At 59.9% G+C, this 57,671-nt stretch carries 51 protein-coding genes and 4 tRNA genes (2 of these 55 running past the window's edge); 23 read left to right on the forward strand and 32 right to left on the reverse strand.

Going from position 1 to position 57,671, the window contains the following annotated elements:
* The 3 genes from BUB54_RS00760 to BUB54_RS00770 all read right to left on the reverse strand — a co-directional run.
* Positions 1–2,511, reverse strand: the 5' portion of a protein-coding gene (locus BUB54_RS00760) for a glycoside hydrolase family 99-like domain-containing protein (RefSeq protein ID WP_048879218.1). 1,233 nt of this gene lie to the left of the window's left edge; the window shows 2,511 of its 3,744 coding nt (coding positions 1–2,511); it begins with the start codon at positions 2,509–2,511; the stop codon falls past the left edge of the window.
* Between the two features lie 108 nt (positions 2,512–2,619).
* Entirely contained in the window at positions 2,620–4,455 is a 1,836-nt protein-coding gene (gene typA / locus BUB54_RS00765) for a translational GTPase TypA (RefSeq protein WP_048879217.1), read from the reverse strand.
* 175 nt (positions 4,456–4,630) lie between these two features.
* Positions 4,631–5,152, reverse strand: coding sequence for a hypothetical protein (locus BUB54_RS00770; protein WP_048879216.1), 522 nt, complete (start codon positions 5,150–5,152; stop codon positions 4,631–4,633).
* A gap of 222 nt (positions 5,153–5,374) precedes the next feature.
* On the opposite strand from BUB54_RS00770, the gene BUB54_RS00775 reads away from it, so the two are divergent.
* From BUB54_RS00775 to BUB54_RS00785, 3 genes are all read left to right on the forward strand, one after another.
* Positions 5,375–6,031, forward strand: a complete 657-nt coding sequence (locus tag BUB54_RS00775; protein WP_217652412.1) for a lysozyme family protein — start codon at positions 5,375–5,377, stop codon at positions 6,029–6,031.
* A gap of 62 nt (positions 6,032–6,093) precedes the next feature.
* Positions 6,094–7,680, forward strand: a complete 1,587-nt coding sequence (locus BUB54_RS00780) for a lysine--tRNA ligase (RefSeq protein ID WP_048879215.1) — start codon at positions 6,094–6,096, stop codon at positions 7,678–7,680.
* 4 nt (positions 7,681–7,684) lie between these two features.
* Positions 7,685–8,635, forward strand: coding sequence for a putative bifunctional lysylphosphatidylglycerol flippase/synthetase (locus tag BUB54_RS00785; RefSeq protein ID WP_048879214.1), 951 nt, complete (start codon positions 7,685–7,687; stop codon positions 8,633–8,635).
* An 11-nt stretch (positions 8,636–8,646) separates the two neighbouring features.
* Here the strand turns inward: BUB54_RS00785 and BUB54_RS00790 are convergent, their stop codons facing one another.
* Genes BUB54_RS00790 through truB form a run of 3 tightly spaced genes read right to left on the reverse strand, consistent with a single transcriptional unit; the run spans position 8,647 to position 10,488 of the window.
* Positions 8,647–9,225: a cation transporter gene (locus tag BUB54_RS00790; protein WP_048879213.1), complete on the reverse strand. Its 579-nt coding sequence runs from the start codon at positions 9,223–9,225 to the stop codon at positions 8,647–8,649.
* A 46-nt stretch (positions 9,226–9,271) separates the two neighbouring features.
* Positions 9,272–9,541: a 30S ribosomal protein S15 gene (gene rpsO, locus BUB54_RS00795; protein ID WP_048879212.1), complete on the reverse strand. Its 270-nt coding sequence runs from the start codon at positions 9,539–9,541 to the stop codon at positions 9,272–9,274.
* A 23-nt stretch (positions 9,542–9,564) separates the two neighbouring features.
* Positions 9,565–10,488: a tRNA pseudouridine(55) synthase TruB gene (gene truB, locus BUB54_RS00800; RefSeq protein ID WP_048879273.1), complete on the reverse strand. Its 924-nt coding sequence runs from the start codon at positions 10,486–10,488 to the stop codon at positions 9,565–9,567.
* 155 nt (positions 10,489–10,643) lie between these two features.
* On the opposite strand from truB, the gene BUB54_RS00805 reads away from it, so the two are divergent.
* Positions 10,644–11,912: an AAA family ATPase gene (locus BUB54_RS00805; RefSeq protein WP_048879211.1), complete on the forward strand. Its 1,269-nt coding sequence runs from the start codon at positions 10,644–10,646 to the stop codon at positions 11,910–11,912.
* Positions 11,913–11,977: 65 nt separating this feature from the next.
* A complete protein-coding gene (gyrB, locus tag BUB54_RS00810) occupies positions 11,978–14,413 on the forward strand; it encodes a DNA topoisomerase (ATP-hydrolyzing) subunit B (protein WP_048879210.1) in 2,436 nt (811 codons plus the stop codon).
* 94 nt (positions 14,414–14,507) lie between these two features.
* Here gyrB and phbB read toward each other — a convergent pair whose 3' ends face one another.
* The 12 genes from phbB to BUB54_RS00870 form a co-directional block, all read right to left on the reverse strand.
* A complete protein-coding gene (gene phbB / locus BUB54_RS00815; RefSeq protein ID WP_048879209.1) occupies positions 14,508–15,230 on the reverse strand; it encodes an acetoacetyl-CoA reductase in 723 nt (240 codons plus the stop codon).
* A 162-nt stretch (positions 15,231–15,392) separates the two neighbouring features.
* Positions 15,393–16,961, reverse strand: coding sequence for an MDR family MFS transporter (locus BUB54_RS00820; RefSeq protein ID WP_048879208.1), 1,569 nt, complete (start codon positions 16,959–16,961; stop codon positions 15,393–15,395).
* A complete protein-coding gene (locus BUB54_RS00825; protein ID WP_280521936.1) occupies positions 16,958–18,013 on the reverse strand; it encodes an HlyD family secretion protein in 1,056 nt (351 codons plus the stop codon). The genes BUB54_RS00820 and BUB54_RS00825 overlap by 4 nt, the downstream gene beginning before the upstream one ends.
* Before the next feature lie 76 nt (positions 18,014–18,089).
* Positions 18,090–18,620, reverse strand: coding sequence for a transcription termination/antitermination protein NusG (gene nusG, locus BUB54_RS00830; RefSeq protein ID WP_048879206.1), 531 nt, complete (start codon positions 18,618–18,620; stop codon positions 18,090–18,092).
* A gap of 10 nt (positions 18,621–18,630) precedes the next feature.
* On the reverse strand, positions 18,631–18,813 hold the full coding sequence (gene secE / locus BUB54_RS00835; RefSeq protein ID WP_342351554.1) for a preprotein translocase subunit SecE: 183 nt from the start codon (positions 18,811–18,813) through the stop codon (positions 18,631–18,633).
* Between the two features lie 54 nt (positions 18,814–18,867).
* Positions 18,868–18,944: transfer RNA gene (locus tag BUB54_RS00840), tRNA-Trp, on the reverse strand.
* A 104-nt stretch (positions 18,945–19,048) separates the two neighbouring features.
* A tRNA-Gly gene (locus BUB54_RS00845) sits at positions 19,049–19,122 on the reverse strand.
* Between the two features lie 58 nt (positions 19,123–19,180).
* Positions 19,181–19,924, reverse strand: a complete 744-nt coding sequence (locus BUB54_RS00850) for an ABC transporter ATP-binding protein (RefSeq protein WP_048879204.1) — start codon at positions 19,922–19,924, stop codon at positions 19,181–19,183.
* Between the two features lie 3 nt (positions 19,925–19,927).
* Positions 19,928–20,938, reverse strand: a complete 1,011-nt coding sequence (locus tag BUB54_RS00855) for a taurine ABC transporter substrate-binding protein (protein WP_048879203.1) — start codon at positions 20,936–20,938, stop codon at positions 19,928–19,930.
* A 22-nt stretch (positions 20,939–20,960) separates the two neighbouring features.
* Positions 20,961–21,764, reverse strand: a complete 804-nt coding sequence (locus tag BUB54_RS00860; protein WP_244890737.1) for an ABC transporter permease — start codon at positions 21,762–21,764, stop codon at positions 20,961–20,963.
* Positions 21,765–21,945: 181 nt separating this feature from the next.
* The gene (locus BUB54_RS00865) at positions 21,946–23,487 is read right to left on the reverse strand and encodes a serine hydrolase (RefSeq protein WP_073211078.1); all 1,542 of its coding nucleotides are present in this window, start codon (positions 23,485–23,487) and stop codon (positions 21,946–21,948) included.
* A 107-nt stretch (positions 23,488–23,594) separates the two neighbouring features.
* On the reverse strand, positions 23,595–25,103 hold the full coding sequence (locus tag BUB54_RS00870; protein WP_048879201.1) for an acetyl-CoA hydrolase/transferase family protein: 1,509 nt from the start codon (positions 25,101–25,103) through the stop codon (positions 23,595–23,597).
* A gap of 382 nt (positions 25,104–25,485) precedes the next feature.
* Here BUB54_RS00870 and BUB54_RS00875 point away from each other — a divergent pair, with 382 nt between their 5' ends.
* The 3 genes from BUB54_RS00875 to BUB54_RS00885 are packed head-to-tail and all read left to right on the forward strand — an operon-like array spanning position 25,486 to position 29,163.
* Positions 25,486–26,034: a TadE/TadG family type IV pilus assembly protein gene (locus BUB54_RS00875; protein ID WP_158320118.1), complete on the forward strand. Its 549-nt coding sequence runs from the start codon at positions 25,486–25,488 to the stop codon at positions 26,032–26,034.
* Positions 26,031–26,837, forward strand: coding sequence for a TadE/TadG family type IV pilus assembly protein (locus BUB54_RS00880; protein WP_048879199.1), 807 nt, complete (start codon positions 26,031–26,033; stop codon positions 26,835–26,837). Before BUB54_RS00875 ends, BUB54_RS00880 begins: the two co-directional genes overlap by 4 nt.
* A gap of 13 nt (positions 26,838–26,850) precedes the next feature.
* Complete coding sequence (locus BUB54_RS00885) at positions 26,851–29,163, forward strand: TadE/TadG family type IV pilus assembly protein (RefSeq protein WP_073211082.1); 2,313 nt, start codon at positions 26,851–26,853, stop codon at positions 29,161–29,163.
* A gap of 35 nt (positions 29,164–29,198) precedes the next feature.
* Here the strand turns inward: BUB54_RS00885 and BUB54_RS00890 are convergent.
* Positions 29,199–29,285 (reverse strand) — tRNA-Leu (locus BUB54_RS00890).
* A 93-nt stretch (positions 29,286–29,378) separates the two neighbouring features.
* On the opposite strand from BUB54_RS00890, the gene BUB54_RS00895 reads away from it, so the two are divergent.
* Complete coding sequence (locus BUB54_RS00895; protein WP_048879197.1) at positions 29,379–31,145, forward strand: transglycosylase domain-containing protein; 1,767 nt, start codon at positions 29,379–29,381, stop codon at positions 31,143–31,145.
* On the opposite strand, the gene BUB54_RS00900 is transcribed toward BUB54_RS00895, so the two are convergent.
* Positions 31,146–32,933 (reverse strand): monovalent cation:proton antiporter-2 (CPA2) family protein, encoded by a 1,788-nt coding sequence (locus BUB54_RS00900; RefSeq protein ID WP_048879196.1) that lies wholly within the window; start codon positions 32,931–32,933, stop codon positions 31,146–31,148.
* A gap of 109 nt (positions 32,934–33,042) precedes the next feature.
* Positions 33,043–34,224 (reverse strand): UbiH/UbiF/VisC/COQ6 family ubiquinone biosynthesis hydroxylase, encoded by a 1,182-nt coding sequence (locus tag BUB54_RS00905; protein WP_048879195.1) that lies wholly within the window; start codon positions 34,222–34,224, stop codon positions 33,043–33,045.
* A 340-nt stretch (positions 34,225–34,564) separates the two neighbouring features.
* On the opposite strand from BUB54_RS00905, the gene BUB54_RS00910 reads away from it, so the two are divergent.
* The 7 genes from BUB54_RS00910 to BUB54_RS00940 all read left to right on the forward strand — a co-directional run bounded on the left by BUB54_RS00910 (position 34,565) and on the right by BUB54_RS00940 (position 42,848).
* Positions 34,565–35,872 carry an ammonium transporter gene (locus BUB54_RS00910; protein ID WP_048879194.1) on the forward strand — a complete coding sequence of 436 codons (1,308 nt, stop codon included), beginning with the start codon at positions 34,565–34,567 and terminating at the stop codon, positions 35,870–35,872.
* Between the two features lie 138 nt (positions 35,873–36,010).
* Positions 36,011–36,421 carry a group II truncated hemoglobin gene (locus tag BUB54_RS00915; RefSeq protein WP_073211107.1) on the forward strand — a complete coding sequence of 137 codons (411 nt, stop codon included), beginning with the start codon at positions 36,011–36,013 and terminating at the stop codon, positions 36,419–36,421.
* Between the two features lie 85 nt (positions 36,422–36,506).
* Entirely contained in the window at positions 36,507–38,543 is a 2,037-nt protein-coding gene (tkt, locus tag BUB54_RS00920; protein WP_048879193.1) for a transketolase, read from the forward strand.
* A 2-nt stretch (positions 38,544–38,545) separates the two neighbouring features.
* Positions 38,546–39,559 carry a type I glyceraldehyde-3-phosphate dehydrogenase gene (gene gap / locus BUB54_RS00925; protein ID WP_048879192.1) on the forward strand — a complete coding sequence of 338 codons (1,014 nt, stop codon included), beginning with the start codon at positions 38,546–38,548 and terminating at the stop codon, positions 39,557–39,559.
* Positions 39,556–40,788: a phosphoglycerate kinase gene (locus tag BUB54_RS00930; protein WP_048879191.1), complete on the forward strand. Its 1,233-nt coding sequence runs from the start codon at positions 39,556–39,558 to the stop codon at positions 40,786–40,788. The genes gap and BUB54_RS00930 overlap by 4 nt, the downstream gene beginning before the upstream one ends.
* Before the next feature lie 215 nt (positions 40,789–41,003).
* Entirely contained in the window at positions 41,004–41,903 is a 900-nt protein-coding gene (locus tag BUB54_RS00935) for a DMT family transporter (protein WP_048879190.1), read from the forward strand.
* A gap of 42 nt (positions 41,904–41,945) precedes the next feature.
* Positions 41,946–42,848, forward strand: coding sequence for a class I SAM-dependent methyltransferase (locus BUB54_RS00940; RefSeq protein WP_048879189.1), 903 nt, complete (start codon positions 41,946–41,948; stop codon positions 42,846–42,848).
* On the opposite strand, the gene BUB54_RS00945 is transcribed toward BUB54_RS00940, so the two are convergent.
* The 5 genes from BUB54_RS00945 to BUB54_RS00965 form a co-directional block, all read right to left on the reverse strand.
* Positions 42,800–42,967 carry a DNA gyrase inhibitor YacG gene (locus BUB54_RS00945; protein WP_073211085.1) on the reverse strand — a complete coding sequence of 56 codons (168 nt, stop codon included), beginning with the start codon at positions 42,965–42,967 and terminating at the stop codon, positions 42,800–42,802. The two genes, BUB54_RS00940 and BUB54_RS00945, sit on opposite strands and share 49 nt — an antisense overlap.
* Positions 42,964–43,818: a ribonuclease E/G gene (locus BUB54_RS00950; protein ID WP_139284738.1), complete on the reverse strand. Its 855-nt coding sequence runs from the start codon at positions 43,816–43,818 to the stop codon at positions 42,964–42,966. Before BUB54_RS00950 ends, BUB54_RS00945 begins: the two co-directional genes overlap by 4 nt.
* The gene (locus BUB54_RS00955; RefSeq protein WP_048879187.1) at positions 43,815–44,375 is read right to left on the reverse strand and encodes a Maf family nucleotide pyrophosphatase; all 561 of its coding nucleotides are present in this window, start codon (positions 44,373–44,375) and stop codon (positions 43,815–43,817) included. Before BUB54_RS00955 ends, BUB54_RS00950 begins: the two co-directional genes overlap by 4 nt.
* Positions 44,360–44,578 (reverse strand): translation initiation factor IF-1, encoded by a 219-nt coding sequence (infA, locus tag BUB54_RS00960; protein WP_048879270.1) that lies wholly within the window; start codon positions 44,576–44,578, stop codon positions 44,360–44,362. Before infA ends, BUB54_RS00955 begins: the two co-directional genes overlap by 16 nt.
* A gap of 165 nt (positions 44,579–44,743) precedes the next feature.
* A tRNA-Val gene (locus BUB54_RS00965) sits at positions 44,744–44,818 on the reverse strand.
* Between the two features lie 48 nt (positions 44,819–44,866).
* Between BUB54_RS00965 and BUB54_RS00970 the strand changes: the two genes are divergently transcribed.
* Positions 44,867–46,225, forward strand: coding sequence for a chloride channel protein (locus BUB54_RS00970; protein WP_048879186.1), 1,359 nt, complete (start codon positions 44,867–44,869; stop codon positions 46,223–46,225).
* Between the two features lie 25 nt (positions 46,226–46,250).
* Here the strand turns inward: BUB54_RS00970 and BUB54_RS00975 are convergent, their stop codons facing one another.
* The 5 genes from BUB54_RS00975 to def form a co-directional block, all read right to left on the reverse strand.
* Positions 46,251–46,775, reverse strand: a complete 525-nt coding sequence (locus BUB54_RS00975; RefSeq protein WP_048879185.1) for a hypothetical protein — start codon at positions 46,773–46,775, stop codon at positions 46,251–46,253.
* A 111-nt stretch (positions 46,776–46,886) separates the two neighbouring features.
* Complete coding sequence (dnaE, locus tag BUB54_RS00980; protein WP_048879184.1) at positions 46,887–50,297, reverse strand: DNA polymerase III subunit alpha; 3,411 nt, start codon at positions 50,295–50,297, stop codon at positions 46,887–46,889.
* Between the two features lie 38 nt (positions 50,298–50,335).
* A complete protein-coding gene (gene truA, locus BUB54_RS00985; RefSeq protein WP_073211088.1) occupies positions 50,336–51,097 on the reverse strand; it encodes a tRNA pseudouridine(38-40) synthase TruA in 762 nt (253 codons plus the stop codon).
* Positions 51,094–52,011, reverse strand: coding sequence for a methionyl-tRNA formyltransferase (gene fmt, locus BUB54_RS00990; RefSeq protein ID WP_048879183.1), 918 nt, complete (start codon positions 52,009–52,011; stop codon positions 51,094–51,096). Before fmt ends, truA begins: the two co-directional genes overlap by 4 nt.
* Entirely contained in the window at positions 52,011–52,541 is a 531-nt protein-coding gene (gene def, locus BUB54_RS00995; RefSeq protein WP_139284739.1) for a peptide deformylase, read from the reverse strand. The genes fmt and def overlap by 1 nt, the downstream gene beginning before the upstream one ends.
* Positions 52,542–52,679: 138 nt before the next feature.
* On the opposite strand from def, the gene BUB54_RS01000 reads away from it, so the two are divergent.
* The 6 genes from BUB54_RS01000 to hisD all read left to right on the forward strand — a co-directional run bounded on the left by BUB54_RS01000 (position 52,680) and on the right by hisD (position 56,281).
* Positions 52,680–53,132, forward strand: coding sequence for an Hsp20 family protein (locus tag BUB54_RS01000; RefSeq protein ID WP_048879182.1), 453 nt, complete (start codon positions 52,680–52,682; stop codon positions 53,130–53,132).
* A 107-nt stretch (positions 53,133–53,239) separates the two neighbouring features.
* Entirely contained in the window at positions 53,240–53,494 is a 255-nt protein-coding gene (locus BUB54_RS01005; protein ID WP_048879181.1) for a DUF1150 family protein, read from the forward strand.
* 151 nt (positions 53,495–53,645) lie between these two features.
* Complete coding sequence (locus BUB54_RS01010) at positions 53,646–54,026, forward strand: sulfotransferase family protein (RefSeq protein WP_048879180.1); 381 nt, start codon at positions 53,646–53,648, stop codon at positions 54,024–54,026.
* A gap of 24 nt (positions 54,027–54,050) precedes the next feature.
* Entirely contained in the window at positions 54,051–54,302 is a 252-nt protein-coding gene (locus BUB54_RS01015) for a Stf0 family sulfotransferase (RefSeq protein ID WP_373318308.1), read from the forward strand.
* Between the two features lie 45 nt (positions 54,303–54,347).
* Positions 54,348–54,995, forward strand: coding sequence for an ATP phosphoribosyltransferase (hisG, locus tag BUB54_RS01020; RefSeq protein ID WP_048879178.1), 648 nt, complete (start codon positions 54,348–54,350; stop codon positions 54,993–54,995).
* Entirely contained in the window at positions 54,992–56,281 is a 1,290-nt protein-coding gene (hisD, locus tag BUB54_RS01025; RefSeq protein WP_048879177.1) for a histidinol dehydrogenase, read from the forward strand. The genes hisG and hisD overlap by 4 nt, the downstream gene beginning before the upstream one ends.
* A 23-nt stretch (positions 56,282–56,304) precedes the next feature.
* On the opposite strand, the gene BUB54_RS01030 is transcribed toward hisD, so the two are convergent.
* Positions 56,305–57,671 carry the 3' portion of a pyridoxal phosphate-dependent decarboxylase family protein gene (locus BUB54_RS01030; protein ID WP_048879176.1) on the reverse strand. The gene runs 34 nt beyond the window's last position, so the window shows 1,367 of its 1,401 coding nt (coding positions 35–1,401); its start codon lies off the right edge, out of view — the gene reads right to left on this strand; its stop codon occupies positions 56,305–56,307.

Here is a 57,671-nt window from a genome sequence, read left to right on the forward strand (position 1 = left end):
GCTGAAAGCCCCGCTCTTTTGCAGCTTGTCCATTTCCGGTTCGAGATAGGTTTTTAGTTTGAAGTCGATGTTCCCGACCCAGAGGAAATGCACTTTTTGCTGCGTGGCCGAAACCCGGCGGGCGAGTTGCAAAAACAGATCAAATCCCTTGCGGATATCCCCAAATCCAGCGCCCAGAATAAGGAAATGCTGCTCTGAAAGCCCCAGGTCCGCGCGGATACGAGTCCTGGCCAGTGGGTCGAAGCTGATGCACTGGTAATTGCCTTGGGGCAGGATAACCTCGTTGTGACCATCCAGCCCTATTGTGGTCCGGAACGTATCCGCTGCGAAACCAGAGGAGAAGATCACCTTCCGTGCCGCTTGGCTGCCAAGCTGGGCTTGTACCTCGAGGTTATATTCCTTCAATAGCTGCGGTAGCTCATGCACCAGTAGCACGCTTTGGATATTATGCGCTTCAGCCATGGGCGTCACCCGCGCCGAGGCGGAGGAGTTAATGATGGCGTGGCGGACGCCCATGCGCCGATACTGGTCCAGGTGGCTTTTTATGATCGTCTCATCATGGCTGACCGTGACTTCGGCGGTATCGTAATACTGCCCCAGCAATGGGCCAACGCCGAGTAGCAGCAGGTGTACTCTCATCCCCCATTGGCGCCGTAACTGCCTAGCAATGTGCAACAACAGAAGCTGTGCACCGTGGGGTTGCGCGTCGTGGCCCACCAGCAGGATACCTGCCGCCAAGCTTCCGGTCTCGCCTGCGCAAATGGCACGTGCGGTAGCGTTGAGAAAAGCGGCCCCCGCATGAATGTCGGGTTCCAGAAACGCACCCTCGGCCCATTCATTCCAGGCATTCACGCAAATAATCTGCTGGCCGTAGAATGGGTGATCCGCCGCGTAGCGGACGAGTTTTTCCAGCCATTCCTGGTATTTGGCAGGGGTGACGTTGTGCAAGGCTAGCCCCTTGCCTTCGCGGCGCGGGTCATTGTCCCAGCCGGGGACGATTGCTTTGATCAGTGGATAATCAGGCACCGGCATGGTGAGTGAGGTTTCGGCCAGGGCCGCATAATCATGCACGGTGGCGCTGAAATCCGGGTCCAGAAGGTCCAGCGTCTCGTTGATTCGCGGAGTGGCTTGGCTCAGCTTGTGGGGTGGAAATTCCACCGCGCCGTCTAGCCCATAAGGGGTGGGATCGTAATCATCGCCCAGGCTTTGCGCCATGATTAGCAGCGGGCGCTCACCATGTTTTTTTTCAAACAGCTTGCGCCACTTTCGTAGACGCGCCTGTGTATCGGGGATCAGCCCCACCCGGTAGATCATCAGCAGGGGCCGTCCTTCGATGCGAATGTATCGCTTATCCGCGAACAGCCTGGCGAAGCTGGCGATCAGCGCAGCGTCATCCTCCTCCAGATATTCCTGCGCGATTAGCACCTCACGTTCTTGACCATCCCACCGGCGCGTCCAATTCTCGTTCGCCCACATGGCGCAGAAAGAGAAATCTAGAGATTCGTCGGCCAGAAACTGCTCAAGCGGTTTTTCCAGAAGCCGGTGGCGGTTGAACCAATAATAATAGAACACAAAGCCAGAGAGCCCGGCGGCTCTGGCCATCTCCACTTGGCGTTTCAGCGTGGACGGATCATCCAGCGAGTAATGGCCCAGATCGCGCGGCACACGCGGCTGCACATGGCCCACGAAACGCGGTATGGCGCGGCCGAGATTCGTCCAGTCCGTAAAGCCCTTGCCCCACCAGGCGTCATTTTCAGCAACGCGGTGGAATTGCGGCAGGTAATAGGCCAGCAGCATTGCCTTGCGGGCGGCGTGGGGCGGGGCAGGGGTAAAGTTCTCAAAAAACGTTGCGGGACGGGTGGAACGCCGGATGGCGGAGGGGATCAGGCCTTCCTGTTCCGGCCGCTTTGGGAGAAACAGTCCGTTATCTATATTGGCGAGATAATGCAGCAACGGGTTTTGCCCGTTCAGATTTTTTTTGTAACGGCCGAGATAAAACCTGACATCGAAGTCCGGTGAGGGATCACGATGTTCTGCAGCTCCAAACGCCAGAAAGTGCTCGAATGGATCCGCGCCGCCCTCGGCCACGTCCCGATTTTGGTCCAGATACCAGGCGCCATCGAACACCGGAACCGGATTTACTTGTCCTGTGCGGTGGCGGCGCAGAAAATGCTCCAGGCAGGAGACACTTGGGGGCAAGCTGTAAGTTTCACGATACCAGTTCGTGTGGAAGTAGGGGCAAGGGTCACGTCCCTCGGCCTCTCCGGCGAGAAAGTAATGCAGCAAGGGGTTGCCGCCATCCGCGGCCACGTCCGGGTAACGCTCCAGGTACCATTGCGGATGGAAATAAGGGTTGGGCCGTGCGCCCTTCCTCCAGCCAGTGCGGCAAAAATGCGCGATTCCGTCTTTTCCCTCATCCGCGGCCTGCGGATGTTGGCCGAGATACCACTCTGAAAGAAACAGTCCGCTCCGCCGGATTATGTCGATTTCAGCCTGTGATTGTGCGTCCACGCTTTGCCCTTTCTTTGCGCGGCATCATGCCTGGGGCGATTTTTCGTGTCGATGGGGGAGGAGCCATAAAAAAGGCGCCAATATCGGCGCCTTTTTCGATAAGATGGCTTAGGCCGCGTCGTCCGCGCGGCGCTCGGCCTTCTTGCGGTCATGCGGGTTCAGGTAACGCTTGCGGATCCGCACGGCGGAGGGAGTGACTTCCACCAGTTCGTCGTCCTGGATGTAGGCAATGGCCTGCTCCAGGCTCATCCGCCGGGGTGGCACCAGCAGCAACGCCTCGTCCTTGCCAGCGGCGCGAATGTTGGTGAGCTTCTTCTCCTTGACCGGGTTCACGTCCAGGTCGTTCTCACGGCTATGCTCGCCGAGGATCATACCGACATAAACCTTGTCGCCTGGGTTCACGAACAGCACGCCCCGATCCTGCAGGGAGAACAGGGAGTACTGCACGGCCTCGCCGTCCTCGGAGGAGATCAGCGCACCATTGCGGCGGCCCTCGATCTTGCCTTTCCAGGGGCCGTAGCCAGCAAACAGGCGGTTCATCACGCCGGTGCCGCGCGTGTCGGTCAGGAACTCCCCATGATAGCCGATGAGGCCGCGGGATGGGATCTTGAAGGTTAGGCGCTGCTTGTCACCGCCGGAGGGGCGCAGGTCAGTCAGTTCGCCCTTGCGGCGGCTCATCTTCTCGACGACGGCGCCGGAATAGGGCTCATCCACGTCGATCAGCACCTCTTCGTAAGGCTCTTCCTTCTCGCCGGTCTCCGCGTTGGTGCGGGTGAGCACGCGGGGACGACCGATAGTCAGCTCGAAGCCTTCACGGCGCATGGTTTCGATCAGCACGCCGAGCTGGAGTTCGCCACGGCCGGACACCTCGAACGCGTCGGTCTCTGTGGAGACTGCAACCTGAATGGCGACGTTGCCTTCCGTTTCTTGGAACAGGCGGTCGCGGATCTGACGGGAGGTGACCTTCTTGCCCTCGCGGCCGCCCAGCGGGCCGTCATTGATGCGGAATGTCATTGAGAGTGTTGGCGGGTCGATCGGTGTGGCGGGCAGCGGCGTGGCCACTTCAGGCGCGCAGATTGTGTATGGAATGGTGGTGTCGGAAAGACCTGCGACGGCGACGATGTCACCAGCACTTACCTCGTCTACCGGCACGCGCTCCAGCCCACGGAAGGAGAGCAGCTTGGTCAGGCGGCCGGTTTCCACCACCTTGCCGTCCAAGTCTAGCACCTTCACCGGCATATTGACGGTTGCCTTGCCCTGCTCGACGCGACCGGTCAGCACGCGGCCAAGGAAGGTGTCGGATTCCAGAATAGTCGCGACCATGGCGAAGGGCGCTTCGGTGTCCAGCGCTGGGGCGGGAACATGGTTCAGGATCAACTCGAAAAGTGGGGTCAGGCTTTCACGCGGATCGTTCAGGTCCTTCACTGCCCAGCCCTGGCGGCCGGAGGCGAATAGCATCGGGAAGTCCAGCTGTTCCTCATTTGCATCTAGAGAGGCGAACAGGTCGAACATCTCATTATGCACATCGTCCGGGCGGGCATCGCCACGGTCGATCTTGTTGACCACCACGATCGGCTTCAGGCCGCGCTTCAGGGCCTTGCCCAGCACGAACTTGGTTTGCGGCAGCACGCCCTCGGCGGCGTCCACCAGAATCACGGCGCCGTCCACCATGCTCAGAATACGTTCAACCTCGCCGCCGAAATCGGCGTGGCCTGGTGTATCGATGATGTTGATGCGCACATCGTTCCACACCACGGAGGCGACTTTGGCCAGAATGGTGATGCCGCGCTCTTTTTCTAGGTCGTTGCGGTCGAGCGCGCGCTCGGCCACGGCCTGGTGGGCGGCAAAGGCACCGGACTGCTTCAGGAGTTGGTCGGTGAGGGTGGTTTTGCCATGGTCAACGTGAGCGATGATGGCAATATTGCGGATTTTCGGCGCAGACATCTAAAGACTACCTATCGAAATGAGCAAACCGGCCGGGCCGGGGCGCTTGGGGCGCGCCGGTCTGGCCGGGATGCTCGTTGCTGAATATGTGCCCCCGCATAGCGATATTGCGGCGCAAAAGCGAGGGTAAAATCGCTGTTTGTACGGCATGGGCGCCTTGCGGCGCCCATTTTGGCTATTGCGCCGGTGCGGCGAGGGGCTTCATGGCGCCATTCGTGGGAGTCATGGGGGCATTACCGGGCGGTGGCGGCTGGATGGCCTGCATCGCGGCATCCGTCTGTTGCATGGCGGTTACGGTGTCATGTGACTGGAGAGCCTTGCGCGCTTGCTCGATCGCGCTCACCGCCGGTGAGTTGTCCACCGGGATGCTAGAGCCCTGGTCAACGGAGCGGGTCAGTAGCAAGGTTTCCGCGTGAGAGAGCGCGTCATTCGCCCGGCCGTAATCATGATGCGCTAGCGCGGCCTTGGCGATATGCAGATAAACCTGCGGCGGCTCATTCTCCGGCAAGGGGCCGCGCAGCCAGTTTTTTACATTGGCGGGTGGTGCCATTGCGGAGGGCGCGGGTGGCGCCATGGTGGAAGGCGGGGTGGCCGGCGTACTGCTTGCGCCGGGCGGCTGCATGGGGGAGGTGGTTTGCGCACAGGCAGCGCCGGCACTCAGAAGCAGGGCGGCGGAAGCCATCCAGATGAAACGCATGAGGCTTTCTCCTTGGCTGATGGTTGTCGTCCGGTTTGCCCCTTCAAGCTGGGGGGAGCTGCGCGGATGCCAAGGCGGCAAGGCTGGAGAGGATATTAAAGCCTCGTCATCGGGCGCCAGTTTGGCTAGAACAAGGCTTGCTTCACTAAGTTCAAATCATTGGCCGGTATCAGCAAAGACGTGACCTTCCGCCTTGCCTTGGGTTTTTTATGCCTGTGCGCCATGCCGGCTCTGGCCGATATGGCAGATGGCGCCGCCTGTGTTTCAGCGGGCCGCACGGCGGAGCAGGTGGATGCGTTACCAACCAATCTATTGTTGTCAATCGGCATGGTGGAGAGCGGCCGGATCGAACCCCAGACTGGCCATGTGGTGCCCTGGCCCTGGACGGTGAATGTGGACGGCCATGGCAGCTACTTCGCCAGCCAGCAGGACGCGGAGGCATTTGTACGACTGGCGAGGGCCTCCGGTGCGCGGGATATTGATGTAGGCTGTTTCCAAATCAGCCTGGAGCATCACCCCGGTGCGTTTGCCTCGCTGGCCGATGCGTTCAATCCCTCCAGGAACGCCGCTTACGCTGCCAGCTATCTCACGCGGCTGAAGTTTCAATCTGGCTCCTGGAAGGCCGCCATCGCGGATTATCACTCTGTCTTGCCGGATCTCGGGCTGCCTTATCAGCATCGGGTGCTGGCGGCTTGGAAGCGCCTTGGCGACATGCCGCCAGATTTGGACGCGGATATCGCCTCGGCGGCTTTTTCAGGCCCCGACCCGGTGGCGGTGATCCAGTCTCCCGAGGCGAAAAAGGTGCATGTTTATTCAATGAACGCACCGGACAACGCGACCTGGCGCCCAGGCTTGCCGCGTGTAATCGGTAATCCGTGATGCAGCACTGCTCGCTTGGGAGATTGAACTGAAACCGATCCGGCTCTAGAGCAAGCTTCACCATGAGCGATAATACAAGCACCTCCCAGCCGAGCTGGCCCTTCCGTGAAGCCGAACGTATTGCCGAGCGGCTGAAACAGAAAGGTAAAACCGAGGCGCTGTTTGAGACGGGCTACGGCCCCTCAGGCCTGCCGCATATCGGAACGTTTGGCGAGGTGGCGCGTACCAGCTGGGTGCGCAAGGCGTTCACGGACCTCACGGGCCTGAAGTCTCGCCTGCTGGCCTTTTCCGACGACATGGACGGGCTGCGCAAGGTGCCGGACAATGTGCCGAACAAGGAGATGCTGCGCCAGCATCTTGGCAAGCCGCTAACGCGTATCCCCGACCCGTTCGGCAAGTTCGACAGTTTCGGTGCCCACAACAATAACATGCTGCAGGACTTCCTGCGCGCCTTCGGGTTTGAGTTCGAGTTTGCCTCCGCCAGTGACTATTATGAGTCCGGGCGGTTTGATGATGCGCTGCTGCATGTGCTGCGGCACCATGAGGAGATTGTAGAGATCATCCTGCCCACGCTGGGCAAGGAGCGTCAGGCGACCTATTCGCCAATTCTTCCCATCCATCCGCGCACCGGCATCGTGATGCAGGTGCCCATCGACAAGGTAGATGCCGACCATGGCACCGTGTTCTGGATGGACCCGGAGAGCGGGATCAAACTCGAGACCTCAGTGCTGGGCGGCAATGCCAAACTCCAATGGAAGGCGGATTGGGCGATGCGCTGGTACGCGCTGGATGTGGATTATGAGATGTCCGGCAAGGACCTCATCGATTCCGTGAAGCTCTCCTCCTCCATCTGCCGCGCCTTGGGCAAGGAGCCGCCGGTCACCCTGACCTACGAACTGTTTCTGGACGAAAAGGGGCAGAAAATCTCCAAGTCCAAGGGCAATGGTCTCTCCATTGAGCAATGGCTGACCTACGCGCCAAAGGAATCTCTGGCGCAGTTCATGTACCATGCGCCGCAACGCGCCAAGCGGCTGTTTTTTGATGTGATCCCCCGTTCCACGGATGATTATATCAATAATGTCGCTTCACTTCCGACGGCGGCGGACAAGAAGGTGAACCCGGCTTGGCATATTCATGGTGGGGAGCTGCCGGAACATGCAGGATCGCCGATTAGCTTCACCATGCTGCTGAACCTCGCCTCGGTGAGCAATGCGGATAATGCCGAAATGCTATGGGGCTTCATCCGCGCTTATATGCCCGAGGCCGATGCCGAGAACTATCCGTTCTTGGCCGAACTGGTGCATTATGCCGTGGCCTATAACCGCGACTTCGTAGCGCCGAAGCGCCATTACCGCGCCCCGACGGACGTGGAGCGCGCGGCGCTGGAGGATCTGGCGAACGGCCTGCGCGTGGGTGAGCAAGCGGCATATCCGGGCGAGACAGAGGCGGAACGGCTGCAAAACCTTGTCTATGCCATTGGTAAACGCCATCCCTTCAGTCCGCTGAAGGCGTGGTTCGATTGCCTCTATCAAGTGCTGCTTGGCACGCAGGAAGGGCCGCGCTTTGGCGGGTTTATCGCACTTTACGGTGTGAAGCGGACCATCGCTTTGATCGAGACCAGCCTGGCGCGCCAGGAGGCGGCGGCCTGATCCATTGCGCCGCTACCTGAAGCTGCTGCCGCCCGTTTTCGGGCTTCTGCTTCTGACGGGAATAGCCCTCGGGCTGCATAGGGTCTTGGCTAAGGTTGGGTTGGCCGAGATTTTTGAAGCCTTCCTGGCCACACCGTTCTGGGACGTGGCGCGTGCCGTGGGGCTGCTGCTGGCCTCCATCTGCATCATGGTAACTTATGATTTGCCGGGTGTGTTCTTTGCCCGCCGGGCGGGGGACAGCCCCAGGCTGCCTTATACAAATATCGGCTTGGCGTCTTTTTGCGCTTATTCGCTCAGCCATGTTTTGGGGGCACCTGCGCTTACGGCCGCAGCAATCCGGTTGCGTTTTTATGCCCATTGGGCGGTGCCGCCGGGCGGTATTGCGAGGATCGTCGCGCTGTCCGGCAGCAGTTTCACGCTGGGGGTCTTAACTTTGCTGGGCGCGCTTTTGCTGCTGGACCCAGTCTCCGTTCCATTGCCCGGGGATTTGGCGCCTGCCTTACTGCGTGTTGTTGGGGCTGTGCTGCTGGCGGTGCCGGTAGCTTATATTACGGCCGCGCGGGGGAGGGAGGCTGTGGTCTTGTTCGGCAAACGCATCGCGCTGCCGGGCGGGCGGATCGCCCTGGCGCAGATCTGCCTCTCCTGCCTGGACATTACATGCGCCTGCGCCATTCTGCACGCTGTTCTGCCCGCCTCGTCAGGCCTGACATATCCGCATACGCTCAGCCTTTACCTGGGGGCTTTCGCGGCGGGGTCGCTCTCTGGACTGCCAGGCGGGGTAGGGGTGTTTGATTCCGTGCTGCTGCTCGGGTTTTCAGGGTTTATGCCCGCTGCCTCGGCGCTGGGTGCGATCTTGCTGTTCCGCGTCATGTATTTTCTGGTGCCCGCCACCTTGGCGGGACTTTGCTATGCCGTGCATGAACTCTGGATTTATATTTCCAGGAATCGACGCTGATAAAAACGTGCTCAGGCGGCGTGTTCTTCCCGCGCGGCTTCCCAGACTTCCTTTGCCGCGTCCAAATTCATCGCGCCTATGCCAATACCCGCGATCAGGTCCGGCCAGAGGCTATGCCAGAGAAGGGCTGTGACTGCCCCGGCCAGGATGATGGCGACATTGGCCAGCACATCGTTACGGGCCGAGAGGAACGCGGCGCGGGTTATGCTGCCGCCGGTATGACGATGTTGGGCGAGGATCATTGCCGCGGTGAAATTCACCGCCATGGCGGCAAGGCCGGTGAGGGAGAGCCAGGTGGCGTCCGGCGCATCCGGGTGCCAGATTTTTAACAAGGCCTGCCAAAGGGTTGCGAGGCTGGGCACGAAGATCAGCCCGGCCATGACCATGCCCGCTTTGGCGCGCGCCTTGGGGGGCCAGCCAAGAGCCGCGAGCAGCAGGAAGTTCACGGCTGAATCTTCCAGAAAATCCACGCTGTCGGCAAAGAGGGAAACAGAGCCGATGGCCCGCGCCACCGCGAATTCAAAGAAAAAGAACCCGAAATTCAGGATAAGCACTACCAGCGCGGCGCGGCGCAAGGCGTGATGGTTCATGGTCTCCTCCCGAAAAGAAAACGGGGCCTTGCGGCCCCGTTTCGGATCAGCGGCGCAGGTTGAGGCGCGCGATCAGGTCTTGATAGCGCTTGACGCTCTTGCGCTTCAGATAGTCCAGCAGCGAGCGGCGCTGACCAACCAGCATCAGCAGGCCGCGGCGGGAATGGTAATCCTTCGCGTGGGTCTTCAGATGCTCGGTGAGGTTGGAGATGCGCTCGGAGAGCAGGGCGATCTGTACTTCCGGGGAGCCCGTGTCATTGGCCGCGGTGGCGTATTCCTTGATAAGCTCTGCGCGGCGCTCAGGTGTAATCGACATCGTGATATCCCTTAAAAAAGACGTTAAAACAAGCGCTCGGGCTTCAGCCACCCATCAGAGAGTCGGGCCAGGGCCTTTACACGCCCCGCCGCCGTTACGCGCACCAGCCCTTCGTCGGGGTTGGCAGCTTCCGGAATGCGCCCCATCAGGTCCACCAGGCTGATCGCCTGGCCCTGGGACAGGGCGAAAAACTCTGCTTGGTTCAGGGCCAGAGCCGGGATGTCGTCCAGCGCGGTCTCGAGCGGCAGCAAAGTTTCGGCAAGAGTGGCGGGGTTCTGCTCCGAATTGAGAAAAAAGTCTAGAGGAACTGCCATGTTCTCCTTGAATGGCCCCACGCGCAGGCGGCGCAGGACGGCGATATGCCCCACGCTGCCGCAGGCGCGGGCGAGGTCGCGCGCCAGGGAGCGCATATAGACCCCCTTGCCGGACTGCACCTCGAACACCGCATGGTCGGCGTCTGGGCGGGAGATCAGCTCGAATCGGTCCACCTGCGCCGGGCGAGGCGGCAGTTCGGGCGGGCGGCCGTCGCGGGCCATGTCGTAAGCGCGCTCACCATCCACCTTGATGGCGGAGAACACAGGCGGGGTTTGCATGATAGTGCCAATGAACTGGGGCAGGGCGGCGAGAATTTCCGCATCGCTGGGCCGCGCTTCAGAGATGGCGATAACCGCGCCCTCGGCATCGTCCGTATCCCGCGCCTCGCCAAATTTCAGGGTGAAGTGATAGATTTTTGTGCTGTCCATCACATAAGGCACGGTTTTGGTGGCGGCGCCGAAGGCCAGCGGCAGAATGCCGGTGGCCAGCGGGTCCAGCGTGCCGCCATGCCCGGCTTTCTGGGCGTCCAGAGCACGCTTCACCTTGTTCAGCGCCTGCGTGCTGGTGATGCCTTGCGGTTTATCGAGAATGATCCAGCCGTCCAGTTTGCGGCCTTTTTTCTGCCGAGCCATCTTATCCTGTGAAAATCCAAAATGAGCGGCGCTGATAGAGCGCCGCGCCATGCCCCGCAACCTCATTGCAATACAGGCACCCATGCCAGCCAGGACATTAACGTGATGGCAATTCCACTCTGCTGAAATTTCCCGATTGAAAAGGAGATGCCGCCATGCAGGAACAGCCCGATAGCCAGCCGCGCCTGCCCGCCATTCTTGAACGTTCGCAGGTTCAATATAACAACAGCCTGTCGCATCGACGGCCCGTTCCCGTAGCGTCAGAGCGCCTGTCTTTCGTCGGCTTTTTGAAGGATCAGGACAGCGCGACCCTGCTGCGTTCCGTTCTGGAAGGGCACGATGTTGAAGGTGTGGAGGTGCATCAGGAAGGCTTCCGGCAGTCCTTGAGCAGGCTGGCAGGCATGGTCACGCCAAAGACCGTTCTGGTGGACCTTTGCGGGCAGGATCAGCCGATTAACGCCTTGATGGAGCTGGCGGACATCATTGATGAAGGAACGGAGTTGCTGGTGGTGGGCGAGAACCGGAATGTCAATTTTTATCGGACCATCACAAAAAGTTTGGGGGTGAAGGAATATCTGCCCAAGCCGCTGACCGAGGACGCGCTAAATCAATATTTTCTACCCGCCATCGCGTCACGCCCCCGTACAGCGAAAGCGACGCGCGGGGGGCGTATGATCGTGTTGTGCGGGGCGCGCAGTGGGGCGGGAACAAGCAGCATTGTCGTGAATTTGGGGTGGTATATAGCGACGGAACTCCATCGCCACACGGTGTTGCTGGATGGTGAGATAAACACCGGCACGCTGGCGTTTTACCTCGATATCCCCCCGAATCGAGGGCTGGCATCGGTTTTGACAACGCCGGAAAGGGTGGACCAACTGCTGATAGAGCGTTGTGTACATGATTTCGGGGAGCGGTTGCATGTGATCGCGGGGCTGGAGCCGTTAAGTGAGACTGTACGCTGTGATCCCGAGGCGGTAACCCGATTCGCCGAGGTTATACGCGGCCGGTATAATCATGTGGTTGCCGATGCCGGTGCGCGTCTGACACCGCTGGCCCGGCAATTATTGGTGCAAGCCCAGCAGCGTGTGATCGTTCTGGACGCGACCTTGCTCTCGCTGCGCAATGCGAAGAGGCTTCTGCAGTTCCCCGGTGGGCCTAATGAGATACAACGCCCGCTTCTGCTGCTCAACAAGGCCACGGCTCCGGGCGCGTTGAGTCGGACCTTCATGGAGAACCAACTGGGTCAGGAGATTGATGTGGAAATCCCAGATCTGCCCCGCATAATGTCCGGCCATACCAGCTATGGTACATTGGCGGCGCGGCATCGCGGCCCGTTCCGGCAAGCGATTACCACGCTTGCAGATGCCCTGACGGACCGGGAAGTCGCGCCAGCCATGTTCCGGCCCGCGGCCATGGCCTATTAGGCTTTTGCGCGGAAATCCTGTATAAAAACTGCTCCAAATGTCGATCCTGGAGCCTGTTACAGATTATGTCCGATACGCCTCAGCCAGCCCCGCAAGACGATGCCTATGATGCCGCATCGATCAGTGTTCTGAAGGGGTTGGATGCCGTCCGCAAACGGCCCGGCATGTATATTGGCGATACGGATGACGGCTCCGGCTTGCATCATATGGGCTTCGAGATCATCGATAACGCGGTCGACGAGGCACAGGCTGGCTTCGCCAATCGGGTGGAAGCAGTGCTGAATGGCGATGGCTCCATGTCCATTCGCGATAACGGCCGTGGCATCCCCATCGATATTCACGTCGAGGAAGGTATTTCCGCCGCTGAGGTGGTGCTGACCAAGCTCCATGCGGGCGGTAAATTCAACCAGAACAGCTACAAGGTCTCAGGCGGCTTGCACGGCGTGGGCGCGGCGGTGGTGAATGCGCTTTCAGACTGGATGGAGGTGCGGATCTGGCGCAATGGCCAGGAGCATTTTATCCGTTTTGAGAATGGCGACACGGTGCAGCCGCTGAAGCTGATCGGTCCGTCCAACCATCCCAACGGCACGGAAGTCACCTTCAAACCCTCCGCCGCTACCTTTACCCAAACGGAATTCGACTATGCGGTGTTCGAGCGCCGCTTGCGGGAATTGGCGTTTCTGAACTCAGGTCTCGCCATCGTGCTGCGGGACGAGCGGCATCAGCCCCTCCAGGAAAACGAGTTCCATTATGACGGCGGAGTCAAAGAGTTCTGCCGTTGGCTGGACCGCGCCAAATCCTCCCTGCTGCCAGAGCCCATCATGGCGATGTCCGAGGTGAAGGAAAATGGGATCAAAGTGGAGTTCGCCTGCACCTGGAACGATTCCTACCATGAGACGATGCTCTGCTTCACCAACAACATCCCGCAGCGCGACGGCGGCACGCATCTGGCCGGGTTCCGCGGGGCGCTGACACGTGTGGTGAGCGCTTATGCGAAGAAAATGGGCGGCAAGAAGGATAACGCCGACATCTCTGGCGAGGATATGCGCGAGGGGCTGACCGCCGTGCTGTCCGTAAAGGTACCGGATCCAAAATTCTCTTCACAGACCAAGGATAAGCTGATCTCCTCTGAGGTGCAGCCGGTGGTGCAGGCCGCCGTGGCGGATGCGCTGAGCCATTGGTTCGAGACGCACCCGAAGGAAGCGAAGAATATCGTCCAGAAGGTCATTGACGCCGCCGCCGCTCGCGAGGCGGCGCGTAAGGCCCGTGAACTCACCCGCCGCAAGGGGGTGCTGGATATTTCCTCGCTGCCCGGCAAGCTGGCGGATTGCCAGGAGCGTGATCCGGCGAAGTCCGAACTATTCCTTGTTGAGGGTGACAGCGCCGGTGGCTCCGCGAAGCAGGGGCGCGACCGGAAATATCAGGCGATTTTGCCGCTGAAGGGTAAAATCCTGAATGTGGAGCGCGCGCGCTTCGACAAGATGCTGAGCAGCGCGGAAGTTGGCACGCTGATCACGGCGCTGGGAGCGGGCATTGGCCGCGCGGATTCGGAGCAAGGGGGCTTCGACCCCGCCAAGTTGCGTTACCACCGCATCGTCATCATGACGGACGCGGATGTGGACGGCTCGCATATCCGCACGCTGTTACTCACCTTCTTCTACCGGCAGATGCCTCAGCTTATTGAGCAAGGTTATCTCTACATCGCCCAGCCGCCGCTTTACCGCGCCAAGCGCGGCAATGATCAGCGTTATCTGAAAGATGACGCGGCGCTGGAAACCTTCTTGCTTGACCGCGCGCTAGGCGACTCGGTGCTAACCAATGAGGCTCTGTCCCTCTCGGGGGATGAGCTACGTGAGGCGGCGGTGTGGATCGGCCAGTTGGTGCATCGCTTGCGGGCCATGGAGAACACGCTGCCCCAGGCTTATCTAGAGCAGATTGCAATTGCTGGGCTGCTGTCTCCGGCTGCGCTGAACGATGTGGCGAAGGATGCAGCCCTGGCGGCGCGGTTGAACGCGATCTCTCAGCCCACCGAGCGCGGTTGGGTGGTGACCTCTAACGAGGAGGGGGTAAAAATTGGCCGGACCGTGCGCGGCGTGGCCGAGCATTACACCCTTGAAGCCGTCGTGCTACGTACCGCCGAGGCGCGGTATCTGGCTGAACGGGCTGAGCGGATGGCTGAGTTGTTCACGCAGGGTGCCACACTTGCCATTGATGGTGGACTTGCCAAACCCGTGCATGGTCCGGCGGCCATGTGGGATGCATTGCTGGCCCATGGCCGCAAGGGGCTGGTAATCAGCCGCTTTAAAGGGTTGGGCGAGATGAACCCGGAAGAGCTATGGGCAACAACACTCGACCCGCAGGCACGCCGCTTGCTGCAGGTGAAAATTTCCGATGCGGAAGGAACAGACCAGATTTTCTCGACATTGATGGGCGATATTGTTGAGCCGCGCCGCGAGTTTATTGTGAATAACGCGCTCAAGGTAGCAAATCTCGATACTTAATGCCGTAAAGTTTTTGCACTTTAAAAAAGGCGTCTCTTTTCAAAAAGAGACGCCTTTTTTATGTTTGAAGATCTGTGCGAAGTATTATGGCGCCTCAGTACATATGCTGACCGCCATTGATAGAGATTGTGGAACCGGTCACGAAATCCGCTTCGTCAGCCGTCAGGAAGAGTACTCCGCGCGCGATATCTTCCGCTTTTCCCAGGCGGCCACGGGGAATTTTCGCAATGATCTTTTCCAGAACGTCAGGCGGAACGGCGCGCACCATGTCCGTATCCACATAGCCGGGCGCGATGGCGTTAACGGTAACACCGTAACGGGCACCTTCCTGTGCCAGGGCCTTAGTGAAACCATGAATACCGGACTTCGCGGCAGCATAATTCACCTGACCATATTGCCCGGCTTGGCCGTTAATAGAGCCGATATTCACGATACGCCCAAACTTCGCAGCTTTCATACCATCGAACGTGGCCTTGCAAAGATTGAAGCAGGAGCCGAGATTGGTGTCGATCACCGCATCCCACATTTCGCGGGTCATCTTGCTGAGCACGGCATCGCGCGTGATGCCTGCATTATTCACGAGAACTTCGATGGCGCCATGCCGCGACGCAATATCGTTTACTGCGGCAACGGTTTCTTCGAAGCTCCCTGCATCAAACTTGATTGTTTCAATTCCGGTATCTTTTTGGAAGGCTTGCGCAGCCTCTGTATTTCCAGCGTAGCTGGCTACAACAAGCCGCCCTGATTTCTGCAGCGCGATGCTGATGGCAGCTCCGATACCGCGTGTTCCACCAGTGACTAATGCAACTCGAGCCATGTGGACCTCCTTTTTCTTTTTCCAGAGCCTAGACCATTTCCAATCCGGTGCAAGGGTTTAGGCTGCTGCATTTTAATGAAAAAGCGTACAAAAATACTTACTCGCAAGTAAGTAAAAGGATTCCCGCAGGCGGAACATGACGCAGATCAATTTGGTATCGTATCAGTGTGCGCCGGGCGGCGCCGGTCCGCTAACACGCCGGATGCACAGAGACGCCGCTAACGCCAGGAGCATGCCCAAGGCTAGCAAACCGAAGGCATCGCCGTACGCAAAATAATTGGCTTGCTGCCTTATGGTTTTGCCAAGCAGAATGATGGCCTGATGCCGCGCGTCGTTAGGGTCCGACATGCCATGCGCTTCGAAATAATGTTGCGTTGCATCAATTCTTGAGCGTGTGGCAGGCTCTAACAGGCTCACATGCTGGTTGATAATAAAGGAGTGAAATTTTTCACGGTTAGTGACGAAGGTTTCCACCGTGGCGATACCGACCGCACCGCCTAGATTGCGGAGCATGTTGAACAAGGCCGAGGCCGACCCGGCATCCACCGCCGCGATTCCCGCCGTGGCGATCATCGTGATAGGCGGGAAAACCATGGCTTGCCCCACAGCGCGGATCAGGTTGGGGATGAGCAATTGCGGGCCGCTATCATTGGGGCCAAGTTTCAGATTCATTATTAGACTGATGAAAAACAGCAGAAACCCTAAAGAGAGCAGGCGGCGGGGGTCGAAACGCTGCATCAGCCACGGCATGCAAGGAATAATGAGGAGCTGCGGCATTCCGATCCAGGCCATCACCTCACCGGACTGCCTAGCGCTGTAACCATGCGCCTCGGCCAGATAGAGCGGGATCAGATAAACCGCCGAGTAGAGCACAAAGCCCAGCATCACGTTGGAGATGGACGAAAAGCTGAAATTCCAGCGGCTGAACAGGTGCAAATTCACCAAGGGCGCCTTATTACCGGGGCGCAGTTCCTGGAAAAGAAAGATCCCGAGCGAGATCGCTGAAATCAAGGAGAGGCGGGTGATGAAGCTGGAACTGAACCAGTCATCCTTATTACCTTCCTCCAGCACTGTCTGCAGCGTGCCCAGCCCAACGGCCATGGTGAACACCCCCAGCCAGTCGCCGCGCAAGAACTGGTCCAGCCGCATTGGCGCGGGTGCCAACCCCCAGAACAAAGCGGGGAGCATAAACGCGCCAGGGACCAGATTGAGAAAGAAGATATAACGCCAGCCATAGGCATCGGTGATCCAGCCGCCGATCGTGGGGCCGATGGCCGGGGCGAAGGTGGCGGTAAGCGCGAACATGGCAAAGCCCATGGAGCGCGCCCGTGGCGGTAGCAAGATCATGACGCAGACCAGCGCCAGCGGGATCAGCACCCCGCCCGTGAAGCCCTGAATGGCCCGCAGTGCCACCATTTCCGGGAAGTTCGTGCTCAGCCCGCACGCCACGGAGAACAGCAGGAACAAAATGGTGTTGCCGATGAGATAACGCCGCAGCGAAAACACATTCATCAGCCAGCCCGAGAGCGGGATTACAATGATCTCGCCAATCAAATAGGCTGTCGAAATCCAGCCGCCATTATCCAGCCCGGTGCCGATGCCGCCTTGAATATCGGGCAGGGAGGTGTTCACCACCTGAATATTCAATACGGCCATGAACGCGCCAAGCAGGGCCCCGGCCACGGCGATTCTGTTTTTAAGAGGAATTGCCTCCGCGATGTTCTCGGTCATTTCCCGCTACGCGTGTCGATTTCCGGCTCCACTGACATGCCCGGCCGTAATTTGCCGACCTCCTGCGGTGTCAGGTCGATTAGGATCTTCACTGGCACGCGCTGCACGATCTTGGTGAAATTGCCGGTGGCATTGTCTGGCGGCAGTAAGGCGAATTCCTGTCCGGAAGCGGGGTAGATGCTGTCCACATGGCCGCGAACCTTGAGGTTGGGGAAGCCGTCCACATGGATCTTCACGCTTTGGCCCGGGCGGATATGGGTGATCTGCGTCTCCTTATAATTGGCCAGCACATAGACCTTGGAGAGCGGCACCACGGCCATGATCTGCGTGCCCGGTTGCAGGTAATCTCCCGTCGCCACGGTCTTGTTGCCCACCACGCCGTCAAACGGGGCGCGGATGGCGGTGTGTTCCAGGTTCAGCTGGGCTTGGGCCAGTTGGGCCTGGGCGCGGGTCACGGCGGCCTTGGCGCCCGCAAGCTGGGCGTTCAGCACGTCAACCTGGCGCTGCGCGGCTTGCTCGGTGGCCCGGTCGGCGGCCAGGTTGGCGCGGGCGGTGCGTAAATCCGTGTCAGCCTGATCGGCGCTCTGGACCGGGCTGGCACCCTTGGCGGACAGCGTGGCGTAACGGCGTTGATTTTGCTCGGCAAAAGTTAGCCGCGCCTTGTCACCTTCCACGGAGGCCATGGCAGCAGCGATCTTGGACGCCTGCAAGGAGAGCTGTGCTTGGTCATTGACCAGTTCAGCCTGGGCGCTGGCTAGCCCAGCCTGCGCTACCTTCACCGCATTTTCATAATCGCGCGGGTCAATCTGTACCAGCAGTTGGCCCTTGGTCACGGGCTCGTTCTCCAGCACCGCCACCTTGGTGACATAGCCACTGATCTTGGAGGCAACCAGGCTTGAGTCCGCGGCCAGATAAGCATCGTCCGTACTGACGAGATATTGGCCAATCAAAATATAATGGATCAGCCACCCACCGAGCGCTAGCACGGCAAAGACAAATCCGGCGCCAACCATAAGGCGGCGCCGGTTAGATTTTTTATAAGTATCCGACACTTAAAACGTCTTTCGAAATGCCGGAAGAGAGATAATCCCAGGTTTGTGAATTACAAGTCTGTCAGTTGTATCTCGCTTACAGCTTTTCGACCTGCGCGTATTCCAGGTCCACCGGGGTGGAGCGGCCGAAGATGGAGACGGAGACTTTCACGCGGCCTTTCTCCTCGTCCACCTCTTCCACCACGCCGTTGAAGCTGGTGAAGGGGCCGTCGGCCACGCGCACCTGCTCGCCCACCTCGAACACAACGGCCGGACGGCGCTGCTCGGTGCCTTCCTCCTGCTGCTTCATGATGCGCTCGGCTTCGGCGTTGGTGATCGGGCTTGGCTTGTTACGGCTGCCCAGGAACCCGGTGACGCGCGGTATATCCTTCACCAAATGCCAAGTGTCATCGGTCATATCCATGTGGATCAGGATATAGCCGGGGAAGAATTTGCGTTCGGTGTTCACCTTCTGGGCGCGGCGCACCTCGGTGACTTCCTCGGCCGGTACCACGATATCGCCGATATGCTCGGCAAAGCCCTTCAGCTCAGCCTGCTCCTTGATCTGCTGGGCGATCTTCTTCTCGAAACCGGAATAGACATGCAGAACGTACCAGCGCTTGGCCATCGAAATTTCCTTAACCTCCAGCGCCGAACAGGGCGCGCATAGCAGCGCCGATGATCCCGTCAACCGCCAGGAAAAACAAAGAGGTGGCAACCACCATGGCGAGCACGATCCCGGTGAGCTGCACCGTTTCCTTGCCCTTTGGCCAAGTGACGCGCGACGCCTCGGTACGAACCTCGCGCGCGAATTTCAACACGTTGAACGCCAAGACGGACCAAACTCCAAAAACTGCGAACGTGCTGGGAAGGGATGGCAGGGGCGGAGGGTCTCGAACTCTCAACCTCCGGTTTTGGAGACCGGCGCTCTAACCAATTGAGCTACGCCCCTATCCGTACCAGCATGGAAAGCGCCTTCCACACTTTGCAGCACCGAATGTCAAGTCTCGGCACCTTTTTTGTGACCCGATCCCTTTAAAAAGAAACCAGGACCGTTGGAGCGGGTGACGGGAATCGAACCCGCACAGCCAGCTTGGAAGGCTGGGACTCTACCATTGAGCTACACCCGCGTACAACGCGCTGATCTCCGTTAAGCCTAATTACTCCCATGAGGCAAGAGGCGGATCATCAATGCGTCTGCCCGGCGAGAATCCGCCGCGCTGCCCGCTTGAGCGCCAGAAAGTCCGGGGTGGTGATCATGTCCCAATCACGGGGGCGGCCCAGCGTCACAGGCTCGTCCAGGCTGATTCGTCCTGGGCGCGCGCTCATCACCACCAGTCGGGAGCCAAGCATGATGGCTTCGTCGATGTCATGCGTCACGAAAATCACCGTGGCCTGGATGCGCTCCCAGAGCTCGGTCAGGAATTCCTGCATGGTTTCGCGAGTTTGCGCGTCCAGCGCGCCAAAGGGCTCGTCCATCAGCAACACGCGCGGATGCATCACCAGCGCCCGAGCAATGGCCACGCGCTGCTGCATCCCGCCGGAAAGCTCGTAAGGCCGGTGCTTTTCAAAGCCTTTCAGCCCGATCAGCTCAATCACCCGGTCCACCTCCCGCCAGGGCAGACTGGAGGAGCCGCGCATCCGCAAACCGAAGGCGATATTGTCCCGCAGGCTCAGCCATGGGTACAGGCCGGGCTTCTGGAACACCACCACCCGGTCCGGCCCAGGGCCGGTGACGGGCGTCCCATCCAGCAGGATTCGCCCCGTGCTGGGCGTCTCCAGCCCCGCGAGTATGTTCAGCAGGGTGGATTTGCCGCAGCCCGAGGCGCCGAGAATGGTCAGAAAACTGCCATCCTCGACACGCAGAGACAGTTCATCAAGCGCGCGCTGGCCGTTGAATGTCTTGGTAACGCCCTCGATTTCGATGGGCATACGTTACTTCAAAGCCTCTGCCGCGACGCGCGAATCGACAGCCTTCGCCGGATTCGCCAGCGGCGTCATGATGCGCCCGATCTTCAGCAGCACGGCGGCGGTGTTGGTCAGTGTCTTGGTGGTAGCGGAATCCGCCACGCCCGCACCGCTGCCCAGCACGTTCGGGCTGAGTTGGTCCTTGGCCGAGAAAATCTCATAGCCTTTCAACTCGGAGGCGGCGGTTTTCTCATCAATCCCGGCCTGCTTGGCCATGATGGCGAGCGCCTTGTCCGGGTGCTGCTTGGTGTAGGTCACCCCTTCATCCAGTGCCTTGACGAATTGCGCAGCCAACTGCGGATGTGCCTGTACCCAATGGGTGTTGGCGATGCAGACATTATAGGAGGACGCGTAGCGCGGCAGGTCCGCGTCGGTTGTCAGCACCTTCGCGCCCTCGGCCCGCAGCGCGTCAAAAACCGGGTCCCAGACGATGGCGGCGTCGATGGCCTTGGTCGTGTAGGCGACGCGCATCTCCGGCGGTGACATATTGACCTGCCGCACCGCCAAGAACGGCAGGCCGGCCTCCTGCAGGAAGGTCGCCAGCTCAAAGCTGGCCTGGGAGCCCTGCACTATGGCGATCTTCTTGCCCTTCAGGTCCGCGACGGAATTGATGCCTGCCCCTGGCCGCACCGCGATTCCGGCGGCGGATGTGTAGCGCTCCTGATTGTAGATAATCGCCAGCGGCAGCCCCTGGGAGATGGCCGCCACGAAAGGCGGAATACCCAGCCCGCACATGAATTGCAGGCTGTTAGAGGCTAGCGCGCTCATAGCCGCCGGGCCCGAATCGAAGAATTTCATGGTCACATTGGCGTCTATATCCTTCTGGAACAACCCTTGACCTTGCGTGACCATGTAAGGATCAGCGCCGTTATTTTCATAGCCGATCACAATATTCGGCTTACCCGCGAAGGCGGGAAGGGTGGTTGCGGCCACGGCGCTGACACCCAGCAATCCGGCCCGGAGAAATTTCTTCAGCATGATGCCCCCTTGTTATTTGACGTCATTGCCGCCCGCGCCAGGGCACGGTGCGGTTTTCCACGAGCCGGATCGCCAGCTCCATTGCATAGCCAAGAATGCCAATGACAATGATCCCCGCGATCACAACTGCCACCTGCAACGCCTGCCCGGCATATTGCACCAGCCAGCCCAACCCCTGGTCCGCGGCAATCAACTCGGCCGCTACCAGGCAGGTCCAGGCGACGCCGATTCCCACCCGCGCGGCGGTGAAAATCTCCGGTAAGGCGGAGGGCAGGATCACATGACGGAAAATCTGCCGCTCACTGGCCCCCAGCGTGCGTGCCACGGCTAGCCGTAAAGGCGGTGTGGCCTTCACACCCGAGATAGTGCCGATGATGATGACCGGAATTGTACCTACTAGAATCAACAGGATTTTTGGCAGTTCCCCAATGCCAAACCATACCACCAGCAGCGGAATATAGGCCAAAGGCGGCACCGGGCGGATAAACTGCAAGAACGGATCGACAATGCGGAAGATAAGGGGTACCCGAGCCATCAACAGCCCCAAGGGCACGCCAATGATAATTGCCCCCAGAAAGCCGATGACCACGCGCAGTGAACTAATGCCGATATCCGTCCAGATTGTATGCCCGCCATAACCGCGCGTGAACAAAATCACGAATGCCCGCCAAACAGCCTTTGGTGGCGGCAAGGCGATGGGAGGGAAAAGCTGGAGAATGGAAACAATTTCCCACAGCCCGATCGCCGCCAGCAGCACCAGGCTAGTGGTTAGCCAGCTTGCATGCTTCAATCCGCGTCCGTGTGGGTATGGATCAGCCTCGGCCACGGGCCGTACCAATTTTGCCAACATTAAAATCGAAGGAAAGGCGACGTCCTGACTTCACGCACATTGGCCTACATTTCCCGGAAATCCCAGGGGGGTTCAAGGCCTAATAGAGAAAAACGAGGCCATGCATACCATTCTGCCTTATTTTCCACGAAGGGGGCGAGCGGTTCTGCGCGGGTGGTCAGCGGGTGAAGGCATTCAGGCCGGTTTCGTCGAAGAAGCCGCATGTCAGCTTGTGCGGCGGCGTGCCGGAGAAGCTAACCTTGAAGGCCGAGCCGGGGGGCGCGCTTTCATTGTCGGGATGGATGACAAAATCATCGCCGTCCCAATGGGGGCATTTCAGCGTCACCTTGCCGGGTCCGGCGGTCAGCACCAGCCCGTCGGCTGTTTCCGTCACGCTCAGGGGGCCATAATAAGGGTTCTGATATGTTCCCGTGTAAGCAGAGAGGTTTTGCGGTGGTACGGGGGAGGTAGGGGGTGTTTTGCCAGCTAGGGTGCCTTCCGGCGCTGTTATTTGCGAGAAAATCGGCGCCAGGAAGGCCACCCAGTCCTTTTTCGCCTGGCCAAACTGCACATAATCCAGGAAGGTCAGGCCGATCGCCTCGGCCACACCCACGGGCCAGGCGTTGGTCAACACCACAATGCCGATATTCAACTCCGGCAGCATCATGACATTGGTGGCCGCACCCAGCACGAACGCGCCAGAATGGCTAAGCATCTTATAACCGCCATCGCTGGTGCCGACATTGAAGCCAAACCCGTAATAGCTGGCTGGCTGGCCATCCTGTGCGGGGCGCATCAGCATTTGGGGGGAAAGGGCGGGGGTAAGTGCTTCTTCTGAGACCAACTGTTGTCCCTGATAACGCCCCATGCCCAGAATCAACGACATCCATCTCGCCATGTCGTTCACGCTGGAACTGGCGCCGCCAGCGGGCGCCTGCACCTGCGGGTTGCGGACCGGCCCCGGCACAAACCGGCCATTTTCCTGCACATGCCCAGCGGCACGATTATTCATGGCGATGAAGGTCCGGAAATCAGAGGTCGTGCGGTGCATGCCCAGCGGGCGATAAAGGGCGCTTTCACACAGGCTAGACCAATCCTTGCCTGCCTTGTCGGACACACCCTGCGCGGCGGCGGTAATGCCCATATTGGTGTAGTGGTATTTTTTCCGGACCCCATCGAGCGGCACCAGCCGCAGCCGATGGAGAATTTCCGTGCGATCATAGCCCAGATCTTCCAGCACATCCCCCGCATGGTCCGGCAAACCGGAGCGGTGAGCGTACAGATCCGCGATGGTTAGTTCACGCGTGGCTTCGGGGCTGGATAGGGCGAACCAGGGCAGCAGGTGCTGCATCCGACTGTTCCATGCAACGCTGTCGATCCCCACCTGATGCGCCACCACAGTCGCGCCCAGCGGCTTGGAGATGGAGGCAAGCTGAAACACGGTATCCGCATCAACCGCATCGGCTGCGCCTATTTTGTTTACGCCATAACCCTTGGCAAACAGCATCTGCTCGCCTTGCACCACGGCAACGGCAATGCCCGGAATCCGGGAGCTTTTCATCAGGCTTTGCGTCAGGACATCAGTGGCGGCGATGGCTTTGTCGAGCCTGGCCGGGTCAACGCTCTTAGCCGCGGAAGCCCGGGCGCCGAGAGGCAGCCCCACCGCGCCGCAAAGCGAGGCTGTCAACAAAGGCCGGCGGGAAATAAGGGCAGGTGCCATCTTGAACCTCCGGTACATTTCTGTTCGCCATTATGGCTGTTCATGAAATGCTACCGGAGGACGTTACGCTTGTTAAGAAGAACCAGTCGCTTTTCGGCCTGTTGCGCTCAGGCGCGCATCGTGCCCGTGTCGATAAAACGCTGATGCCAGGACAGGGCCTCGCCCGGCAGGCAGGGCGATTGCTGGCCGTAGGAATGCTCCCGTGCCCGGTTATAATAATCGCGGAGCATTGGCTTGTAGTCTGGGTGCGCGCAATTCTCGATGATCAGTTGGGCGCGTTGCTTGGGTGAAAGTCCGCGCAAATCCGCCAGCCCCTGCTCCGTCACAATTACCTGCACGTCCTGGGTGATATGGTCCACATGCGCCGCCAGCGGTACGATTGAGGAGATGGCGCCATCCTTGGCCGTGGACGGGGTCATGAAGATCGACACATAAGCATTACGCGCGAAATCACCCGAGCCGCCAATGCCGGTCTGGATACGTGAGCCCATGATTTGAGTGGAGTTCACGTTGCCGTAAATATCTGCTTCGATCAGCCCGTTCATGGCAATGCAGCCCAGACGTCGCACCAACTCCGGATGGTTCGAGATTTCCTGCGGCCGCAGGATCATATGTTTGCGGTATTCCGCCATGTTGTTGTTCATCCGCTCCGCCGCGCTGGGGGAGAGCGAGAAGGCGGTGGCCGAGGCCAAGCGCAGCTTGCCGCTGTCCAGCATATCCAGCATCCCGTCCTGAATCACCTCGGTATAAGCGGTGAGGTTCTCGAAGCGGGATTCGTTCAGTCCGGACAGCACCGCATTGGCGATGTTGCCCACCCCGGACTGGATGGGCAGCAAATGCTCCGGCAGCCGCCCCATCTTCACTTCATGCTCCAGGAACTCGATGAGATGCCCGGCAATGGCATAGGCCGTGCCGTCAGGCTTGGCGAAGGGCAAGTTGCGGTCCGGCGAGTTGGTCTCTACCACCGCGATCACCTTGGAAGGGTCGCATTTAATGGTGGTCTGGCCGATCCGGTCGTCCGGGCGGATCAGTGGGATGGGCACGCGGTTGGGGGGCAGGGCGGTGCCGTAATAGATGTCATGCACCCCTTCCAGCGCCTCATTCTGCCAGTTATTCACTTCAAGAATAATCTTATCCGCGCGGTCAACCCAGGTTTTGGAGTTGCCGACGGAGGAGGAGGGGATGAGCGAACCATCCTCGGTGATGCCCACAACTTCAATCAACGCCACATCCAGCTTGCCGAGGAAGCCCTGCCACGCCATGGGCGCCACTTGGCTCAAATGCATGTCGAGATATTCCATCTCGCCCTTATTGATCTTTTCCCGCGCGACGGGGTCAGAATTGAAGGGCAGGCGGAATTCAATGCCGTCCGCCCTGGCCAGCGCGCCGTCCAACTCCGGCCCGGTGGAGGCGCCTGTCCAGATTTTCACCCGGAACGGATTACCCGCGTTGCGCGCTTCCTCAATTCGCTTGGCCAGTGCCTGCGGTACCGCCTTGGGGTAGCCTGAGCCGGTAAAGCCGCTCATCCCCACCGTGCAGCCAGGTGGAATAAGGGCCGCCGCTTCCTCGGCCTGCATGAGTTTTTCGCGCAAAGCTGCGGATCTGATACGAGTCATCTGTTGCCTCCTGGACGCCTTGTCGTGCCATGTATTTCTGCATGGTCACTGAATAGGAAAGCGGGTTTTTTCCAAGTGCCAGATTATTCCCGACGCTCAAATGTACGCCCGTCCTCCGTTGGGCGATGCTCATGGACTGGGTCAAATAAAGCTGTCCATTTCGGCCTTTCGCGTTGAACAGCCTGTTCTACAATAGGACATAATTTTTATCTAAGCATGTGCAGGCAGGGCCCCGAGCTGGGGAACAGGCAGGGTAAACCCTGGTAGATCAAAGCGCTGGATTGGATTCGGGAAGTCGAGTAAGAGGGAGGTGTTATTATACGATTTGTAATGTTTTGGTTTGGCTCTGAAATATCCAGTTTTTGAGACCGCAGGAGGCGGGGTGAACTTGTGCGTATGGCGTATCCTTAGCCGTTTTACCCAGGACAAGGAGGCCGCGACCGCAGTTGAGTTCGCCATTATTGGTAGCGTCTTTTTTCTCATTATTGCCGCCATTTTTATTCTGTCTCTGGATATGTATTGGCAGTTAACGCTGGATACGGCGTTGAACGCCGCCGTACGCGAGGTACAGATTGGCAAGGTAACCACCGGGACCGGCTTTGTTGATGCCGTTTGTCAGGAATTTACTCTGGTCGCGGGCAATGGCTGTACCAGTAAGCTGCAGTATTCCGTTCAGAGTGGCTCTTACTTTGGCAGTGCCAGTGACTCTTCCTCGATCATTGGTCAAGCGGGTGGGTTGACAGCGTCGGGCTTGTCGAAGCCGGCCAATTTTCCAACCATCACGCGTTCGTCAGCAGGGGCGCCGCAATTCGTGCTAATTCAGGTGGCGTTTCCTGTCCCGTTCAGCATGGACAGCGCGCTGAATGCAGTCGTGACGCAGAATGGTACGGATTACCTCTATTCAGCCGCGGCGACGGAGGTTGAGCCATGAGAAAACGCGGGCTTCTCAGCGACAGGCGCGGCACCGCAGCGGTTGAATTCGCGCTTATCTTCGGCCTGTTCCTGCTGCCGCTGTTTATTGGGCTAATTGAGGTTGTCACGCTGTACCGCGCGCAGGAGAAGCTGAATGCTTTTGTAAGCAATCTGGCTTTGATGGTTTCAATCGAGACGCCGGGCAGCGCCGTGAGCGGTGTTTATTCGCTTCCGGCCACGGGGGGGGGCGGTACGTCGCTGCAGGATGTCTGCAATGGCGCGGTTGCCGGGTTTAAACCCTACCCCGCGAATGGCTTAACCGTGCAAATTGCGAGTGTGACCATGCAAGCCGGGCCAAAGGGCCTGCCTGCCAGCAATTCCTCCTCCTCCTTTGTTTATAATGGCAGCAATCTTTATGATGAATGGGAGCAGGACTTCACGGTTTCTGGCAGTAATTGCGTTGCCAGTGGCGGCAGCGGTATCGGCGCGGCCGGCACCAGCAATAACGCGATTAATCTGATGACAAGCAACCCTCCCAGCACATCCGGTGGCGGGTCTGGTGGTCTGGTGCAGTATCCGTGCGATAATGGCATTATTGTCAAGGCGCAGATGAACTATCCTGGCCTTTTGGGGCTTATCATCAATCATACAATGGTCCTGACACAGTCAGCCTATATGCGATGGCGCTACGCCAGCACGATGAGCGAACTGCAATGCCCCACCTGCGCCGTTTCCAATAATAACAGTACAGCGCTTTATTCATCCGGAAATGGAAGCGTGACGCAAGCTTGCAACACCAACGATACAAGTGCCAAAAATTGAGGAGATGGTCCCCATGCTGACCAGACTTTTCAGGAGATTGTTCTCTGACCGTAAGGGCGCCACCGCAGTAACCGTGGCGATCATGCTGGTGCCGATGATGATTGCCGGTGTCTCGGCGATTGACATGGCCCGCATCGCGGCGGCCCGCACAGTATTGCAGTCGGCCGTCGACTCCGCCGCCATTTCCGGTGGCGGGGCATACAGCACGTCAGGCTCCAGCACGGCGGCGGTCAGCGCGGCACAAGCGACTTATGCCGGGTCCACGGCAACACTAGGTGCTATGACCATGCGTCTCACCCCAGGTACCGATAACAGCTTGGTCAGCGTGTATTGCCAAGCTAATGGAAACTCGACGTGCGGCAGCGTCGGTGCGGATACTACAGGTGCCTGCCCGTCTGCTTATCATTATTGCGTGGTCGTGAATGCTCAGCTTGAGTTAAGCAATCTTTTGCTGCGCTGGATTGTGCCGCAGACATTCCTCACGGTTAAAGCGGTGGATACGGTCGGCACCTCAACCTATACGGTGAACGCGGGCAGCTTCACTTCGAATGGGATTGGCGGCGCCATGGATCTGAGTAATATTTTGGCCTATGTGGTGCCGACATCCTCAACAGGCGCAAATGAGTTCAGCACCGTGCCCGCGGCAAACTCGGCCTGCACCACCGGTGTTATTTCCTACGAGACTTCAAAAACCAGTGTGCCAGCCGGAACAGGATGTAATTTCGCTCTGATCGGCAGTTCAACGGGCGGGTCTGAATCCGGCACTCTGACGTTTTCGGCGGGGCAATACATCTCCTTTGCTTTCGCTAACCTAACCGGTGGCACTTACTCTTTCGGGGGAGATGGGGGAGTTCTTTATTATGATAATATAACGGTTAATGGTACGACCTATTCAAATGGCGCTTGTGCAACCGTCTCATATCAATATTATTATTATTGGGGTGAAGAGTATCGGAAAAAGATATACTCAATAAGCAATTTGTCCAAAGCTACTTGCCAAGAGAAAAACGGAACCTCATTATACGCGGAATGTCCGGCTCATAATCTTTATGGCAGTATCACCCAGGGGACCGGCGGATCTTTAACTTATAATGGAGCGACCGCCGATGACTCACTGAATATTTACTCCTCCTCCTACGAAATGTTGGGCTATCCGCCGACTTACGACACGAACCATGTCCTTCCGACATTTACGGCAACAACCTCCGAATATATAGGTTATGGGTCCTATTCGGTTTCCACCCAATGTCCACGCTGGCCGACAACGGCTGCCGCGGCATTGACGGATGGCGATAGCAGCCAAGTGCCTTACGACACGAATATCAACGCCTATGCGACCTATTATCCGGGAAAGACCGTTACGGACAGCCGTGGAACCTCTATTTATCCGCCTGCCTTGCAGAGTGCCTGTTCCCCTGCCGCATCTTATCCATCGTCTGGTAATCAGGTTTATTCCAACGCATGGTGGGGGTGGAGCGCGCCAAATCCGCAGTCAACCACAACAATCTATTATCAGAACAGTTACCCAGCTAGTTCTTCTTTCTGTTCAAACCAGCCAACCACCAGTGCAGGAAGCTATGACCCGGCTTATAACAATTGCGCGCTGGTGATTCAGCCGTTGGGGAATGCCGTGCCAACATTGACCTCTGGTGAGGTGATGCAGCCTGATTATTACCTTGTGGTCAGAGCCACCAATAACGCCACGGCGCCTATCGTGCTACTTGATCCGATCTACGACAATCAGAACGGCACATCCTCCGGCACCAGTTTTGCGGATATTTACCCAGGTGTGGCGACGCAGCATTTGGGAGGATATGATTCAAATATATCCGTAAACTACACTTATAATAAAGACGGCAGTTTGGCTTCAGCTGCCGTGACGGACAAGGATTCCTCTGGATATTATCCAACCTATGATGCTTCAACAGGATACCCTTTCTATCGTATTACCAAAGGGCAATATGCCGGGGATTATGTGTTTATCGAACGTCCGTCGCAGAGCGATTCCGGCACACAGTCTTATGACAAGGATCTGCCACCGGAAACTTCGCTGCGCTGCTACAATCCGCAACAAAACGGCTATTCTTCCAGCACGTTCAGTGTAAGCAATAACAATAATGGCAGCCCTATCGACCCTCTCGCCAATCCAGAGCTTGGCGCAATTGATTGCAGCCTGAACCCGAACGGCTCTTTCGCCCTTTATTGGAACGACATGGGCGGCGCTCAGAGCGATAATATTATCTACCGGAACGCCGCGTTCGTCTTTACCTGCCCGACGCCGACCTACACGTCAGGTGCGGCGGCGCCATCAACATTAAGTGGATGAGAATAGTGGCCCCGGCCATGTGCCAGGGCCATTTCTGGTGCGGACGGCCGGAATCGAACCGGCACGGAGTTGCCCCCAACGGATTTTAAGTCCGTTGCGTCTACCAGTTTCGCCACGCCCGCATAGCGCCTGTTTAACGGTTCTGGCGCTTTGGTCAAATAGGTAATAACGCCAAGGTTGACGCCTTATGGTTTCACTTGGCAGCAGAGGGCTTCATGCCCCGCCGTAAGCCGCCCAAGCCTGTTCTGCCCCGCCGCCTTGGTGATGCCTGGCGGGTTGCGCGCTTGGCCATTATGTCGGCCATTTGGGGCGCGGTGGCGGTTGGGCTGGTGGTCTTGTGGTTTACCTGGGATATGCCGAATCCGGCCCATGCCATCACCCAGGCCCGTCGCCCCGCGATCAAGCTGCTCGACCCCGCGGGGCGCCTGGTGGCGCGGTTTGGGGATGTCTCGGGCCGAGTCGTACTGCCATCCGCCTTGCCATCTTATGTGCCGGCCGCCTTCATCGCCATTGAGGACCGGCGGTTTTACCAGCATGGCCCGTTCGACATGCAGGGGATCCTCCGCGCCTTGGTGTCTGATATCTGGCATCGTCGGGTGGTGCAGGGCGGCTCAACCCTTACGCAGCAGGTCGCCAAGACCTTGTTTCTGGACAATCGGCGTACATTCCGCCGCAAGATCCAGGAGGCGTTTCTGGCCGTCTGGCTCTGGCGCCATTATAGCCGGAGCCAGATTCTTGGTATTTATCTCAACCGCGTTTATCTGGGCGGCGGCGCCTATGGTATCGATGCCGCCGCCCGGCTCTATTTCAATGAACCTGCGGAGCGCCTCAGCTTGGCCCAGGCAGCTATCCTTGCAGGGTTGCCAAAGGCGCCTTCCAGCCTCAACCCGCTGGCCAACTCCCAGGCCGCCGCCAACCGCGCCGCGCTAGTTCTGGATGCCATGGTTGCAACAGGCGTCATCTCTCCAGAACAGGAAAACGAGGCCGCTGCCCATTTGGATGACGCGGCCTCGCCCGTCTTTCGCTCCTCTTGGTTCGCGCTTTGGACGATGCAACTCATGGCAGGGCGGATTTCCGAGGGGGAGGATGTCAGCTTCACCACCACGATGAATCCCGGCCTGCAAACCGCCACCCAGGCGGCGCTTGATGCAGCCATTACCGAGCATGGCGCGCAATATCACGTCTCCCAAGGCGCAGTGGTGGTGCTGGATGCTCACACCGGTGCGGTGCGTGCCTTGGTGGGGGGAGTTGGAGATCGCGAAGGCTATAACCGGGCCGTTCTGGCCCGGCGCCAGACCGGCTCGGCCATTAAGCCCATCGTCTGGCTGGCCGGGCTGATGGCGGGCATGTCCCCCAACAGCTCGGTCCTGGATGCCCCGCTGGATATTCATGGCTACCGTCCCCGTGATTATGAGCGGTCTTACCGTGGCGAGGTCAGCATGGCCGAGGCGTTGGCGGATTCGATGAACACTGTTGCGATTCGCATTCTGCTGCGTGCGGGCGGGCCGCGCCGGGTGATCGCGGTGGCGCGCTCTTTGGGGCTTGATGACCATTTCCCCGATGATGCCACCATGGCGCTGGGCACCGGCACGGTGGGTGTACTGCAACTGGCCGCGGCCTATGCCGCCTTTTTCAATGGCGGGGAGCGTGTCACCCCTTATTGTGTCACCGCCATCAATGATGTGCCGTTTCATAGCCCTGCACCGGTCCATGTGGTCCCTGCGAGGGATGCTTGGGCGGTGGCGGGCATGATGCGTCAGGTCGTGCTTTCCGGCACGGGCCGGGCGGCGTTTATCTCCGGGGTGTACACGGCCGGTAAAACCGGCACCACGCAGGATTACCGTGACGGCTGGTTTGTCGGCTATGCCAGGGGCGATATCATTGCCGTGTGGCTTGGCAATGACAATAACAGCCCTGGCCAGCAGCTGCTGGGCGGCACATTGCCCGCAGAGATTTTTAAGGAAGTCGCCGAGGCGCTGTAATCAGGCCGTGGCCGTGCCGTCCTTTTCATCCAGATCGCTCTTATCCGTCTCGAACAGATCCTGAAGTTCCTTCGTTGCCTCCTGTGCGGTTTGGATCAGCTTGGTTTCGTCACTGCCGATGTCGTAGCTTTCATGCAGTAGGCGGTCGTCATGTTTGCGGAATATCTCAATCGCCCGCTTGGCGCGGGCTTCCGGTATCTCCAGCGCCTCCATGATGATTTCCGTCATACGCAAGGAGGAGAAAAAGGTTTCTCTGACAAATAGGTCCACCCCGGCGGACATCAACAGATGCACATGGCGCCTGTTACGCGCTCGCGCCACAACCTTCACATGCGGAAATTTCCGCCGCACCATTTCCGCAACCGCCACGCAGCCTTCAAAATCATCTAGCGCGATCACCAGAACTTTCGCGTTCTCAAGTCCGGCGGCGCGCATAAGCTCCTCGCGCGTGGGGTCGCCGTAAAATACCTGCACCCCGAAGCGGCGAATAAAATCCACCTGAGCGGCGCTGCGGTCCAAGGCGGTGAAGTTGATTTTCTGCATGGCGAGAATACGACCGATAATCTGCCCCATCCGTCCGAACCCGCAAATGATAACCGGCGCGGCCTCCACGGTCTCCAATTTGTCGAAGGGGCGGGATTTCTTGGTCTCCAGCTTGTGCATCACGAAACGCTCTGACAGCGAGAGCAAAATTGGTGCGACCATCATTGAAAGCGCGATCACCAGCGTGGCCTTCGCCGCCAGATGCTTATCCAGCGTGCCTTCCGCCACAGCTGTGGTGAACAGTACGAAACCAAACTCACTGCCCTCTGACAGCACCAGGGAAAACCGCAGCGCGGCCCCGGTCAGGCGGCGGCGCACATAGCTCACCGCAAAGGCAATCCCCGTCTTCAGTGCCACCAGCCCAAGCACCGGCGCCAGAATTTCCAGCGGCTTGTGTACCAACAGGCCAAGATCGGCCGACATGCCCACAGAGATGAAGAAAAACCCGAGCAAAAGCCCCTCGAACGGCTCGATATCCGCCTGTACCTCATGCCGGTAATCGGAATCAGAGACCATCACCCCCGCCATGAACGCGCCAAGCGAAGGGGATAGCCCTGCCCAATGCGCCAAGGTCGCCGTGCCCACCACCAGCAGCAAAGCCGTGGCGGTGAACACTTCCGGCACTTTTGCGGCGGCCACCATGCGGAAAACATAAGGCACCAGCAGCGTGCCGCCGGCCAGAATGCCAACTACCACCGCCGCCCCGCGCGCCACGGCGTCCCAGGAGAATTGCGCCGTATCGCTGCCTGCCAGAATGGGCAGCAAGGCTAGGGCGGGAATCGCAGCCATATCCTGAAACAGCAGCACCGCGAAAGCATCGCGCCCCGGAATGGTGGGCAGCAAATTGCGTTCCGAGAGCAAGGGCAGCGCGATAGCGGTGGAAGACAGCGCCAGACCAATCCCCAGCACGGTGGCGTCCTCCATATTAACGCCAAACAGCACGAGCAGGCAGGCTATTATGAACGCCGTGGGCACCATCTGCCCCAGCCCCAGTCCGAACACGGCCTTGCGTAGCACCCACAAGCGATGAGGGCGCAATTCCAGCCCGATTAGAAACAGCAGCATGGTAACGCCAAACTCGGCCACATCGCTTATTTCGTTAACATTGGTGACCAGACCAAGCACAGAGGGCCCAATGACCACCCCGGCGGCGAGATAACCCAGGATGCTCCCCAGCCCCGCATAGCGGGACAAGGGCACGGCAAGCACAATGGCGGCGAGGAGGATCAGCAACGTTAAGAGCATGTCTGCTCCTTATATGAAAAACGCTGCCTGCGTGTTAAAAATCAAACATTGTAAGCATTTAGCGGTGCAGGTTCCGCTGCGCCGGAACCTACAAGACTCAGCGTCAGCCTTACCGCCCCATCGCTGCCAGCATGAAGCGCTGCTTCAGGCGCGGCATCCGTTCCACCGCCGCCAGCCCCAAATCCCGTGCCAGCCTTACGGGTGGGAAGTTGGTTGAGAACAGCCGGTCCAGCGCATCCATGCCCAGCAGCATGGCCATATTCACCGGGCGCTGCCGGGCTTGATAAGCGCGCAGAACAGAATCAGCGCCAGGGTCTTCCGCCTTACTGGCCAGATCCAGCAGCGCGGCGGCATCCCGCAGGCCTAAATTCAACCCTTGCCCCGCGATAGGGTGCACGCCATGCGCGGAATCCCCGGCCAGGGCCAGGCGGGTATCGTAATAACGCGACGCATACATGGCGTAGAGCGGGTAAAGCCAGCGCCGTCCCGCCAGGGTGAAGCTGCCCAGCCGGTTGCCAAGCCGTGCCGCCACCTGCCGTGCCAGGGCGGCATCGTCCATGCCGTAAAGCAGTTTGGCGTTGGCGTCGCTCTCAGTGAACACGAGGGCTGAGAGGTTAGGGGCCGCGGCGGTGCCGGTCATGGGCAGCACGGCAAACGGCCCACCGGGAAGAAAGTGCTCCAATGCCACACTATTGTGCGGCTTTTCATGCGCGATGGCGAAGATCACGCCGGTTTGATGGTAAGGCAAGCGCGTCACGCTAATGCCCGCTTGGTTACGCAAGGGGGATTGCCGCCCCTCCGCCGCCACTACCAGCTTGGACTCAAAGCGTTCATCTCCAACTTGAAGCACGGCACCATCCGCATTGCGTGTCACCACCGCCTCGGCTGGGGCGCGCACGATCACGTCAGAGTCCGCCAGCGCCGCGTTCAGCGCCACGCGGACGGAGCGCGCCTCGATAATCCACCCAAACGGGTCGTCCCCGACGGCCCGATGATCGAAATGAAGCTTGAGCGGGGAGGGGGCGCGGCCGGGCTTTCCGTCGGTCACGTCGATATCCAGAATCGGGCAGGGAGCGAAAGGCAAGCGCTCCCAAAGCCCAGCTTCCCGCAGGATGTCCTTGCATCCATGCGCGATGGCATAGGCCCGGCCATCGAAATCAGGGTGCTCCATTGGCTTGAGGTCGGCTTTATCAACCAATAGAACCTTGCGGCCCCGCGCCGCCAAGGCCAGCGCCAGCGTGCCGCCCACCGGGCCGGCGCCCACCACCGCGATCTCGCATGAAGTTGTCATGATGAAACCTTGCCAGAAAATTCCGAAGCCGGAAACTGTACAGCGGCGGGGGGGCAGATGACGGCGCGTTCATCCATTCCGCTATATGAAGAAAAAATGACCATGGTTTTGCCTAAAAAATGGGCTGGCTGTCGGTCCGCTTCTTGTCTTAGCCGCGCTCCGCTTTGCCTGAGCCGCCGGAACCTCCCGCCAACGAGATGAACATGAAGGCCCCCGCAAGACTGGCATGCTCCTTGCTGCGGAAGAGATTGCCTATCGCACTGAGCTTTCATGATCACGCGCTGCTGGCCTGTCCGGGCTCCGGGCCTTTCAAGGCAACGCATTGAGGAACGAGGACTTGATGACGAAAAGATCTCTTTTAGGCTTGCCCGTGGGCCTCGGCCTGGCAGCGGCCAGCTGCGCGCCCGCAATGGCGCAGACCGCCGCGCCGACCCTTAACTCGGGTGATACCGCCTGGATGCTGACCTCTTCCGCCATCGTGCTAATGATGACGGTGCCGGGTTTGGCGCTGTACTATGCGGGCCTGTTGCGGAAGAAGAACATGCTGGCCATGCTGATGCAGTGCTTCTTCACCACGGCGCTCGTCACCGTTCTGTGGTGTGTTGTCGGCTACAGCCTCGCCTTCACTGCGGGGAACCCGCTTTTTGGCGGTTTCTCACGCGTAATGCTGGAAGGCACTGGCCTCAATGGCCTGTCAGGCACAATCCCGGAGACCGTGTTTGCCTTCTTCCAGTGCACATTCGCTATTATTACCCCGGCGCTTATCCTGGGCGGGCCGGCTGATCGTCTGAAGTTCTCCTCCTCCATGGTGTTCATCGGCATTTGGCTGCTGCTGGTTTACTGCCCGATCGCGCACATGGTCTGGGGCCCGGGCGGATTCTTGGGCAATCTCGGCGTGCTTGACTTCGCGGGCGGCACCGTGGTGCACATCGACTCCGCCGTTCCCGGCCTGATCGCCGCCATCATGGTCGGCAAGCGCTCCGGCTATGGGCGTGAAAACATGGCGCCCGCTAATATGGGCTACGCAATGATCGGCGCCTCCATGCTGTGGGTTGGCTGGTTTGGGTTCAATGCCGGTTCCGCGCTGACCGCTGGCGGTCAGGCGGGTATGGCGGCCATCAACACCCAACTCGCCACCGCCGCCGCTGTACTATCCTGGACACTCGCTGAGTGGGCCGTGAAGGGGAAGCCGAGTCTGCTGGGGGCGATCTCCGGTGCGGTTGCGGGTCTGGTTGCCATTACCCCGGCCTGCGGCTTTGTTCCGGTCGGTGGTGCGCTGGTCATTGGCCTAGCGGCTGGCGTGGTCTGCTTCTGGGGCGTCACCGGCTTCAAGAATATGTTCGGCTATGACGATGCGCTGGACGTCTGGGGTGTACATGGCCTCGGTGGTATCCTGGGAGCGCTGCTCACCGGCGTGTTCGCGGTTTCCTCCGTGGGTGGCGCGGGCCATTCCGGCCTGATCGACGGCAATGCTGGTCAGGTGCTCATCCAGGCCGAGGGCGTTATCGTCACCATCGTGTACGACGCAGTCGTGAGCTACATTCTACTCAAGCTAATCGACATAACCATGGGTCTGCGCGTCTCCAAGGAAGAAGAGATCGAAGGTCTAGACATAAACCAGCATGGCGAGGTCATCTCACACGGCTGACACGCATCTTCGGTCACGTGTTGGTCCGCCCTCCCGGCCCCGCCGGGAGGGTTTTTCGTGTCCATCTCCGCCGCCATGATCTGGATCAATGGCTGTCACCGGGATCTTTGCTCTGCTTCCGCGTTCGAAAGGCGGAAAATGAGCGGCGAAACTGAAACAGCCTATGAAATTCTGGGGGGGGCGGCGGTTGTGCGGGCCCTGGCAGAACGTTTTTACGATATTATGGACAGCAACCCAGCCTATGCCGAGCTGCGCGCCATGCATATGCCGGATCTGAAGGCGGTCTGTGACTCCTTCACCGGGTTTCTGAGCGTTTGGCTGGGCGGCCCGCGGGATTGGCTGGACCAGCGTGGCAGCTTTTGCCTGATGTCCCGCCATGCAGGCATGGGCATCACCTCGGGAACCGCCGGACAATGGTTGGATGCCATGCGCGAGGCGATGGACGGGCTGGTGATGGACAAAGCTTTGCGTGTGAAGATGGATAACGCCTTCACCCGCCTTGCAGAAGCCATGGCATGGACCGCCAAAACCACCGCCGGCCCAGCCTGAACGCGGCCATTTCCTTGCCTCGCCGGGTTGATGCAAAGGAATTGTAGCATTATGCACGCGCCGATTAGCAAGGATTGGCGGGATCATGGCGAGCATTGCGGATAATTCAGGCAACGAAGCGGCGCTGAAGCGCCAGGCGGAAATTCTGGCCCAGCAGCCCAGCGAAGACCGGATGATGGCCAACGCCATCCGGGCGCTCGCAATTGACGCGGTGGAAGCCGCGAAGTCCGGCCATCCCGGCATGCCGATGGGCATGGCCGACGCCGCCACAGTGCTCTATCGTAAATTCCTGAAATTCGACGCTGCCGTGCCGGATTGGTGGGACCGCGACCGTTTCGTGCTCTCCGCTGGTCATGGCTCCATGCTGCTTTACGCGCTGCTGCATCTCACCGGCCATGAGGGGATGGGCATTGAGCAACTCAAGACCTTCCGCCAGTTGCATTCCCCCGCCGCCGGCCACCCGGAATATGGCGAGCACCCGGCCATTGAGATGACCACTGGCCCGCTCGGCCAGGGCTTTGCCACCTCCGTCGGCATGGCGCTGGCGGAGCGTATGCTGGCGGCCAAGTTCGGCAAGTCCCTGGTCGATCACCGGACCTGGGTGGTTGCGGGCGATGGCTGCTTGCAGGAAGGTGTCTCCCACGAAGCCGCCGCCCTGGCGGGCCACTTGAAGCTGAACAAGCTGACCGTGCTGTGGGATGACAACTCCATCTCCATCGACGGCGCCACCAGCGTTTCTACCTCAGAGGACACGCTGAAGCGCTTTGCCGCGTATGGCTGGGCCACCCGCCGCATCGACGGGCATAATTTCGAGGAGTTGGCCGCCGCTTTGGCCTTCGCCCAGAAATCATCCAAGCCCACCATCATTGCCTGCCGCACCGTCATTGGCTTCGGTGCTCCCACCAAGGCGGGCACGGCAGGTGTACACGGCGCCGCCCTTGGTGGGGCCGAGGCTGAGGCCGCCAAGAAAGCTCTGGGTTGGAACCACCTGCCCTTCGTGGTGCCGGAAGAAATTTACGCCCCCTGGCATGAGGCCGGGGCGCGTGGGGCTTCCACCCGCCGTGCTTGGCTGAAGCGTCTGGCCAAACACCCCATGCGCGCCGAGTTCGAGCGTGTGATGCAGGGCAAGCTGCCGGAAGGCTGGGCCGAGACGATGAGCGCCTACAAGGCCCAGCTTGCCGAGACCAAGCCCAAACTCGCCACCCGCCAGGCCAGCCAGAAGGCGCTGGAGGTGCTGGTGCCCGCCATTCCTGAGCTGGTTGGCGGCTCAGCGGATCTCACCGGCTCCAACCTTACCTTGGTGAAGGGCATGGCTGGCGTTGAGCCGGGCAATTATGCGGGCCGTTACATCTATTACGGCATTCGCGAGTTCGGCATGGCGGCGGCGATGAATGGCATCGCCCTGCATGGCGGCCTCATCCCTTATGGCGGCACGTTTTTCGTGTTCTCCGATTATATGCGCCCGGCCATCCGTCTGGCGGCGTTGATGGGTACCCGCGCCATCCATGTGCTAACCCATGACTCCATCGGCCTGGGTGAAGATGGTCCGACCCACCAGCCTGTCGAGCATCTGGCCTCACTGCGCGCCATGCCGAATGTGCTAGTGTTGCGCCCGAGTGATGCGATTGAAACCGCCGAGGCCTGGGAAGTCGCCATCAAGAATACCAAGGGCCCGAGCCTGCTGGTTCTCTCCCGCCAGGGTGTGCCCGCTTTGCGTGACGTGGCCAACGGCAATAAGACCGCCCGCGGCGCTTATGTGCTGGCTGAGGCCAACGGCCCCCGAGCCGCCACCATTATCGCCACCGGCACGGAAGTTTCCCTGGCGATGGCGGCGAAGAAGAAGCTTGCCGGACAAGGCGTTGAGGTAGCGGTGGTTTCCGCACCGTGCTTTGAGCTGTTCGCCCAGCAATCGTCCGAATATCAGAAAGAGGTTCTGGGCACCGCGCTGCGCATTGGCGTGGAAGCTGCGAGCGGCTTCGGCTGGGAGCGTTGGCTCGGGCCTGAAGGAATTTTCATCGGTATGACCGGGTTTGGTGCTAGCGCCCCGGCGGAAATTCTGTACGAACATTTCGGTATCACGGAAGCGGCGATCGTGGCCGCGGTAAAGCAAGAAGGAAACTGACTATGGCTGTGAAAATCGCGATCAACGGCTTCGGCCGTATCGGCCGCCTGGTTCTGCGCGCCCTCATTGAAAGCGGCCGTACGGATGTCGAGCCGGTGCTGATCAACGATCTGGGTTCGGTCTCCGACAATGCCCACATGTTCCGCTATGATTCCGTGCATGGCCGCTTCCCTGGTGAGGTCAAGGTAGAAGGCGATGCGCTCGTCATCACCCATAACGGCCGCACTTACGGCCCCATCAAGGTCACCGCTGAGCGCGACCCCTCCAAGGTGCCCCTGCAGGGCGTGGACGTGGCGATGGAATGCACCGGCTTGTTCACTAAGCGTGACGCCGCCGCCCAGCTGCTCTCCGCTGGTGCGCGCAAGGTGCTGGTTTCCGCGCCGGCTGACGGCGTGGACGCCACCATTGTGTTCGGTGTGAACCACAAGACGCTGACCAAGGACCACCAGATTATCTCCAACGCCTCCTGCACTACCAACTGCCTGGCGCCGGTCGCCAAGGTTCTGCAGGACAGCTTCGGGATCGAGCGTGGCTATATGGTCACCATTCACTCCTACACCGGCGACCAGCGCACCGTGGACACGCTGCATAAAGACCTGCACCGCGCACGCGCTGCCGCCTGCAACATCATCCCTACCTCCACCGGTGCGGCAAAAGCCGTTGGCCTGGTGCTGCCGGAGCTGAAGGGCAAGCTGGATGGTACCGCCATCCGCGTGCCGACCCCAAACGTGTCGCTCATCTCGCTGGACGTGGTGCTGAAGAAGCAGGCTTCCCCGGATGAGATCAACGCGGCGATGAAGGCGGCCTCCGAAGGTGAACTGAAGGGCATTCTCGGCTACTCCACCGAAAAGCTGGTCAGCTCGGACTTTAACCATGTCCCGGCCTCCTCCACATTCGATGCGCCGCAGACGACGGTGGTCGATGGCAGCCTGACCCGGGTTCTATCCTGGTACGACAATGAGTGGGGCTTCTCCAACCGCATGTCCGATACCGCCGCCTATTTTGGTGCGTTATGAGCCCCGCGCCGGAGATCAATCTGGCGAGCCGGACGCTCGATGATGTGAATGTCACGGGGCAGCGCGTGCTGCTCCGTGCCGACCTCAACGTCCCCGTCCGGGACGGAAAGGTGACGGACGCAACCCGTCTCGAACGCCTGATGCCGACCATCCGCGAGCTGTCCGAAAAGGGCGCCAAGGTGATCGTGCTTAGCCATTTCGACCGGCCGAAGGGCAAGGTCGTACCAGCGATGTCGCTCAAACCCATCGCGGAATCTCTGGGCCGCATCCTCGGCAAGCCGGTGGCTTTCTCGCCGGAATGTGTTGGTCCAGAAGCTGAACAAGCCGTTGCAGCTCTAAAGAACGGCGACGTGCTGGTTCTGGAAAACACCCGCTTCCACCCAGGAGAGGAAAAGAACGACCCGGAATTTGCCGCACAGCTTGCAAAGCTGGGTGACATCTTCGTGAACGACGCGTTCTCCGCTGCGCACCGTGCTCACGCCTCCACCGAGGGGGTGGCACGGCGTTTGCCGTCCTTCGCGGGGCGGCTAATGCAGGCTGAACTGCACGCGCTGGAAGCCGCGCTTGGCAACCCGCAGCGTCCGGTCGCGGCCATCGTCGCGGGTTCCAAGGTCTCCACCAAGCTCGACCTGCTGAACAACCTTGTCACCAAAGTAGATATTCTGGTGATCGGCGGCGCCATGGCCAATACCTTCCTGGCGGCACAGGGCTATTCGGTTGGCAAGTCCTTGCAGGAGCCTAACCTGCACGGCACTGCGCTGGAGATTCTCAAGAACGCCGCCGCCAAGGGCTGTGAGATCCTACTGCCGAAAGATGTCGTGGTGGCGGAGAAGTTCGAGGCTGACACCTCGACCCAGGTGGTCAATGTAGACGCCATCCCCGACAACGCCATGGCGTTGGATGTCGGGCCCGCGACGGTTGAGAACTTCATCAAGCGCCTGCCAGAGATCAAGACGATCATCTGGAACGGCCCGCTTGGCGCTTTCGAGACCAAGCCGTTCGATACCTCCACCAACACGCTCGCCCAGGCCATTGCCCAGGCTACGAAGGAAGGCAAGGTGATCTCGGTCGGCGGTGGCGGTGATACCGTCTCGGCCCTGAAACTGGCTGGCGTGCATCATGACATGACCTATATCTCTTCCGCTGGCGGCGCCTTCCTGGAATGGATGGAGGGCAAGATTCTCCCCGGCGTGGAAGCGCTGAGCAAAATCTTCTCCAATTACGGCTGAAGATAAATTCAGAATTTAGCGCCTTTGGCCGCCTTTCTCCAGAAAGGCGGCTTTTTTATGTCAGGGCTCCCAGATCGCAACTCATATTCCGGTATAGATGCCCAGCGTTTCCTGCTGATGGACAGTTGCACGGCGCAAGCCTAGTGGGAATTTCACCCGGTCACGGGTAAGTTTCGCGGTTTTTTCCTTCAATTTCTTAAATTTCAGGCTTTCGCATGAGCCAGTCCGTTGTCTCCGGCCCTTACGTTGCGCCCAAGGCACAGGCGCTGCTGCTTGTTTTGGGCGCAGTGATGCTGTGGGGATTCGCGCCTATCGGCAACCGTTATTTCATAGGCAATGGCAATCTGGCTATGCCCGGTGCCGCCTATATGGCTTTGCGTTACGGCATTGCGACAATCTGCTTTTTTCCAGGGCTTTTGGCGGCGATCAGGCGCTGGTCCATCCAGGACTGGTTGCGCGGCGCAGTTTGTGGGCTTACCGGCGTGGCCGCTTATAATCTGCTGGGCGGCATCGCCGGGCGGACTGTGTCCGCAGGCATGACTGGCCTTCTCAACGCCTCAGAATCGCTGATGATCCTGGTTGTGGCTTGCTTTATGGCAAGGCGGATACCCAACGGGCGTACGCTGATGGCGGCGATTCTGGGGCTGGCGGGTATTGTGCTACTGGCGAGCTCCGCCGGACCGGCGGAAGGCAATGTCAGTGGTATCCTGATGCTTTTGGGCGGCGCACTGGGCTGGGCGATCTATTGCGTGCTGATCCCGCCACTCATCAGCAAACATGGCGTGCTGCAAAGCTCAGCGGTGACCATGACCATCGGCACGCTGCCCTTGCTGCTTGCGGGTTGGCCGGACCTTGGCATCATGATCGCGAAAATGACGCACCAGGACTGGGAGCTTCTGGTGATGCTGGCCATTGGCTCCTCTGTTGTGGCGCTGCTGGCGTGGAACCAGGGCGTGGCGCTGCTGGGCGCGCAGACAGCCGGGTGGTTTCTGTATCTGCTGCCCTTGTTCAGCGCCCTGGGCGGCCGCCTGCTTTTGAACGAACCTCTAACCCTGGCCGAACTCGCGGGCGGCACAATGATTTTGGGATCGGTTTATTTCGCTCACAGGCATTAGCTTTTTTTGAAATTGTTAAGCCGGGGTTGTCATGCTCCGGCCATGCTGGATGATCTCTGGTCCCGCTGGCTCGCCAGTGGGCGCGACGGCGGTGACGCAAACGCAAAGGCCCGGGTTAACGCCCAGACCTCAACCTATGCGACCAAACTTCTTGACGCGCTGCCGCTCGCACCGGGCGCAGCGTTGCTGGATATTGGCAGCGGTGAAGGGCTGGTGGGCTTTGCCGCCTTGGCGCACGCGCCGGGGCTTCACGTCACCTTCACGGATCTCTCCGCGCCGCTTTTGGCAAAATGCGAAGTACGGGCTCAAATATTGGGTTTCGCCGGGCAGTGCGGCTTTGTTGCCTGTTCTGCCGCACGGCTCGCCGTGCCGTCAGCCAGCCAGGACGCGATAACCGCCCGCTCCGCTTTGGCCTATGAAGCGCACAAGCCCGCCGCCTTCGCGGAGATGTTGCGCGTGCTGCGGCCCGGTGGGCGATTTTCAATCGCTGAGCCTTTATTCCGTGAAGAGGCCCTTGCTGCCGCCGCCATGCGCGCGCGGCTGGCCGTTACCCCAGATCCGAATCTGGCTTTGCTGCATCGTTGGAAAGCTGCGCAATACCCAGACACGCCTGAAACCATCGCGGCACATCCGCTCACTAATTATGATGAGCGGGAATTGCTCCGAATGGCCCAGGCGGCGGGTTTTGAGGCGTTACAAATGGAACTCCACATCAGCCTCAAACCAGCTCCGCCCCGACAATGGGTAGCGTTTCTGGAAACCTCGCCGCACCCGCTGGCACCATCCCTGGGCGCGCTTTTAAAAACGCATTATTCCACTGCCGAGGCCATCATGCTTGAACGCGCCTTGCGCCCGTTCATTGAAGCCGGAGGCACGCCGCAAACGCAGCGAATGATTTATCTTTCCGGCGCGAAGCCGCTATCGTCCTCGTCCTCTTCATCCTGACGAGTTGGCAGTTTGTAGCGGTCATTCAGCCAGCAGCCGAGATCAATTTCCGCGCACCGACGGGAGCAGAAAGGTTTATGGTTACTTGCGGCGCATTTGCCGCAGATGGGGCATTTCATCCGTGTAAAATCTCATGCAAAGGAGGCCGGATTCGCCGACGGTTCACTTCGGCAAAGCCGAGATGTGATAGACCGAGCAGATTTGGAGCCAAAGGGTCCCGCCGCAAGGCGTCCCGCAAGGCTGGCAGAAGTTTTTGCCGCTGCCCTGCTTTCAGCCCGGCAAAATCAATCAACAACCCGCCCGACAAATTGCGCAGCACAATCTGCCGGCAGATTTCCGGGATAATCACCTGGTTCAACGCCATCGGGTTCATGTGGCTGGCGGCGGCGGCGTCCACATCCAGCAACGTGGCGGCAGGGGCGGAGGTAATATGCAGCCGCGCGCCATGGGGCAGGGGCGCGGACGGCTCGGCTAGCGCGGCGATTTCATCCTCCAGAACCGGATCAAACGCTTTTGCATGATAACGCATACGGCCTTCCAAAGCCGGGCGCAGTTCAGCCATCAATGCGTAATCGTCCAGAACAATCGTCTCGGCGGGAAATCGCGCAGCCAAGTCAAGCAACGGGCCTGGGCCGCGTGAGAGAAGCCCGGGCGCATCCCCGGCGTCGGTTTCGTCCCGCGTCAGCCGTGGCCCTTTGCCGCCTTGCGGGGCACGGGTAACGCGCGCGGTTATATATTGGCCAACGCTCAGCCCCTTGCCCCCCGCGCTATCGGGCAGAAAGCCAGTAAGCTCTGATCCCAGCGCCAGAAAGCAACCCGCCAGGGCTTTCTCCACGGCGTCCACCCGGCAGGTATAGAGGTCGCCCACACCATCCGGCGCGGTGCGGTTCCAGATATAAAATTCTGCCAGTTCGTCGCCATGCAGCAGGCCGATTCGAACTAGCGATTCGCGGACCGAGGCTGCAATCACCGCCAGCCCAGCCCGCGCAGTAACTTCATGGTTTCATGCAAGGGCAGCCCGACCACGCCGGAATAAGAGCCTGACAGATAATCGATAAAACTCGCCGCCAGCCCCTGAATGGCATAGCCGCCTGCTTTGCCTTGCCACTCGCCGCTGTCCAGATAAGTTTGCAACTGGGTATCATCGAGGCGCGCGAGCCCCACCGCTGAATCCACCACACGGCAGGCGATACGGCCATCCGGCGCACGCACAGCCACGGCGCTATGCACCTTATGGCGGCGTCCGGCGAGGAGGCGTAGATATGTCTCTGCCTCGGCGCGTGATTCGGTTTTGTGCAGCATACGCCGTCCAGCGGCGACAACAGTATCGGCCGCGATAACAAAAGCGCCGGAATTCGGGGTAAGTTTTTCCAATGCCATCCGTCGCGCGAAGACGCGGGGTAGCTCGCCTTTTTGGGGTGTCTCGTCGATCTTCGGGGCAGCGATTCGGCTAGGTTCGATGCCAATCTGCCGTAGCAGCGCCAACCGGCGCGGGCTGGCCGAAGCCAGAATTACTTGAAGCGGAATGTGATCCGGCCCTTGGTCAGGTCATACGGGGTCATTTCGACATTCACACGGTCACCTGCCAGAACGCGGATGCGGTTCTTGCGCATTTTGCCGCTGGTATGGGCGAGAATTTCATGGTCATTATCAAGCTTCACGCGGAACATGGCATTCGGCAGTAATTCCGTGACCATGCCAGTGAACTCGATCATATCTTCCTTAGACAAACACACCTCTGCCGTAAAAAATGAAAAATCCTGCGCCCAAATGGGCCGGGATTGTTTTGGCGTCAAGGCTTTCTGCCTTTTCCTGGTGCAGAAGTGTCCACCGAAACGGTTGGGTCGCCGTTTCTGCAACCCTAAGTTAATGAATTTGCGGGGAAAAATCGGATATGGTGGGCACAACAGGGATTGAACCTGTGACCCCCACCATGTCAAGGTGGTGCTCTACCGCTGAGCTATGTGCCCATATCCGTGAGTGGCCTATTAGCGGCGTTGGGAACAGGAGGCAAGAGCTTGGAAGGCAAGCTAGGGTCACCAGTGCGGCGTTTGCCGTATCTGGCAGGCCGTTTTTGGCGTAGGCGCGCAGCTTTTTGGGGCGGCGCCTTGTGTGTGGGGGCGGTTAGCGTGCTGTTTGCGCGCGCCTCGGACGGTGCGGAAAATATGTTTTTCCATTTTTCACACCGGTTCTGGTTGCTCCCGTTGATTATTACCCCGCTTGGATTCGTATTTTGCGCCTGGGCGGCGGGCAGTGTTTTTCCTGGATCGCAAGGCAGTGGTATTCCGCAGGCCATCGCCGCGCGGGAACTGCCGCGCGGAGTCGCCCGGCGACGTTTGCTTTCTGTGCGTATGTGCTTTGCAAAAATAGGGCTCACCGTGGTGGGGCTGATGTGCGGCGCATCCGTCGGGCGTGAGGGGCCAACTGTTCAGGTGGGGGCGGCGATCATGCTGCAAGTAGCGCGTCTGCGCGGTTTGCAGAATGAGCGCGGCCTTATCCTGGCTGGGTCCGCGGCGGGCATCGCGGCGGCGTTTAACGCGCCTCTGGCGGGGGTTGTGTTCGCCATTGAGGAAATGAGCCGCAGCTTTGAGGTCAAAACCAACGGTATTGTGCTGACCACGGTGATTATTGGCGGTCTCGTCTCATTGGGCCTCACCGGCAATTACACCTATTTCGGTACCAGCAACGCAGCGGTTTACGGCATGAATGGCTGGGTGCTGACGGCTTTTTGTGGCTCGGCTGGTGGGTTGCTGGGTGGGTTGTTTAGTCGCCTGATGCTGGACATCACCACTTGGGCCAAAGGTTGGATTGCCGGCAACCCAAGGGTCAGAAAATTCATTTATCCACTGATCTGCGGGGTGCTTGTGGCGCTTATCGGCATTTTCACTCAGGGCGACAGCTTCGGCACCGGTTACCAAACCGCCCGAGCAGCGGTGGAAGGGGTCACGCCACATTGGTATTTCTGGCCCGCGAAATTCGCCACCACGTTGATTACGGCGGTTTCTGGTATTCCGGGCGGTATTTTCGCACCATCCCTCTCTGTTGGGGCCGGGCTTGGCGCCTGGATCGCCGGTGCTGGCGGCAGTGCGACCAGTGTAGGCGCGCTACTGGGCATGGCGGGCTATTTCGCCGGGGTGGTGCAGGCGCCAATGACGGCCTTTGTCATCATTCTGGAAATGACCGGCAATACAGCTTCGGTCATTCCCTTAATGGTCGCCGCCATGCTGGGGCTGGGTGCCTCGCGCCTTGTTTGCCCGCGCCCGCTTTATCATGAGCTGGCCCATGGCTTTCTGCCGCAACATAAAGGTGGTCTGCGGCAACCAAGCCGTGAGGAACGCCGGGCTGAAAAGCCCGTCTCCCAAGCGGCCGCGGAGTAATGGCGGTTTCGCCCTGACTTGAGGCTCAGCGCTGATAAGCCGGGGCGGGGCGCCAATCCTGTAAGGATTGATACGCCGCGCGAGAGACCAGAATTGGCTGGCCCGCAGGGCAGGGGGCGTTGGCGGCTGTTGCGCCACCTGCCCAGCTCAGCACCATGCCATCCGGTCGTGTGGCCAGCACCGCGAAGCTGCCGCCCTGTGCGCGCAAAGCGGATTCTGACAAGGTACAGGCGGGGCCGGTCTGGCTCAGCACATTGCCCAGTAGCCGCGCCGTGACCTGCTCGGGCGGTGCAACGCTGTGACCGGAACCATTGCTGGGAATTGCCCCCGCCGGCACGGCCAAGCGGTCTCCCGGTACGGGAGTGCCGTTCACGAACTGCGCGCAGGTCAACAGCACGCCAAACACTATGCCTGCCAGCACATAGGAAACAGCCGGGGTACCGTAAGGCAGAATCCGCGGGTCCGGCTTGGGCGCGGTTATAACCTTTGCCTTTCCGCGCCGGGAATGGCGTGGCGGCTTGCTTTGTTTCTGAGGCAGATGTCCCGGCATTTTTTTACCTCTTTTGCCACCCATTTAAACTGTTTTTAGTCGGTTTGCGGAGGGGCGGAACGGCAGGGCAGCGTTGATTCGAAGCGGCAGCTCCGGGGGCACTATGCCGGGTTACGCATCTTCTACCAGCTCCACGCCCGGCACCAGTTTGGCGGCCTGGGCCAGACGGGGGGAGACGTTAAACCCACCCGGCAGCCGCATTTCCAACCGCCTGTCCGTGCTAGTTTTGGGCAACAGAATAATCTTGCCTTTGCCGCGCCCCTCTTGTTCAAGCAGCGCTTTAAGCGACCCCACGGCATCTTCGCGGTCCAGCCAGATTTTCAACCCTGCCCCGGCGTCGCGCGCGGCATCATCCAGCAATGTGATGTCGGATGCGGTAATACGCAGTGACTCCCCATCCATCTTTACATCCGCCGTCACCAGCAGGGCGGTGCCTTCCTCCAGCATTTCACGGGAGCGGTTGAGCACTTCCGAGAACAAAGTAACCTCGAAGCTGCCCTGAATATCGGAAAGCGTCAGCCACATCATGCGGCTGCCGGTACGGGTGATGCGCTCTTTTTTCGCCCCCACCGTTCCGGCCAGCTTCACCCGTGTGGCGCCGGCCTCGGCCTTACGTTGAATGGAGCCAGAAGTAATAACATCCAGCCGCTTCAATGCCTGGGCATACATATCCAGCGGATGCGCGGAGATATGAAACCCGATCGCCTCTGCCTCAAAGGTCAGCCGTTCACTCTCCGGCCAGTCCGGACCTTGCGGCACCCGGATCTTCTCCGGCTCGCCACCGCCAAACAGGCCAATCTGCCCGCTCGCGCGCTGGGCCTGTTCGGTCTGGGCCGTGCGCATGATCATTTCCGCCGCGCTGAACACACGCTTACGGTTTTCGTCCAAACACTCAAACGCCCCCGCCTTGGCTAGAATTTCGATCTGCGCGCGCGTCAGCGTTTTGGGGTCGATCCGCGCGGCGAAATCATCGATGGATCTGAACGGCGTATTGCCACGGGCTTTCACAAGCTCCTCCATTGCGCCCATGCCGATGCGCTTGATGCCGCCTAGCGCGAACCGGATGGCGTAGCTGCCATCCTCCTGCAATTCCACCTCGAAATCCGGCCCGGATTTATTCACATCCGGCGGCAGCACCTTGATGCCGTTTTTCATCGCATCCGCACGCAGCAGCGCCACTTTTTCGGTGTTCGCGATAGAGAGCGACATGCAGGCCGCGATAAACGCCACCGGATAATTCGCGCGCAGATAAGCTGTTTGGTAGGAAACCAGAGCGTAAGCGGCGGCGTGAGATTTGTTGAAGCCATAATCCGCGAACTTCGCCATAAGATCGAAAATCTCGTTGGCGCGTTCAGTGGTGAAGCCTTTTTTCGCCGCCCCTTCCAGGAAGATCTCGCGCTGCTTATCCATCTCCGCGCGGATCTTCTTACCCATGGCGCGGCGCAGCAGGTCAGCGCCCGCCAGCGTATAGCCCGCCATCACCTGAGCAATCTGCATCACCTGCTCCTGGTACACTATGATGCCATTGGTTTCTTCAAGAATATGATGAATGGCCGGGTCTGGCGCCTCCCACGGGGCGCCACGCTTACGGTCGCAATAATCAGGAATATTGGCCATCGGGCCTGGTCGGTTGAGCGCCTGGATCGCCACCAGATCCTCAAACCTGTCCGGCCGCATCTGCGCCAGAGCGCCACGGAAGGCGGCGGTTTCAAAGGTGAACACCCCAGCCGTATCCGCACGGCCGATCATGTCGTAAGTTTTCTTGTCATCCAGCGGGATTTTTGAAATATCCAGCTCCACGCTCTGCTGACGTAAAAATTTCAGCGCCCGGTCGATAATCGTGAGCGTGGTGAGACCAAGAAAGTCGAACTTCACCAGCCCGACCTGCTCGACATATTTCATTGAATATTGCGTGACGAGCAGTTCCGAGCGCGGATCTTTGTAAAGCGGCACCAGCTTCACCAGCTCACGGTCACCAATCACCACGCCCGCCGCATGGGTGGAGGCGTGGCGGTAAAGCCCTTCAATCTGCTGTGCGATTTCCAGAAGCCGCGCCAGCCCTTCATCGGAATCTCGCATGTCCTGAAGTTTCGGCTCGCCCTCGATGGCTTCTTTCAGGCTCACGGGCTTAGCCGGGTTATTCGGGATCAGTTCAGCGACTTTATTGACTTGCCCATAAGGCAGGCCCAGCACGCGGCCCACATCGCGCACCGCCGCGCGAGCCTGCAACTTACCAAAGGTGATGATCTGCGCTACCCGGTCCGCGCCATATTCACGCAGCACATAATTGATGACTTCATCACGCCGTTCCTGACAGAAATCGATATCGAAGTCCGGCATGGAGACACGTTCAGGATTTAAAAACCGCTCGAACAGCAGCGCATAGCGCAGTGGATTGAGATCGGTAATCCGCAGCGCCCAGGCCACAAGCGACCCAGCGCCCGAGCCACGGCCCGGCCCCACGGGAATCTGGTGATCCTTCGCCCACTGAATAAAATCCGCCACGATCAGGAAGTAGCCAGGAAACCCCATCTGAACGATGATCCCCAGCTCAAACCCTAGCCTTTCCCAGTAATCCTTCTGCGCGTCGCCCTCTATTCCGTCAAAGGCCAGCCGCGCGCGCAGTCCCTCTTCCGCCATGGCGCGCAAGGTTTCTTCTTCCGTGGCGCCTTCACGCACTTTCGGGCAGCGCGGCAGCAGCGGTTTGCGCGTGTTGGTCATCACCGTGCAGCTTCGCGCGATGGCGATGGTATTGTCGCATGCATCAGGCAGGTCCGCGAACAATTCTCGCATCACCGCGGCGGGTTTAAACCAATGTTCGGGTGTAACGTGCCGACGGTCTTTCTCGGCCAGCACACGTCCTTCCGCGATGCAGAGCAGCGCGTCATGCGCCTCATACATTTCACGTTTGGCGAAGAAACATTCATTGGTGGCCGCCAGCGGCAGATCGAACTCTTCCGCCAGCAGCAAAAAGCCCGGCTCCGTCGCAATCTCAACAGCCTCGCCATGGCGTTGCAGCTCAATAGCGATCCGCGACGGGAAGGCCGCCTTCATGGCGCTGAGACAGATTTTCGCCTCCTCCATCTGTCCTTCCGCCAGCAACCGCCCAACCGGCCCGTGTGCGCCGCCGGTCAGCAGAAATAGCCCATCCGCATGGTCGCACAGCTGTTGGAGGGTAATTTGCGGCTTTACCGCATCGCCGGAAAGGAAGGAGAGCGAGCTCAGCTTTTGCAGGTTGGCATAGCCCTCTTCAGTCTGGGCCAGCACCACCACATAGTCAGGTGGCAGATTCACTCCCTCGCGGGCCAGGCCAAGCTGGCAGCCGATAATCGGCTGTACGCCAGATTTGGTACAATATTGGGTAAATTCCAACGTACCGAACATATTGGAGGTGTCGGTAATCGCCACCGCCGGCATGTTCTCCGCCGCCGCCAAGGCGGCCAGCTTGTCGGCTTTAATCGCGCCTTCCGAGAGTGAGTAGGCGGAATGGACGCGCAAATGCACGAAATCAGCATGCGGCATGCGGGACTCCTTGGCAGAGTATCAGTTTGGACTGAGGCTTAGCTCAGTTCAAGCGGCGGATCATATTCCACCCCAGTGAAATACAGTCCTTCGGCCGGGGCGGTCTGCCCGGCGGCGGGACGGGATCTGGCGGCCAGAATCTTGGTGATCCGAGCCTCTGGCCAATGACCTTCGCCAACCATTTTCAGGCTGCCGATCATATTGCGTACTTGATGATGCAGGAAGGAGCGCGCTTTGGTCTCCATGATCACCTTCTCGCCCTCCCGCCGCACGGCGCAAAAATCCAGAGTCCGCATCGGGCTTTTGGCTTGGCAGGCGGAGGCGCGGAAGGAGGAGAAGTCATGATGCCCGAGCAAAAGCTGCGCGGCGCGGTGCATGGCCTGCTCGTCCAACTGCGCCTTCACATGCCAAACACGCTTGACCTCCAGCGTTGGCGGTTGCGGCCGGTTGAGAATCACATAGCGGTAAGAGCGCGCCTTGGCCGAGAAGCGCGCACTCCACCCCTCCGGCGCCGGGCCGCAGCGCAGCACCGCGATCGGGTGGGGCTTGAGGTGAAAATTCATCGCCTCGCGGATGCGGTAGGGGGTGAAATCCGGCAGTTCGATTTGCACTACCATCGCCAGCGCGTGAACCCCGGCATCCGTCCGACCGGCTGAGACAGCCTCGGTCACTTCTGCGCCGCCCCGAATCCGTGACGCCGCTTCCTCAATCACCTGTTGGATGGCCAGCCCGTGCTTCTGACGCTGCCAGCCCATGAAGGGCGTGCCGTTATACTCGATCTCTAAAGCCCAGAGCGTCAATAAAACCGCGCCCCCTCAGGCAGTTTATAGCCGCGTAGAAAATCCTCGGTGGACATGGCGGCCTTGCCCGCGCGTTGTAGCCGCGTGACGCGCAGCGCGCCCTCGCCGCAGGCAATGGTCAGCCCGCCCGGTAACAGTGTGCCCGGAATCCCTTCGCCTTCAACCGCTTCGGCGGAAATGATCTTGACCACCACATCCCCCAGCAATCCCAGCGCGCCGGGCCAGGGGGAAAATGCGCGGATACGTCGCTCTAGCGCCACGGCGGGCAGGCGGACATCCAACCGCGCATCCTCGCGGGAGAGTTTGGGGGCATAATTCGCCAGCGCCTCATCCTGCGCCTGCGGGGGGCTGGGCTGAGCCAGTTCCTCAATAATCAGCCGCGCGCCCATCTCGGCCAACCGGTCGTGCAAATCCGCCGATGTATCCGCCGGGCCGATGGGGGTGGTGTCTTTCCGAAGCATCGGGCCGGTATCCAGCCCCGCCTCCATCTGCATGATGGTAATGCCGGTCTGCGCGTCCCCCGCCGCAATGGCGGCCTGAATTGGCGCGGCTCCGCGCCAGCGCGGCAGCAGAGAGCCGTGGATGTTCAGGCAGCCTCGTTCGGGCGCGTCCAGAAACTCTTGCGGCAAAATCAGCCCGTATGCGGCCACCACGGCGGCGTCAAGCTTCAGGTTGCGGAAATAATCAAGCTCTTCCTGGTTTTTGCGCAGCTTCACCGGCGTGCGGACGGGCAGGCCAAGCTCCAGTGCCGCCGCATGAACAGGACAGGGCTGTTCTTTCTGGCCGCGTCCAGCGGGTTTGGAGGGCTGGGCATACACCGCCATCACCTCATGCCCGGCCGCCACCAGCGCCTTTAATGGGAACACGGCAAAGCCGGGCGAGCCCATGAAAGCGAGTTTGAGAGGCGCGGCCATCACCGCCCCTTCTGCGCCTTGGCGAGCTTGCGCAGCAGCATGTTCCGCTTCAGCGCCGAGAGATAATCCACAAACAGCACCCCATTCAGATGGTCGATCTCATGCTGCAAGCAGGCTGAAAGCAGCCCCTCTGCCTCAATCTCCTTTTTCATTCCTTCAGGGTCCTGGTAGCGCACCTTCACCCGTGCCGGGCGTGTCACCTCAGCATATTGGTCCGGGATGGACAGGCAGCCTTCCTCCTGGGTGGCCGTTTCGTCGGACTTGGCGATGATCTCGGGGTTGATTAGCGCCATCGGCTCGGGTTTTTCCTTCGGCGCTACATCCACAACAATCATGCGCAGCAAGCTGCCAATCTGGTTGGCGGCCAGCCCAATACCCGGCGCGTTATACATGGTGGCGAACATGGAGGGCACCAGACGCCGCACTTCATCGGCATCTGCCGGGGTAATGGGCCGTGCCACCTTACGCAACACGGACTCGGGGTAGATCAGGATGGGCAGCAGCGGAGCGCTGGTTTCGGACACAGACATGCAACGCATGTAATCCGCCCGGCCTGTCCCTGCAACGCGCCCCTCTTGCATCGCTGCAAAACCATGCCAACATAAGGTTCCGGATGCCTCATTCGAGGGTCCTTAACCTGCTTCGCTCATGTGGGGGAGCTTTAGATCATGACGACACGCGTTTTCACCTCTCCGCTTTTCCTGGGCTTCGACCATCTCGAACAGATGATTGAACGCGCGGCGAAAAACTCCTCGGACGGCTACCCGCCTTACAATATAGAGCAGCTAAGTCCGGTTTCGCTGCGAATCACGCTTGCCGTGGCGGGTTTTACGATGGATGACCTGCAAATCACCCTGGAAGATAACCAGTTGGTGATAAGGGGCCGCCAGACTGACGAAGGGCATGGGCGGGTCTTCCTGCATCGTGGCATCGCGGCTCGGCAGTTCCAGCGGGCTTTCGTGATTGCGGAGGGAATCGAGGTGAAGGGCGCGTGGCTCGATAACGGCCTGCTGCATGTGGACCTCGTCCGCCCGGTGCCGCAGCCAGTGGTGAAAACCATTCCCATCGTGCGTGGCCAAGGCAAAGTGCCCGCCCCCACCAGAACAGTGGACGGGGACTAAGCCGCTTAAACCGGAGTCGGAAAATAATCCCGGCGCGCTTCCGGTTCGTATAGACTAGGACCTCGGCTGGATGGCTGATCCGATCGAGGGGCCTGAAAGGACAAAAGATGAACATCAAAAACCATGACGGCACGGCCAATTTCGTCCCCGGCACGGTGCTGGATATTCACCATATTTCGCCCGCTCAACTTGCTTTGCTGGGGCTGGAGGAGATCGCCTTCGTCAAACCGGTCATGACCGATAATGGTCCGGCTTTTGCTATCCATGCCGCTGACGGCACGCCCATGGCAATTGCCGCCAATCCGGAACTCGCGGCGGCGGCCATCATCCAGCACGAGATGGTGCCCAATCTGGTGCATTAACCGCCGCTCTCCCTCTTGCCGCGCTTTGGCGGTGTTATTTGACCAGGGCGCGTAACGAGAGAGGCGGTATGGGGTTGGGAAGTATATTCCCGACTATGCGAATTGGGCCGCGAAAGGCTTTGCCGGCCTTTCTTGTCCTAAGCCGGCGGTAATGATCGCCTTTACGCCCCGCACGGGCAGCACGCATCTTTGCGCCGTGCTGCACCAGGCGGGGCAGCAGGCCGAGCCGAATGAGGTTTTCAGCCCGCGCGGTTCCGCCGGGCAGGAGCGTAACCGGCGCGGCGTCAGGTCCTTCAGCGACTATATCGCCACCTTCGCCGCCAAGCCGGATATAACCTTCATCTTCAAAACCTGCTGGCTGGACGTCGCCTCCCTGGCCTCAGCGCTGACCCGTATCTTCCCGGATTTGCGCTTGGTGTACCTGCTTTGCCGCAACGACGCGACCCAGGCGGTCTCCGCCTTCAGGGCCGAACTCACTGGCAAATGGCAGCGCGCGCTTGGCGACCCGCCGCCAGAGGTACAGGAGGCGTAATTCTCACTAGAGCGCCTGCTGACGATCCACGCCGCGCAGGAGCAGGAGCGCCAAAGCTGGGCGCGCTGGTTCGTGGCGCACGGAATCACCCTCTTGCGGCTGGTGTATGAAGAGCTCGAGGCTGACCTCAACATCGCCTTGCGCCGCTTGGTACCGTCTCTGGGGCTGGGTTTGCGTCAGGAGCAGCCACGAGATGCGGGGCTGGAGCGGCTTGGAGACCAGATCAGCAAAAGCTGGCCCCTGCGGCTGCAATGCGGCCTGCTCAATCTGAGCTGACCTGTGGCCTAGCCTCACTGCCGGGGGGGTGGTATTGGCCCGGCCATGTCCATCGTGCTTGCATTGCCCAAGGGGCGGATTCTGAAAGAGGCTGGTCCGCTGCTGGCCCGGGCCGGTCTAGTGCCGGAGCCTGAATACACAGACGAAAACTCCCGCAAGCTGCGTTTCCATACCAGCCGCCCGGATGTCGACCTCATCCGGGTGCGCTCCTTCGATGTCGCGACCTTCGTGGCCTTCGGCGCCGCTGAAATCGGCATCTGCGGCAGCGATGTGCTGATGGAGTTCGATTACCCAGAAGTTTACGCCCCGCTGGATCTGGGGATTGGCGAATGCCGCATCTCCGTGGCCGAGCCTAAGGACGATGCCGGGCAGACGGATCTCTCCCGCGTCTCCGCCATTCGCGTGGCCAGCAAATACCCCAATACCGCCCGCCGTCACTTCGCACGCCGGGGTATCCAGACCGAGATGGTGGAGCTCTCCGGAGCCATGGAGCTGGCTCCGGGCCTGGGGCTCTCGCGCATCATCGTCGATCTGGTCCAGACTGGCAGTACCCTGAAAGCCAATGGGCTGGTGGAAACGGATGTGATCGCCCAGATCTCCTCCAAGCTCATCGTCAATCGCGTTGCCTTGAAAACCAGACCGGATGAAATCGGCGCCTGGATCGAGGCCTTCCAGAAGGCGCTTGCGGCATGAAAACCTTGTCAACGACTACCCCGTCCTTCGAGGCCGACTTCACAGCCCTGTTGGCCCGCGCCAGCGTGGCGCCTGAGGTCTCCGGCGTGGTGCGTGAGATCATCGAGCGTGTACGCACGGAAGGCGACGTGGCCTTACTCGACTACATCGCCCGCTTCGACAAGCAGACGCTCACTGCTGAAAGCTTGCGCGTCACTGCGGAGGAGATTGAAGCCGCCCTCGCGCAAACGCCCGAAGTCCTGAGTGAGGCGCTGGCTATCGCGGCTCGGCGGATTGAGCTGTTTCACAAGACCCAGCTCCCGCGCGACATTGAATTCACGGATGAGGCGGGCATAACCTGCGGCATGCGCTGGGGCGCGCTGGATGCGGTGGGGCTGTATGTGCCCGGTGGCAAGGCGGCGTATCCTTCCTCGGTATTGATGAACGCTATCCCCGCCAAAGTGGCTGGGGTTGGGCGTATTGCCATGGTGGTACCGGCTCCTGGCAGGGTGCTGAACCCGTATGTGCTGGCGGCAGCCCATGCGGCGGGCATTACCGAGATCTACCGTGTCGGCGGCGCCCAGGCCGTGGCGGCGCTGGCGTACGGCACCGCGACCATCAAGCGGGTGGACCGCATCGTTGGCCCCGGCAACGCCTATGTCGCGGAAGCCAAACGCCAGGTGTTCGGGCAGGTAGGGATCGATTCCATCGCCGGGCCATCCGAGGTGCTGATCATCGCCGATGAGGGGGCCGACCCGACCCAGCTTGCCTACGACCTTCTGGCCCAGGCCGAGCATGACGAGGACGCGCAATCCATTCTGGTGACAACCAGCGCTTCCTTGGCCGAAGCGGTGGCCAATGAAGTCACGCGGGCGCTGGAAACACTGCCCCGCAAACAGATTGCCAGGACAAGCTGGGATCGTCATGGCGCCATCATTCTGGTGCAGGACGAGGATGAGGCGGTGGATATCGCCAACCGTGTCGCGCCGGAGCATCTGCAACTTATGCTGATCGACCCCGCGCCGATTTTCTCCAAAGTGCGTCACGCCGGAGCGGTGTTTCTCGGCCGCAACACGCCGGAGGCCATGGGCGACTACATTATCGGGCCGAACCATGTGCTGCCCACCTCCGGCACGGCGCGCTTTGCCTCTGGGCTTTCGGTTTATGATTTCATGAAGCGCACCACCTATGCAGCTGTGCCGGGCCAGGCACTTGCCGCCCTGGGGCCGCACGCCGTCACTTTGGCCAAAGCTGAGGGGCTGACGGCACATGCACAATCCATCGCGGTCCGCCTGCCGAAGGATTAACGGCTAGATTACGCAGCGGGCCTTCAGATCCGCCGCAAAATCTCCGCCACCAGCGCGTCTATATCCCCTGCCTGCGTCCTGTGGTTCACTATCGCGCAACGGATGACGGTGCGCCCTTCGATGGTGGTGGTGGAGGGCGCGAATAATCCCTCCTCCTGTAAATCCGCCACGAGGTCGAGAATCTCCTGGTTGGCTTTATCCTCAATCCCGAAACACACGATATTCAGAGTCACCGGCGCCAACAGCGTCAGGCGGTCACTGGCCTGGACCTGTGCGGCAAGGCGCTGGGCGAGGGTGCAGCTATTCTCCACCAAGCTGGCCAGCCCTTCAGTGCCGTAAGCGGATAGTGTCATCCAGACTTTCAGCGCCGAGAACCCGCGCGACAGGTCCGGCCCCAGATCGCACGGCCAGGGAAAGCCCCCCGCCAGCCCGCGCGGAGCCGCGGCCAGATAGTTGGTGGCCTGGGCGAAGGCTGCATTCTGCACCGCCGGGTCGCGCACCAGCAGGCAGCCGCAAGAGTAAGTCACCTGGGCCCATTTATGAAAATCGAACGCAATCGAGTCCGCGCGCCCCAGCCCGCTGGTCAGATGCCGCCAGGCAGGCGACAAAGCCGCCAGCGCGCCAAATGCCCCATCCACATGAAACCAAGCGCCATGCTCCGCCGCGATATCAGCTGCGGCGTTCAGATCATCAAACGCGCCCGCATCCACACTGCCTGCCGTGGCGGCGATGAAAAAAGGCGTGAACCCCGCGGCCTTATCCGCCGCAATCGCCTCCCGCAGCTTGTCCATATCCATGCGGAATGCCGCGTCGAGCGGGATTTTCCGCAAGGCGGCGCGTCCAAACCCCGCCATATCCAGAGCGCCGGTCACACAGCGATGCACGCCCGCTGATGCGTAAGCCGTCAGCTTGGCGCCATTCAAGCCGCTCTCATGCCCGGCCTCGCCCAGCGCCTTCTGTTTGGCGCAAAGCACGGCACAGAAATTCGCCATGGAAGAGCCGGTGAGCAGCACGCCGGAGGTCTCGGCGGGCATACCCAGCATCTCTGCGGCCCAGGCAATCACCTGCCGTTCCACCGCAATGCCTACATGATTGCGTCCGCCGCAATTCGCATTCATGGCACCGGCCAACAATTCTGCAAGCATGGAAACCGGATTCCCCCCACCATGCACCCAGCCCATGAAGCGCGGATGTAGATTGCCGGTGACATAAGGCTGAATATCGGCCGTAAAGCGTGCGTAGAGCGCCTCTACATCTGTCCCCCTCAGAGGGAGGGGGGCCACAAATCCCTGACGCACAGCCTCCGGCATCGGGCGCCAAACGGGCTGTTCACGGATGGAGGCAAGATGGTCCACCATATCATCCAGCATTTTGTGGCCAAGGGCGCGCA

The organism is Acidocella aminolytica 101 = DSM 11237, from assembly GCF_900129125.1.
GTDB classification, from domain to species: domain Bacteria; phylum Pseudomonadota; class Alphaproteobacteria; order Acetobacterales; family Acetobacteraceae; genus Acidocella; species Acidocella aminolytica.

Excerpts from the sequence above, each read along its gene's own strand:
- typA (WP_048879217.1), bottom strand. The coding sequence starts at position 4,455 with ATGTCTGCGCCGAAAATCCGCAATATTGCCATCATCGCTCACGTTGAC.
- BUB54_RS00770 (WP_048879216.1), bottom strand. The coding sequence starts at position 5,152 with ATGCGTTTCATCTGGATGGCTTCCGCCGCCCTGCTTCTGAGTGCCGGC.
- BUB54_RS00775 (WP_217652412.1), top strand. The coding sequence starts at position 5,375 with ATGCCGGCTCTGGCCGATATGGCAGATGGCGCCGCCTGTGTTTCAGCG.
- BUB54_RS00780 (WP_048879215.1), top strand. The coding sequence starts at position 6,094 with ATGAGCGATAATACAAGCACCTCCCAGCCGAGCTGGCCCTTCCGTGAA.
- BUB54_RS00790 (WP_048879213.1), bottom strand. The coding sequence starts at position 9,225 with ATGAACCATCACGCCTTGCGCCGCGCCGCGCTGGTAGTGCTTATCCTG.
- rpsO (WP_048879212.1), bottom strand. The coding sequence starts at position 9,541 with ATGTCGATTACACCTGAGCGCCGCGCAGAGCTTATCAAGGAATACGCC.
- truB (WP_048879273.1), bottom strand. The coding sequence starts at position 10,488 with ATGGCTCGGCAGAAAAAAGGCCGCAAACTGGACGGCTGGATCATTCTC.
- BUB54_RS00805 (WP_048879211.1), top strand. The coding sequence starts at position 10,644 with ATGCAGGAACAGCCCGATAGCCAGCCGCGCCTGCCCGCCATTCTTGAA.
- gyrB (WP_048879210.1), top strand. The coding sequence starts at position 11,978 with ATGTCCGATACGCCTCAGCCAGCCCCGCAAGACGATGCCTATGATGCC.
- phbB (WP_048879209.1), bottom strand. The coding sequence starts at position 15,230 with ATGGCTCGAGTTGCATTAGTCACTGGTGGAACACGCGGTATCGGAGCT.
- BUB54_RS00820 (WP_048879208.1), bottom strand. The coding sequence starts at position 16,961 with ATGACCGAGAACATCGCGGAGGCAATTCCTCTTAAAAACAGAATCGCC.
- nusG (WP_048879206.1), bottom strand. The coding sequence starts at position 18,620 with ATGGCCAAGCGCTGGTACGTTCTGCATGTCTATTCCGGTTTCGAGAAG.
- BUB54_RS00850 (WP_048879204.1), bottom strand. The coding sequence starts at position 19,924 with ATGCCCATCGAAATCGAGGGCGTTACCAAGACATTCAACGGCCAGCGC.
- BUB54_RS00855 (WP_048879203.1), bottom strand. The coding sequence starts at position 20,938 with ATGCTGAAGAAATTTCTCCGGGCCGGATTGCTGGGTGTCAGCGCCGTG.
- BUB54_RS00865 (WP_073211078.1), bottom strand. The coding sequence starts at position 23,487 with ATGGCACCTGCCCTTATTTCCCGCCGGCCTTTGTTGACAGCCTCGCTT.
- BUB54_RS00870 (WP_048879201.1), bottom strand. The coding sequence starts at position 25,103 with ATGACTCGTATCAGATCCGCAGCTTTGCGCGAAAAACTCATGCAGGCC.
- BUB54_RS00880 (WP_048879199.1), top strand. The coding sequence starts at position 26,031 with ATGAGAAAACGCGGGCTTCTCAGCGACAGGCGCGGCACCGCAGCGGTT.
- BUB54_RS00885 (WP_073211082.1), top strand. The coding sequence starts at position 26,851 with ATGCTGACCAGACTTTTCAGGAGATTGTTCTCTGACCGTAAGGGCGCC.
- BUB54_RS00895 (WP_048879197.1), top strand. The coding sequence starts at position 29,379 with ATGCCCCGCCGTAAGCCGCCCAAGCCTGTTCTGCCCCGCCGCCTTGGT.
- BUB54_RS00900 (WP_048879196.1), bottom strand. The coding sequence starts at position 32,933 with ATGCTCTTAACGTTGCTGATCCTCCTCGCCGCCATTGTGCTTGCCGTG.
- BUB54_RS00905 (WP_048879195.1), bottom strand. The coding sequence starts at position 34,224 with ATGACAACTTCATGCGAGATCGCGGTGGTGGGCGCCGGCCCGGTGGGC.
- BUB54_RS00910 (WP_048879194.1), top strand. The coding sequence starts at position 34,565 with ATGACGAAAAGATCTCTTTTAGGCTTGCCCGTGGGCCTCGGCCTGGCA.
- BUB54_RS00915 (WP_073211107.1), top strand. The coding sequence starts at position 36,011 with ATGAGCGGCGAAACTGAAACAGCCTATGAAATTCTGGGGGGGGCGGCG.
- tkt (WP_048879193.1), top strand. The coding sequence starts at position 36,507 with ATGGCGAGCATTGCGGATAATTCAGGCAACGAAGCGGCGCTGAAGCGC.
- gap (WP_048879192.1), top strand. The coding sequence starts at position 38,546 with ATGGCTGTGAAAATCGCGATCAACGGCTTCGGCCGTATCGGCCGCCTG.
- BUB54_RS00930 (WP_048879191.1), top strand. The coding sequence starts at position 39,556 with ATGAGCCCCGCGCCGGAGATCAATCTGGCGAGCCGGACGCTCGATGAT.
- BUB54_RS00935 (WP_048879190.1), top strand. The coding sequence starts at position 41,004 with ATGAGCCAGTCCGTTGTCTCCGGCCCTTACGTTGCGCCCAAGGCACAG.
- BUB54_RS00940 (WP_048879189.1), top strand. The coding sequence starts at position 41,946 with ATGCTGGATGATCTCTGGTCCCGCTGGCTCGCCAGTGGGCGCGACGGC.
- BUB54_RS00945 (WP_073211085.1), bottom strand. The coding sequence starts at position 42,967 with ATGAAATGCCCCATCTGCGGCAAATGCGCCGCAAGTAACCATAAACCT.
- BUB54_RS00975 (WP_048879185.1), bottom strand. The coding sequence starts at position 46,775 with ATGCCGGGACATCTGCCTCAGAAACAAAGCAAGCCGCCACGCCATTCC.
- dnaE (WP_048879184.1), bottom strand. The coding sequence starts at position 50,297 with ATGCCGCATGCTGATTTCGTGCATTTGCGCGTCCATTCCGCCTACTCA.
- fmt (WP_048879183.1), bottom strand. The coding sequence starts at position 52,011 with ATGGCCGCGCCTCTCAAACTCGCTTTCATGGGCTCGCCCGGCTTTGCC.
- def (WP_139284739.1), bottom strand. The coding sequence starts at position 52,541 with ATGTCTGTGTCCGAAACCAGCGCTCCGCTGCTGCCCATCCTGATCTAC.
- BUB54_RS01000 (WP_048879182.1), top strand. The coding sequence starts at position 52,680 with ATGACGACACGCGTTTTCACCTCTCCGCTTTTCCTGGGCTTCGACCAT.
- BUB54_RS01005 (WP_048879181.1), top strand. The coding sequence starts at position 53,240 with ATGAACATCAAAAACCATGACGGCACGGCCAATTTCGTCCCCGGCACG.
- BUB54_RS01010 (WP_048879180.1), top strand. The coding sequence starts at position 53,646 with ATGATCGCCTTTACGCCCCGCACGGGCAGCACGCATCTTTGCGCCGTG.
- hisG (WP_048879178.1), top strand. The coding sequence starts at position 54,348 with ATGTCCATCGTGCTTGCATTGCCCAAGGGGCGGATTCTGAAAGAGGCT.
- hisD (WP_048879177.1), top strand. The coding sequence starts at position 54,992 with ATGAAAACCTTGTCAACGACTACCCCGTCCTTCGAGGCCGACTTCACA.